Below are 50,945 nucleotides of genomic sequence, written 5' to 3' on the forward strand. Positions count from 1 at the left end.
AGGGATTTTTACATGAAGGGTGAAGGCATTTTCGAAAATGCCTTCACCCTTCATGTAAAAATCCCTTCCAAGCAAATCCCCTCCAAGCAAATCCCCCGATATAAAAAAATATTAAAAAGGAGCCCCCGCCAATGACCTGGAACGATAAACCCTACCACTCCCTGGACTATCATTTAAAACAGACCTTCGGTGAAAAGATATATAAACTGGCCCTGGACGGCGGCATGACCTGCCCAAACCGCGACGGGACCATCGGCACCGGCGGCTGTATTTTCTGCAGTGAAGGCGGCTCGGGAGAATTTGCGGAAAAATCCCCTTCCCAAGACCTCCACTGCCCAGATATCACACAACAAATTGATGCCGCTAAAAACCGGGTAAAAAACAAAATAAAAAACGGGCGTTATATCGCCTATTTCCAATCCTACACCAATACCTACGCCCCGGCCTCATATCTGGAACGGATCTTCACAGAGGCCATCCTTCATCCGGACATCGCCGCCCTGTCCGTGGCCACAAGGCCGGACTGCCTTCCTCCCGAAACCATCCGGCTGCTGGCGCGTTTAAACAGGATAAAACCGGTGTGGGTAGAACTGGGCCTGCAGACCATTCATGAAGAAACCGCCTGTTTTATCCGCCGCGGCTATCCGTTAAGCTGCTTTGAAGACGCTTTAAAGGACTTAAAGTCCGCAGGTCTGGCAGTGATCGTTCACGTAATTCTGGGCCTTCCCGGCGAAACCCGGGAAATGATGCTGGACACCGTCCGCTATCTGGGGCATTCCGGAATCGACGGTATCAAACTGCAGCTTCTGCACATCCTGAAAGGGACAAAACTGGAGGAACTCTATGAACAGACGCCTTTTCCCATATTTTCCATGGAAGAATACATCGACTTGGTCATAGACTGCGTCTCCCTTCTCCCCGAACAGGTTGTCATACACAGGCTTACCGGCGATGGTCCAAAATCCCTGTTAACGGCTCCTCTCTGGAGCGCAAATAAGCGCCTGGTCCTCAATACCATGACCAGACGCTTCAAAGAGCGGGGCGTTCATCAGGGCTGTATGCTGTGAACCACTCCTTCATCATCAATTGTTATATCAAATGATATGCTTTCCAGATAATTATAAAACTCCCGTTTCTTAGCCCCATCCTCCAGCGCCCGGGTATATCCGGCGCCGGATGTGCCGGGAATCAGGGATAAGGAAACTCCTTCATCGGAAATATCCGCCTGCAAAAGCATGGTTTTGGGGATGCTGCTGCCAAATACGAAATTGCCCATGCTGTAGACAATGGGTTTTCCGTTATAATACTCAATTCCCTGGAGCACATGGGGATGGCTTCCGATTACCAGATCAGCTCCGGCGTCAATGTACTGCCTGCCCATGTTTTTCTGATACGTTTCCGGTTTCTCGTTCCGTTCAATTCCCCAATGCACATAGACCACCAGGAAATCACACTCTTCTCTGGCGTTCTCTATCTCCTTTAAAAGCTGGGCCGGATCATAGGTCAAAAATAACCCGCTTCTGCTTTCCGTGGCGCCCCAGTCCCCATAGGGAATCACCCGGGACGCGCCTAAAAATCCGATCTTTTTTCCCTGGACTTCCATCACTTCCAACTGCTTCGCACGGTTTAAATCAGTTCCCGCGCCTACATAGCGGATTCCGGCCTGATCCAGGGTGAGACAAGTATCCTCCAGCGCTTCCCTACCAAAATCCAGGGTGTGGTTGTTTGCCAAAGTCACGATATCGATCCCCATTTCATGAAACATGGAAATCTTTTCCGGAGGCAGACGGAAGGTATAAGTCTTATCCGCTGCCGTTCCTCTGGAACTGAATGGAAATTCTTCATTTACCATAAAAAGGTCGGCTGCTGCGATATAATCCAGGTAATTCTGATCCAGGACGCCGTGAATCCCCCCTGCCTTTTGATAGGCATTCAGCACATGATCCGAAAGGTAGACATCCCCTGCGAACAGAAGCTTAATCTCTGCCGGAGGCTCAGGTTCCGGTTCCGTAGTCTCCGGCTCCGCTGTCTCCGTCTCCTTAATCACCGGTTCCGCCGCATCAGATTCCACTGTATTGGCTTCTGTGCCCCCATCCCCTCCATCCTCTGCGGCCTGCGGCTCTCTATCGTCATCCGGCTTACCGCCTTTGTTCCCCTCCCCGCCGGCATCAGCCGTTTCAATCTTTTGATAGTTGGGAGTGGCCCTCATAACCAAACCGGCGGCTGCCCGGATCACTCCGACAGCCGCCAATATAAGGATAAACCCTATTATAATTGTTTTAATTCTGCTATTCTCTCTCATATCTCCTATTCTACAGCCAGGACAATGCCGCCGTCTCCGGCATAAACAGTTGCAACTCCGGCGGTTTCCGTAATGACAATCTCCCTGAACGAAGCCCTGCTGCTCAGTTCCTCTTTCACAAGCTGCGCCCGCTGGCTGTTATTACAGTGAGCGATCACCGCACGTTTCTCCGTCGTATCACCGGCCTCTTTCACTGCAATCTCGCACATCCGGGACAACGCCTTGTTAATGCCCCTGGCCTGGTCAAGTTTGATGATCGTGCCCTTATCGGCTCCCATCACAGGTTTGATGTTTAACGCTGTGGCAAAAAATGCCTGAAGCCCTGTCAAACGCCCATTCTTCCTGAGAAATTCCAGAGTTTCCAGAACGAAATAGGTGCCCATCCGGTCTCTGATCCTGCTGACTTCGTCCACCACGTCCTCAAAACTCTTGCCAGCCTCGCATAACTCCTGGATCTTCAAAGCCAGCAGCAATTCACCGGAAGAAGCAGACAAAGAATCAATTACCGCGATGTTCTTATGTCCATGTTCTTCTGTATACAAATCCTTCGCCAGAACAGCGCTGTTATAGCTTCCGCTCAAATGATTGGACAAGGTGAGCACAAATACCCACTCTTCTTCACATTCATAGGCTTCTTTAAAACTCTCCGGAGAAGGACAGGCCGTCTTTGGACAATTGGGGCTTTCCTTTACCAGCTTTAAAAATGCCTTCTGGTCAAATGTCTCATCATCGGTTACCTGAATTTCATCTACCTGTAAAGTTAATGGAATCATCTGGAAACGGGAGTCTTTCTTCAACTCCGCGGTCAGATCCAGACAACTGTCCCCAATAATTTTATATGCCATGTTTACCTCTCAATCTGCCGCCGGCAGCGGCGTCTTAATGATTTATTCGAGGAGAGTTTAGGCGGCATCACCGGCATTGTGCCTGAACTATACAGCGCTTCCTCTGCTCTTCCCCTTATATTAAACTACGGTTGTATGTAGTTTTGATTACTATATATCATTATAAGGAGAATGCATTAGAAAGTCAAGCCATATTCATCATCATGATCTCGTTGCTTCTGGAGATGAATTTGGTCATACGTTCCGGTGATAAACTGCCATGGCTCAAAAGCGCCAGGTCATAAAGCTGTTCACAGATCTTGGAGGTATTTTCCCCTTCTTCGTGTGATAATACATACTGAACCAGCTTGTTATTGGCATTTAAAATCAGGGTTTCACCGGCGCCGCCGAACATGGACGGATCCATGCCGTACATATTATACATCTTCATCATGTCCTGCATACGTCTGCTCTCTTCCGATACGGTGATCATGGAAGACATCTCTTCATTTTTCAATTTTTCCACTTTAATTTCCAGCTTGTCATTGTTCAGAGCTTTTTTGAAAATCTCAGACAATTTTTCAGCATTGGACTTAAATTCCTCGTCGTCTTCCTTCACTTCTTCCTTAAAGTTATCATTAAGGTCCGCGTCAATGCGCAGGAATTTAAGGCCTTCATTCTTCTGCTCCAAATGGCCGATAAATGGGCTGTCAATATTGTGTTTCATGATGACAGCGTCTAAGCCTTCCTCTTTAAACATGTTGATATACTGGCTCTGCTCTTTTTCGTCGGTCACATAGAAGATGGTGTTTTCGTGCTTTTCTTTATTCTCTTCCAGGCAGTCCTTTAATGTCAGATATTTACCGTCCAGGTTCTTGAACAAAATATAGTCATTGATCTTCTCTGCAAATTTCTCATCCTTTAAGCAGCCGAATTTAATGAACGGGCTGATATCATCCCAGTATTTTTCGTATGCTTCCCGGTCTGTTTTGCACATTCCCGACAGTTTATCGGCAACCTTTTTGGTGATGTAATCAGAAATCTTTTTCACAAAACCGTCATTCTGAAGGGCGCTTCTGGATACGTTAAGAGGCAGGTCAGGACAGTCGATCACGCCCTTTAACAGCATCAGGAATTCAGGAATCACCTCTTTGATATTATCGGCGATGAATACCTGGTTATTATAGAGCTTAATGGTTCCTTCAATGGAATCATACTCGGTGTTGATCTTAGGGAAGTACAGGATTCCCTTCAGGTTAAACGGATAGTCCATGTTCAGGTGAATCCAAAACAGCGGTTCCTTATAATCCATGAACACTTTGCGGTAAAACGCTTTATACTCTTCTTCCGTGCATTCATTGGGATGTTTATTCCAAAGAGGATTTACATCATTGATTGCCACCGGACGTTTTAAAATCTTATATTTGTCCTTGGCAGGAGAAACTTCCACAACTTCCTTTTCGCCGTTTTCGTTCTCCTTTTCCTCTGTTTTGGCCTCTTCATGAATGGTTTCCACGATGGTGTCTTTGTCTGTCAGCTCATCGGTCTCAATGGTTTCATACTCCGGCTCAGCCGAAGAATTGGTGAGGAAAATCGGCACCGGCATGAAGGAACAGTACTTCTGGATCACTTCCCTTGCCCGGTACTCATTGGCAAACTCATAGCTTTCTTCATTCAGATACAGGGTAATGGTGGTTCCGCAGGCCTCCTTATCCCCTTCACCCATGGTGAACTCGGTTCCGCCCTCTGATTCCCAGTGAACAGGCGCTGCGCCCTCCTGATAGGACAGGGTATCGATGGTAACCCGGTCCGCCACCATGAATGCAGAATAGAATCCCAGGCCGAAATGACCGATGATCTGCTCTTCATTGGCTTTGTCCTTATATTTCTCCAGAAAATCCTTAGCGCCTGAAAATGCGATCTGGTTAATGTATTCTTCCACCTCGTCCGCAGTCATACCCATACCGTTATCCGTTACGGTGATGGTCTTTTCATTGGCATCCACCGCAATCTGAATCTTGAACTCCAGATCTTCCGGCTTTGTATATTCCCCCATGAGTTCCAGCTTTTTCAGCTTTGTAATGGCGTCACAGCCATTGGAGATCAATTCCCTGTAAAAGATATCATGGTCTGAATACAGCCATTTTTTAATAATAGGGAATATATTTTCACTGTTAATTGATAAACTTCCTGACTTTGTGCTCATATCATTCACTCCTTTTCAAATTTTATCACTAATCCATATTTTAATACCGGGCGTAATAAAAGTCAACAAAAAATTAGCACTCATTCAAAATGAGTGCTAGCAAAGTTGAATTCAGCCGGAAATAACCCAGATTTTAGCAACCGTTTATGATTCCTCGTAAACAATCTGATGTTTTTTCAAAAACCTCTTAACCGATTCATCCCATTCCTGTTCCAGGCTCTTATCCAATGTAAAAAAATTCAGCGAGGTTCCTGTCACACAGTAAAGTTCCCCATTTTCATAACGGATATTCACATACAGTCCGTTCACCTGATCCGGGTTCAAAGACAGCCCGGAAGTGCCGATGAACTTTTCCACGCCGTTTGGCGGCATCTGAAGGGTGATCGCAAAGCTCCCCGGAAGTTTTTTTCCTTTAATCAGAAGGAAACAGATAGGCCTTATAACGCTCCAGGATGAAAAATCCTCTATCTTCTTTTCTTCCAGTTCCTCATCTGAATAATATCCCATCCTGATATGCCCATCTATATGAAACGCATTATAAGTGACCACTTCCGCCTCCCTCAGCAGAAAGCGGTCAAAGGTTTCCCCAACAAACAAATGCCTGGTAAATGCCCCGATTTCATCAATCTTTAACGCTACCATACCCTAATTCCTCCATGCCGGAGCAGTTTATGCGCAAATATTGCTAATGCAAATTTTGCTGACGCAAATATTGCTGACGCAAATTTTGCTGACGCAAATTTTGCGTTGCGTAGGCGCGCGCTGAGAATTTCAGCTTCTCAGCTGCAATTCAAATTTGTGGCTCCGGCACAAATTTGGGTGTGAAAAATAAGCCGTCAGTATTATTTTTCACACTAGCCTCTTTCTATTTCTTATGTCTTTCACTATTTCCTCCCATGTGCTATAGTATATAGAAAAAAGGAGGTCCTACCTGTGAACGAAACCGATACAATCCGGGAACTGCACCAGATGATTCTGGCATCCACTTCCCCCTATCACTGCATAAAAGAAAGCTCCCGAAAACTTATGGAAGCCGGATTTGAACCTTTAACCCTGAGCGCTCCCTGGAACGTGATCCCGGGGCACTCTTACTTTGTAAATGTATATGACTCCACCCTGGCCGCATTCTCCATCAGCGAACCCCTGGACGAGACGCCGTTTTTACGGATCGCCGCTTCCCATACCGACTGGCCCTGCCTGAAGGTCAAACCTTCTCCGGAAATCACATCGGGACGCTATGGAAAGCTGAACGTGGAAGTCTACGGCGGGCCGATTCTCAGCACCTGGCTGGACCGCCCCCTCTCCATGGCCGGTAAAATATGCCTGAAAGGAGATCACCCCTTCCAGCCGGAAGTCCGCTTTATCGACTTTAAGCGGCCGGTGCTGACCATACCCAATTTAGCCATTCACATGAACCGGGAGGTCAATAACGGGGTAGCCTTAAAAGTCCAGTCCGACATGCTGCCGCTCCTGACCATTATAAACGATACCCTGGATAAAGACCACTACTTCCTGAATCTTCTGGCAAAAGAAGCGGAAGTTTCCCCGGACCGCATCCTGGATTTTGAAATCTGCATCTATAATACGGATGAGGGGACCAGATTAGGCCTTGATAATGAATTTTACTCCGCCCCGCGGCTTGACAACATCACTTCCGTCCAGGCCTGTTTAAATGGCATCATCCACAGCCGTCCCGCTAAAGGCATCAATGTGATCGCCTTATATGACAATGAAGAGATCGGAAGCAGAACCAAACAAGGGGCGTCCTCCTCCCTGATGGAGCATCTGTTAGAGAAACTGTACCTTTCCTTAGGGCTTACAAAAGAAGCGCTGCTTAACAGCTTATGGAGCGGTTATCTCCTTTCCCTGGACGTTGCCCATGGAGTTCATCCGAACCACAGTGAAAAATGCGACATCAAAAACCAGGTACATTTAAACGACGGATTCTGCCTGAAACTGGCCTCCAGCCAGGCTTATGCCACGGATTCCGCCGCGGTGGGCGTCATTGAATCCATCTGCGCCGACCATCAGATCTCCTATAGAAAATTTTCCAACCACTCCGACATCCGGGGCGGCTCCACTTTAGGAAGCATCTCTTCCGCAGGTTTAGGAATCCGCACCATCGACGCCGGCGTGCCGATCCTTGCCATGCATTCCGCCCGGGAAGTGATGGGAGTTAAGGACCAGGAGGCGTTAGAAGCCGCTGCCCGCTGCTTTTTTAACGCATAAACCTAATTTGGAAAATACTCCTGGTACAGTTCAAAGAAATTCGTAGTCTCAGTACCGTCATTTTTTGTAAACGCCGGCTGATCCCATACTTCGGAATCCAGATTTATGGGATTGTCCGGCGTAAACTGGTCATAGACCTGACGGAACGCCTGGTTCTTCCTCTCCTTAAACAATTCCTTTTTCCTCTCCTGAGTGGCCTCCGGGTCATAATCATTCACACATTGAAAGATATAATAGTTTCCCCCTGAAACCAGCATGGGGCTGGTCTCTCCCGCCGCCAATCCAAAGGCCGCATCTTCCAGTTCTTTGGGCAGATCCCCTCTTCCGATCTTTAAGGTTATCTCCTCCTCATCCGAATAGGTTTTGGCTGTCTCAGCGAATTTGCTTCCCTCTTCCTGCAGTTTTTGAAATGCCTCTTCCGCCTTCTGCCTGTCCGAAGTCACGATCCGGCTCACCTCGATCACCTTGGCCTCGTTGTCGCTCACTTCCAGGTTCAAATCCTTAGTCAGTTCATTTACCACCTTGTTTGCCAGATGATATTCCTCATAGAGTTTTTCCACATCTTCCTGAGTCACGTTCATATACTCGATCTCTTTTTCCGTAAGGCCGGAAAAATACTCCTCGGAAAGCTGCCTGACCGCTTCCTTTTCCGCGTTATCCAGTTCAATTTCCTGCTTTTGGGCCAGCAGGTTCATGGTTTTCATATTCGCCATGAAGTTCTTCACTTCGTTTAAAAGATAGGTTTGAAATGTGGTTCCTGATTCGTCCACCTTCACTCCCCATATCTGATCCGTATACACATTCTGGTACCGTTTTTTTTCTGTGGTAATAATTATCATGGTCTGAGCATCCGAATATCCCTTGGACTCCTTTGGCTCAGACATGCTCGGCAGATTGGCGCCGCACCCTGCCAGCATCAGGCTGGCCAGGATAGCCGCAGCCGCCTGCCTAAGTTTTTTGGCATATCTCATCCTAATTCCTCCATGCCGGAGCAGTTTATGCGCAAATATTGCTGACGCAAATTTTGCTGACGCAAATATTGCGTTGCGTAGGCGCGCGCTGAGAATTTCAGATTCTCAGTTTCGATTCAAATTTGTGGCTCCGGCACAAATTTGGGTGTGAAAAGTAAGCCATCAGGATTATTTTTCACGCTAACCTCATTTCTTCCGCCAACGGCGGCATTTTCCCAGACCGGACCGTCAGCCCGGCCTGGTTGCATCTTTACCGCTCACACTGTTGCCGCTCACATTTCCACTGCAATCCAGCTTCCCTGGTTGTGTTTTTCCACAATGATCTGGTGTTCAATCCGTTCTTTCAGCTCCTCCACATGGGAAATGATTCCGATCATCCTTCCCCCGCCTCCAAGAGCGGTCAGAATCTGAATTGCCTGGCTCAAAGATTCCTCATCCAAAGCTCCGAATCCCTCATCCACAAACAGGGTTTCCACCTGGATACCGCCTGCAAACTGCTGAACCACATCCGATGTGCCCAGAGCCAATGCCAGCGCGGCCTTGAACGTCTCCCCTCCGGAAAGGCTTTTCACCGACCTTTTTTTGCCCGTATACTGGTCAAATACTTCCAGCTCCATCCCTTCCCTGCTCCTGCGGTCCCGGGTGATGGGAAGACGGTGCAGTTCATAACGCCCCTCTGTCATGGCCGTCAGCCTCTGATTGGAGGCCCGCAGAATATCATCCAGATACACCGAAAGCACATACTGTTCAAATACCAGATTCCTGTTATTATAGCCGTTTGCCGCCCGTTCCACCTCACGCAGAGAGCCGTAAACCTGTTCCAGCTGCTCCTTTTCCTCCAAATGTTTTTTCAGCACCGATACAGCCTTTTTATTATTTTCATACCGGGCGCCCGCCATCTCTTTTTCCCGGTTGATCCGTTTTCGTTCCTGCTCCAGTTCCGCCAGGACACGGCTTAAACTGCCCACATCCTTTTTCTCCTTCTCGCGGGGCGCCTTTAAAGAAGACCTCAATTGGGCGCAGGAAGATTTCAGCCCTTCCAGCCTCAGCTTCCCGTTCTGGTAGCCGTTTTCACATTCCTTTATTTCTTTTTCTTCCACTGAAATGGCCTCTTCCAGTCCTGCGGTCCGCTCATTCAGACGGTCTTTTGCTTCCTGCCCCCCATCGCTTAGATCCCATTCCTTCAGCCCCTCTTCCAGAGATTTCAGGGCGCCCACCATGGAGGCCGCCTCAGTCTGGGCGTCTACGGCCTTTTTCCACGCGTCTTCATAGATGAGTTTCAGCTCTTTTACCCGGTTTTCCGACGGCACATCCGCTTCCATACCGGCAGGCGCCGGATGATGCGTGGAACCGCAGACCGGACAGGGCATCCCTTCTTTTAAGTCCATAGCCAAAATGCCTGCGGACGCTTTTTTATACCTGTCATCCAGATACTCATATTCCTGTTTCTTTTCCTTTGCCGCCCCATCCAGCCTCAGATACTCATCCTGCTTCTTTTTCAGAAGCTTTTGCTGCTTCTGCCACAGGGCCAGTTGTTTCTGCTGACCTGTCAGCAGGCGCAGAAGTTCTCTGGACTGTTCCAGCTTTTTCTTTCTGGCAGGCAGTTTTTTAAACTCTTTCTCCAACTGCTTTACATTTTCATTTAAAATGTCCCGCTCCCCCCGAAGGGCTTTCAGCCGCTCGCATCCCTCTTCATACTGCTGGATCAAAAAATTCCTGTGTTTCCACTGTTCCGCCTGCTGTACCGCCTTTTTATAAGCGGTCTCCCGCTCCTGCCAAAGCCGGTCCAAATCCTCCCGGATCATTACCAGCCGTTCCTGCTCTTCTTCAGCGGCCTTCACAATCTTTCCATAATTTCTGTTCTTTTTCCCCAGAAGTTCCGCAAACGCCTCCCCCTCCACCCGGATGGAGGATGCCGTCTCATCGGCCCTGTGCTTCTTTTCTTCTATCTGCACATAAATCCGCTTCACTTCAGAGGTCAGGGCCGCCGCTATGCAGTCATAAAGCCTGGTCTGGAAAATGTCACGGAATATCTGCGTCCGTTCTTTGGAACTGGCGGTTAAAAGCTGCTGGAACTCCCCCTGGGCGATCATGGAGATCTGCTTAAACTGGCGGTAATCCAATCCCAGCAGTTCCTCCACCTTTTCCGTCACCGAGCTGCTGCCCGAGGCCAGAAGTTCACCGCCTCCGAATATCTGGGCCGCTTCATTTTCCGTGGTAAACCCTTCCCCCCGCAGTTTGGGCCTGTCGTATCTGGGATTGCGGGTCACTTTATATTCCACGCCTTTGTGAAGAAAGGTGAGTTCCACATAGGTGGGCGTTTCCGGCACGGCAAAATCACTTCTCAGGCTGTCCTTTTCCCGGATGCTTCCGCTCACTTCCCCATATAAGGCAAATGTAATTCCGTCAAATATGGTGGTTTTTCCCGCACCCGTCGGGCCTGTTATCAAAAAAAGCCCTTCCCGGCAGACCTTTTCAAAATCCACCCTCTGTTTCTCTTTATAAGGCCCCCAGCCGCAAAGGGTCAATGACAATGGTTTCAATTCACCGCCTCCTTTGCCTGTTCTATGGCCCTCACCGCCATCCTGGCCTGTTCCTCACTCATCTCTTTTCCCATCACATCCTGGAAAAAATCAGTGAACAGCTCAAATGCCGATTTCTGCTTCACTTCCACCGCATGATAGATCTCCGTTTCCCGCTCCTGGCTCCGCTTCTCTATCTGAAGCTGCATCACATTGGGATACACGCTTCTGATGGTTCCGATGGGATCGATCAGCTCCTCTTCATTGGTAAGAACCGCCAGAATGTAATCCAGACAGTCCTCCTGTTTTGCAACCTCCGGTGAAATGAGGGCAGACAGCTTTCCCTTAATCTTTCTCATATCATGGATTGGGGTCAGACCTTCCGCTTTTAGGGAAACCAGCCCTTTTGAGTTCATTTCCCCCACCAGCACATGTTTCTCGTGATTCGCTTCTGAAAATGAATATTTTACCGGAGAACCTGAATAATAAACCGGTTTTCCGCCTATTTTCTGACCGCCGTGGATATGTCCCAGCGCCACATAATCAAACGCATCAAATAGGGAAACTTCCACCTGGTCCGTTCCACCTACAGATACCCGTGATTCCGAATCAGATAAATCCGGTTCTTTTCCCTGGTTCACAACAAATTGATGGGCCAGCAGGATATTGGCCCCCTGCTCTTCGTAGTCCACGTGTTTTAAAATCTCTTTCATGGCGTCTTCGTGGTTTTCAACCTCTGCCCCGTATAAAGCCTTCACCTGGACCGGCTTTGCATAAGGCGCCATGTGCACCCGGACATTTCCCGCCCCGTCTTTAAAATCCACATACCGGATCCGTTTTCCAAGGCCGCCTTCCATATAAAGCCCTTTATGTTCCAAAATGCGGCTGGCAAAGCCGATCCGTTCCGCACAGTCATGATTTCCTGCTATGGAAAGGACTTTTATGCCTGAATCCACAAGTTTTGTAAGGAACTCATCCAGAACCGATACGGCAAATGCGGGCGGTATGGACCGGTCATACAAATCACCGCACAGGAAAACAGCGTCCGCCTTCTCCCGGCAGGCAATCTCCGTGATCTGTTCCAGGACGTGAACCTGCTCCTGAAGCATGGAAAACCCATTGACCACTTTTCCGATATGGAGATCCGATGTATGGACAAATTTCATAAATACCTCCATTTGGAATTTCTATTTTTCTGTAACTAACAGTTTTAAAATCTTCAGCACACCATCGTTCACATTGGTATCCGCCTGGAAACGGGCCGCTTTTTTCACTTCCGGCCTGGCATTTCCAATGGCAAAGCTGTAATATGCCCGTTTTAACATCTCGATGTCATTGAGCTGGTCTCCAAAAGCCATCGTCTCCTCCGGAAGAATCTCCAGGCTTTCCTGAAGCAGCTTCACCGCTTCCCCCTTATTGATGCCATTGGCCATACAGTCCATCCACATATCACCGGAAATGGTCATCTTCAGCTTGTCCTTATACTTTTCCCTCAAATCCGCGGTGGCGGCTTCCACTGCTTCCTTCTTGTAAACAGCCACTTTGATGAACTGATCCTCCACCTTTGTGAGATCCTCCACGGTCTTTACCCGGAATTTATAACCATTTACCATCCAGTCCACAAAATCCCGATCCTTCGTCTCCATATAAACCACATCAGGTCCGCTGACCATGACCTCCAGATCTTCCCTTTCCCTGATATCACGAACCATATCCAGGACAATCTGTCGGTCCAGGGTATTTAAAAACAGATTTCTCCCATGGCACCCAATGTAGGCCCCGTTATCCGATAAGTAAAAGATTTTTTCTTTGACCGGGTAGAAAACCTGCTCAATGCTGGCCCACTGCCTGCCGCTGGCCGCCGCAAACTGGATGCCCTGGCCCCTCAGTTTGAGAATGGTATCGAATACCTCCGGATTGATTACATTTCCCCCGTCTTCCAGCAAAGTCCCGTCTATATCAGAAACAATTAATTTAATCATGTTTTCCTCCAAATCCGCCGCCTCGAACGGCACCTTATTCATTATAAACAATAACATAAAAGGGCATCAGCCGCAATGGCTGACCCCCTCTTTTTTAGTTAGGAAGTAATTTCCTGTAACAGTTCAGACGGCGGAAAAATTGGTTAAAAAGCGGCGTCAAGCCCGCTTGTAAGCAGCTTTTTTAACCAATTTTCACATCGGATGGACATCCGATGCTTCTTGACCGGCATTTCCGGTCAAGAAGAAGAGCCGTCTGAACTGTTACAATTTCCTGGCAACAGTGGTTTTCTCTAATAAATTTTCAGTCTTCCAACCACTGGAGTATCGTCATCTTCATCGTCAGAAGATTTCAACTGTAGTCTCATGGTATAGGTAAAGTCTGCAAGATAGAACAAGAGCAGGAAAAGCGCTACCTGCTTCTCATAGCTGTAAGGAATATTGCCCACCAGGTTATGTACAAACCCGTTGAGGAAGCGGAAAAACAGAATTCCCAAAACTCCCCAGGCCAGACTGCTCTGCAGGCAGATGATCCCTTTGTAGTTAAATGATTTCTTACTGTAATCCCACCAGAAAGAGCCAAACAGGTGAATCATCATTCCCGCTGTGATCAGCTCCATCACAGTAGCCATGATCATGCTGGCGAAATACAGCTTCACCGGCTGGTCTGCAAACGGCTGGAGAAGCAGGCAGGCGCCCATCGCTCCAAAACCATATATAATGCAAAAAGGACCATGCCCAAATCCCCTGTTCAATACGGGCGTTTTATTCTCATAGCTTAAAACCACACATTCCAGCAGATATCCAATAAGACTAAAAGCAAAAAACCAATTGATCATATGATATATGGTCACGGATGTCCCTCTTTTCCTTAACGTATTCTTAACGGGTTCAGTATAATATAGAAAAACTTGGATTGCAAGGAAATTTTTCTTACAATTCGCAAAAAAGTTTGGGGTAGGTTTACAAATTGCGGACCGGCACACACAACGCACCTGGCCGCAATTTGTAAACCTGGCAGCCGCTGGGGTATTGATAAAAACCAAGAGCGGCTTTGTATAATCTATTTGTTTGATTAACAGATAGTTCAATTACACAACAAGACCTTTGTTATTAAAATATGGCGGCTGAGGCACTTTCCTATAACAAAGGTCTTTTATCGTTTGGAGGATTGATTCTTTATATTAATTCCTTGAATCGGCTGCTCCAATAAATTGTATTAAACTGTTGCAGCAGTTCAGACGGCTAAACTTCTTGACCGAAAAGGCCGTCCAAACTATTACAAATATTATTTTCAAAAATAGTTCAAATAAGACGATATTGTCTTTAATAAACCGAATTCATAAACAGCGCAATCAATATGCCCAATACCGCTCCTGCGAAGACCTGGAGGGGGGTGTGGCCTACGAATTCTTTTAGTTTCTGCTGGAACTCTAAATTACTGAGCTGCAGAAAATCCTGCTGCATGAGGATGTTCAGAAGTCTGGCCTGTTTACCTGTTTCCTGTCTGACGCCAATGGCGTCGTACATGACCACTGCAGACAGTACAAAACAGACTGCAAATTCAAAAGAACCCACTCCATACTGGTAGGCTGTGGACGTTGTCAAAGCGCAGACTGTGGCCGAATGGGAGCTGGGCATTCCGCCGGAGCCGACCATTCTCTCTGCTGAAAACGATTTATTCAGTGCAAAATCTATGATAGTTTTCAATACCTGCGCTACCGTCCATCCGGTTAACGCGCTGATTAAAACCTTGTTGCTCAGTATCTCTTCCCAAAAAGTCATGGTTTTCTCCTATATCCAAAAGCGGTCAATATTATGCAGGGCGTCCCGGATTGAGTAAATGAGCCATCCACCGCCTTGTATGGGACGCAACTTCCGCCATGCCGCAGAATTTGTCCGCATAGACGATGGACATCCCTTCCCGGCTGCGGGGCGGAACTGGTGTCAGCGGCCACATATGGCGGAGAATCATATTTTTCTCCATATCCGTCAGTTCAAAATACTTAGACGCATTCTCCATAGCCACCCTGGGGTGGGTTAAGCCGTGGAAACGGTTCCCGGTTTCCTTCGCATGAGTGTGCCAGTCATATAAAAACAGATCATGAAGCAAGGCAGCCCTTGCGGTCTGCCTGTAATCCCAGTTAAATTTCCGGCAGATACGGTAACTCATATAGGACACCTGAATGCAATGGGCCTTACAAGTAGTATTACCATGCTGGATAAACTGATCCATCAAATGAAATACCGGATTTTCCAGGATATCCTGCACACATGCCAGATATTCCGGATCCTCCTCATATTTTTTTTGCTTCACCCAGGAATCATCGGACGCCCATTCACGGGCCCTGTTCCGCTCTTCCTGTAAACGATTATATCCTCTCATACTTTAATATCCAATCAGCCAGTCATATAACTCCTGGTATTTAAGGGCCGATGCATTCCATGAATAATCCTTTGCCATGCCGCGGTCAATCAACTTGTTCCATTCACGCTTTTTATCGTAATAAACATGTTTCGCATAATTCACGCTTGCAAGCATCTCATGTGCATTATAATTAGCGAATGAGAAACCGGTTCCGGTGCTCTCAAATTCGTTATATGGCTCAACCGTATCCTTCAGTCCGCCTGTCTCCCTGACAACCGGCACCGTACCGTATCTGAGGGCCATCAACTGGCTTAAACCGCAGGGTTCAAACAGAGACGGCATTAAAAATGCGTCACACGCCGCATAAATCTTATGGGACATCGGTTCCGAATAATAGATATTGGCAGAAACGCGGCCGCTGTACTTCCACGCATAATGACGGAACATGTTCTCATATTTATCATCACCGGTTCCCAACACTACCAACTGGATGTCTTCCGTGCACATCTCATCCATCACACACTGAATCAGGTCAAGGCCCTTCTGATCCGTAAGCCTGGATACGATTCCTATCATGAACTTCTTTCCATCCACCTCAAGTCCGAGTTCTTCCTGTAAAGCCAGTTTGTTCTTGATCTTCTCTTTCCGGAATGTTTTCGCATTATAGTTGCGGACGATAAAGGTATCTGTTTCAGGATTAAACTCTTCATAATCAATTCCATTTACAATGCCGCGCAGGCTGTTGGAACGGGCTCTCATAAGGCCATCCAGCCCCTCGCCGTAAAACGGCATCTTAATCTCTTCCGCATATGTGCTGCTGACGGTTGTAATCGCATCCGCAAAAACAATGCCGCCTTTTAACATATTACCATCTTTATATGCTTCCAGCTTATCCGGTGTGAAATAATAGTCCGGCAGCCCTGAAAATCTCTGAATGGTTTTCACATCCCATACGCCCTGGAATTTTAAATTGTGTATGGTAAGCACTGACTTAATGTTCCGGAAAAATTCTCCTCCGCGGAAACGGTCTTTTAAATAAACCGGAATCAGGCCGGTCTGCCAGTCATGGCAGTGAACGATATCCGGCTGAAAGCCGATTACCGGAAGAGCGGACAACGCCGCGTTGCAGTAAAATGAAAACTTTTCAAGATCATAGAGCCAGTCTCCATATGGTTTCGCACCGTTAAAATATCCCTCATTGTCGATAAAATAAAAGGTTATTCCCTCATGTACGTATTCCAGAATCCCTACGTATCTGCTCTGTCCCATATAGTCCATATAAAAATGGCTGACATAATTCATCTTGCTGCGCCATTCTTCTTTTATACACAAGTATTTAGGGATCATGACCCTAACATCGAAATATTCTTTATCAAAACACTTAGGTAAGGAACCGACTACATCGGCCAGCCCTCCGGTCTTAATAAATGGAACTGCTTCTGAAGCTATGAACAATATATTCTTCATGCGAAAACCTCCCTCGCCAACGGTCTGCCGCTGATACGCAGACTCTCATTAGGGATAGTATACAATATTTTTGAGAATTTAGGAAGTGGAAACTGAGAATTTATCTTTACAATCTCTTATAATCAAGGCGGATCTTATCAGAAATCAACGCTATAAATTCAGAATTTGTCGGCTTGCCTTTTCCATTGCTGACCGTATAGCCGAAAATCGCATTGATGGTATCCATCTTTCCTCTGCTCCAAGCTACCTCAATCGCATGTCTGATCGCCCGTTCCACGCGGCTCGGTGTGGTCTGGTGCTGTTTTGCTATATTGGGATACAAAACTTTTGTCACCGACGTGAGCATTTCCTGATCCGCAACTGAAATGGCTATCGCATCTCTCAAATACTGATATCCCTTAATATGCGCGGGAATGCCGATTTCATGAAGCATTTTAGTGACATCATTTTCCAGGTTCTGCTCCATATAGTCATATTTATCCGTATATGGCTTAATTCTCTTGTTTTCCAGACAGCTGATTCTGTCTTTTCTTCCCTTTTCCGCTACCTGACGCACTTTGGTGACAATCATCTTCCTGGAAAATGGTTTCATTATGTAATAATATGCGCCCATGCGGAAGGCTTCTTCCGTCATATTCTCGCTTCCGGCCGCGGTTACCATGATAAACGACGGCGACTTTTTCAGTGTTTCGTTGTTTTTCACCTTTTCCATCACCGATATTCCGTCCAGTCTCGGCATAATAATATCCATAAGAACAATATCCGGCTTCGTTTTGACAATCATGTTATAGGCATCTTCTCCATTATCCGCCTGTCCAACTACCTTAAAATCCTCTTCTCCTTCAAGTATATCACACAGCACCTCCAGTGTCTGTGGGTTATCATCTGCAATTGCAATACTTAATTCTGCCATACTCCTATTCCTCCTGTTTGTTACTTTTTGTACACTGATTATAGTATCGGAAAATGGTAATCCGCAATGTGATTCCATCGCAATATTCGACATTTCAACGGGGTTTCGGCCCATATCGGATTTCGTCATCTGCCGTCTGATTTTCCCGAAAAGCAGTTTTCAAGGGAGCTGATGACGGATTGTTAAAAATTCTATTCAGCCAATTATCATAGCACTTTTTGACGAAAATAAATAACGAAGGGCTGTAAAAAATATGTCGCATTTTAGCCCATACCCCATAGAACGGAAAGTTTGGGGGATTATAACAGATAATATGGATTTTTAGCGAAAATTTAACACAACGGTGAAATAAAGCGTGAGGCCATTTTCGAAAATCCCTTAGGGCTTTAAAGCAAAGCGTGAGGCCATTTCTGAAAATGCCTTCACGTTTTAAAGCAAAGCGTGAAGCCATTTTTGAAAATGCCTTCACGCTTTACTGTCACACGCTTTACTGTCACGCTTCACTTTAAAATCCCAACTCCCGGTCTCCTCAGTCCAAAAGCCCGGTCAAATATCTATTTAGTTCCTCCCTGCTCTGTTTTTTCATCCTCCACTTCATAAGAAATCGTAGGTTTCGCTTTCCCCGTCTTCAGCCGCCAGTTAGCGAATAAAAATGCAACCGTAATGGTAACAGCATTCAGTATTATGATTTTAAATGTGGTAGCTCTCATTTTTGAATAGAACTGAACTACCGTCACTCCAAGCGAAAGGAGCAGCAGCGCGCTGAACGCCATCATCGGCATATGGAAATTAGATTTTTTCCATGCTTCCGGGAACATTCTGGGCAGCTTAAAGCACATCACCGTATTGAGTGCGGTGATACAGTAGCCGATGATCAGTACAATTGTGGTGATCTGGTTAATCTTAAATCCTGTGACAATCGGTATGATGGTAACCACATAGAACAGAAGCTGGAGCTTCCATGGAGTGCGGTATTTCGGATGCAGGTCTGCCAGTGATTTGGGGAACCATCCGTCCTCACACATCTGCATCAGCGGTTTTGTAACAGAACCCAGTTTGGAGTTCAGAGTGGTTGATATTGCAAACAACGCCCCTCCAACGATAAAGAATAAATATAAAGGTCTTGGGAAAATTTCCGCAGCCACTACAGTCAGGGATTTGCCAGCCACCTGGTCAACCGGCAGCACACCGGATGCAACCGTTGCAATCAGTCCGTATAATACGGCCACAGAAAGAGTGGATGCAATCAAAACAAAAGGGATATCCTTTTTCGGATTTTTGCATTCCGCAGACAGGCTGAAGATCATATTAGCTCCGCCTGTGGCAAATCCCAGCGTTGCTGCCGCGGATAAAATTCCCGGAACACCGTCCGTCATAAAATTGCCGTCCGCATTTGAAAAATAAGTTGTAAAATCCACATGGGGCATGCCGAATAAAACAAAGAGCAGCAATGCAAACAGCAGAACGCCTACCATCAGGTTCTGAACCTTAGCCATGATATTGACGCCAAAGAAATTCAGAATAAAGAAAATGGTCGCCACGCCAATGGCCACCGCCATATGGGGCAGTCCCGGAAACAGGGACAGGAAATAATCTGCAAATGACAGCGCAAACATGGCAATAGTAATGTTTTTGAAAATATATACAATGGTATAAGCGCCGGCAAATTTATCACCCGCGAAAAGCCCCATCTGGGTATAATCTCCTCCGCGGAACCGGAGACAGCTTGATACAAAGATCATGGGGATCAGGTTGCAAATCGTAAAAAAGGTGGATACCAGAAATGCGATGTTGGCAGACCTTCCCGTCAGCGCAATACCGGTTCCCATCTGAACCATAATTCCAGAACCGATGATGCTGCCAATGGCGATGCCCATCAGTTCCTTTTTACCCAAAACCCGTTTTAAATCTTTTGTTGACGATAATTTCTCACTCATATGTAATTCCCTCCAAATTTTTTAACAGCCCTAATCATCATAAGACGGCACCATGTCCGCCGGAATCGGAGTGTAACTCCTTCCTCCCTTATCCTCTTCCAGTTCCCTTTTGGCTGCCTCTATTACATCCTTCCTGTCCGTAAGCAGATCATAAGCCGAAGACGCCATCACCTGCCCGGCCCTGGTCATGCCTTTAGCCGCCGCCGTACTTCCGTAAGCCGCGCACGCCTGCCAGCTGTGTCCATTTACCATAACCGGACAGCAGGTCACAGTCAGATTCACGGTGGGGGTGATCCAGGAAACGTCTCCCACATCGGTAGAACCGCCTACGGTTATGGACTTACTGCCCCGCCACAGAGGCTTAAACAGCATGGAATTGCGGATTTCTTCCATAGAAACTCCATGGAACTCACAAACTTGTTTTAAGGTACCTTCCGGATACGTTTCTGCCAGGCTGTTGAATAGTTCCAGCTCTTCCTGGGTGTACTCCGGCCACGGACATTCCTTCAGGTTATCGTAAACCAAACCGCTGAGCGCATAATTGGGCAGCCGGTTGTGGTAAATGCTCTTTACCTGGTGTACAACCTCCGTGCCTGTCATGAGGGCCGCCCCTTTTGATATGTCCACCAGACGGCTCACAATTTCCTGAAGCTGTTCAATTTGCGGCGCTCTGACCGCATATCGGACAGCCGCTTTTCCCGGAACAATATTGACCGCCTGTCCGCCGTCCGTAATGATGTACTGAATGCGGGCGGCGCTAATCACATGTTCCCGCAGATAATTCGCCCCTACATTCATCAGCTCCACCGCATCCAACGCACTGCGTCCCAGATGGGGATTTGCCCCTGCATGGGCCTCCGTTCCCGTAAAATAAAATTCCAGAAGCTCAAAGGCGCTGGACTGGGTCAATGCCACCGCATCGTCGCCGGACGGGTGCCAGTTCATACAGCAGTCCAAATCATCAAACAGCCCTTCCCGGGCCATAAATGTCTTTCCTCCAAAGCTCTCTTCCGCAGGACAGCCGTAATACCGTATCGTGCCCCGCAGATGTTCTTCCCTCATAACTTCCATCAGAGCGGCAAATCCTGCCAGCGAACCGCAGCAAAGCAGGTTGTGGCCGCAGGCGTGTCCATAGGCCCCCTCTTCCACCGGCTCTTTTACTGCTATAACCTTTTGGCTGAATCCCGGCAGAGCATCCAGCTCTCCTAAAAACCCGATCACCGGTTTTCCCACCCCATACTCCGCCACAAAAGCGGTGGGCGCGCAGGATACGGGAAATGAAACCGCCGCCCCCAGTTTTTTCAGATAATCCGCCTGCAATGCGCTGGTCCTCACTTCTTTAAAGCCGCCTTCCGGGTGGCGCCAGATATCCAGGGCCATGGCTTCCAGTTCCTGCCTGTGCATTTCTATATAGTGTTTGATCCGTTCTTTTCCCATATCAATCCTTTCATGCCGGAGCATTTTTCCCTGCCTCATTTCCAATTCTTGTTAATCGAAATACGGTTCCATATTTAATCGAAATACGGTTCCATATCATCCGGGATCGGCACATAACTCTGCCCGTTCTTATCATGCTCCCATTCGTCTCTTGCCTGTTTCAGCACGTCCCCCCGCTCTGTCAGGAGATCATAGGCAGTGGCCGCCAAGACTTCCCCGGCCCGGATCATGCCCTTTGCGGCAAAACTGGTGCCGTAGCAGGAGGTCCCCTGCCAGGTATGGCCGTTTACCATCACCGGACAGCAGACAGCCGTCATATTCAATGTGGGCGTGATCCAGGATACATCCCCAACGTCAGTTGAGCCTCCCCCGATCTTTTCTTTGCTTCCCATTTTTACAGGACGCGGCAGAAGGTTGTGTTTCACCTCGCTCATATCCACCCCATAGCTTTTGACCACACGTTCCACGGTTCCCTCCGGATAAGCCGCCGCCATGGAATCTGCAAACTCCAGTTCCTCCGGTGTGTATCTGCAGGGAGAAGCGGTAAGAAAATTCTCATATGCCAGATCAGCCAGGGCCGCATTGGGCAGCCGGTTATGATAAATGCTGGTGATCCTCCGTTTTACCTCAGTCCCGGTCATCAGGGCCGCCCCCTTGGAAATATCATTGATCCGTTCCGCAATATCCAGCATCTGATCCACCTTGGGCGCGCGTACCGCGTAACGGACCGCCGCTTTACCCGGCACGATGTTGACCGCTTTTCCTCCATCCGTGATGATGTAATGAACCCTGGCCGAAGGGATGATATGTTCTCTCAGATAGTTGCAGCCCACATTCATCAGCTCCACCGCATCCAGCGCACTTCTGCCCAAATGAGGATTTGCCCCCGCATGGGCTTCAATTCCGGTAAAATAGAAATCCATGGTTTCTAAAGCAGTGTTATTGGAATACCCTGCCCCATCTTCCCCGGACGGATGCCAGCTGAGACAGCAGTCCAGATCGTCGAACACGCCTGCCTTTGCCATGAAAGATTTCCCTGCCAGGTTTTCCTCCGCCGGACATCCATAATAACGGATCGTCCCCGCCAGCCCTTCCTGCTTCATGGTTTCCATCAGCGAGATAAATGCCGCAATGCTGCCCACGCCCAAAAGGTTGTGTCCGCAGCCATGCCCTCTCTCCCCTTCGGCCACAGGCTCTTTGTAATTGAGCCCTGCCTTCTGGCTTAAATCGGGAAGGGAATCAAACTCCCCTAAAAATCCAATGACCGGATGTCCTTCTCCGTATTCCGCCACAAACGCAGTTTCCAGCTTTCCCACAGGAGTTTTGATGTTCGCTCCCTTTGCCGCCAGATAATCCATCTGCAGCCCGCTGGCAAAATGTTCCCGAAACCCGGCTTCCGGCCGTTCCCAAATTTCACGGGCCATCCGCTCCAGAACATCCCTCTCCTCCTCCAAATACTTTCTAATCGTCTCTTTTCCCAAATGAACCCCTCTCCTTTTCTCTTTAATACCCACATTTTACAAAAACCGCCCCTCCTCTCACAGATTAAGAACCGGATATTTTGTATAAAAAACGGATAGATCCGGGACCATATGGCCGGATCTATCCGTTTTTTATATATAATATCTGTTTTTCACCATGTTTTTCATCTGTTAATTTACGTACAATGATTCCATCCAATTATAAAATAAATAATTTAAGGAGGTAACGCCATGCAGGGAAGCATAGCATTTCAAACCATTCAAACCATTCGTCCCGCTTTAAATGAGCTTTCTCACAACATATGGAGCAATCCCGAAGGCCCCTACGAAGAATACCAGGCCAGCAAATGGACCGCAGACATTCTCAGACAAGCGGGTTTTCATGTGGATACAGGGATCTGTTCTCTTCCTACAGCCATCATGGCCAAATGGGGCAGCGGCCGCCCGGTAATCGGATTTATGGGAGAATACGACGCCCTTCCCGGTCTGAGCCAGGAAGCCGTCCCGGAGAAAAGGCCGGTAAGCCATCAGAGTTATGGCCATGGATGCGGCCATAACCTGCTGTGTGCCGCACATGTTGGCGCTGTCATCGGGCTGAAAGAGGAAATGGAGCGCACCGGCTGCCCCGGAACCATCGTCTTTTACGGCTGTCCAGGGGAAGAAGTTCTGACCGGAAAGCCATTTATGGCAAGAGAACACGCATTTGATGATCTGGATCTGGCCATATCGTTCCATCCTGCCACTGTCAATTTCGTATTTCAGGGGATTAACGCCGGAATTCATTCCGTGGAATTTCATTACAAGGGAAAAAGCGCCCATGCCGGAGCAGATCCGCAAAATGGCCGAAGCGCCCTGGACGCGCTGGAACTGACCAATGTCGGCGCCCAATATTTGAGGGAACATGTGACAGAAGACGTGAGAATCCACTACATTATAAAAGAAGGAGGCACTGCCCCCAACATCGTGCCCGACAAAGCATCTTCCTGGTATATGGTCCGGGCCCTCCATATGGACAACTTAAACAGCGTTTACAACCGGCTTGTAAAAACCGCCCAAGGCGCTGCTTCCATGACAGAAACAGACGTGGACGTCTGCTATTTAGGCGGCTGTTACCCTACCATGCAGAATCAGGTTTTAGCCGGGCTGGTCTATGACTGCATGAAACAGATTCCATGGGAGCGGTTCGATGACAAGGATAAGGAATTTGCCCGCGCTTTGACTGCGGACATATCAGAAGGCTGTAAAAATGCTTCCGCCCTGTTTCAAATAGAAAAAGGCGGACTCCTCTATGAAGGAATCCGCCCCATGAAAGCCTCCAACAGTTCCGGTTCTTTCGACATGGGAGACGTTTGCCATATTGTCCCGGCCATCATGTTTTCCACCGCCTGCCGCCCCGTAGGCGTTCCCAACCACCACTGGCGCACAACGGCCAGTTCCGGTTCAGGGATCGGTGAAAGGGGCATGATCAACGCCGCCAAAATCATGGCATTATTCGGTATCCGTGCTATGACCGATCCTGCCATATTAGAAAATGCCAGAAAGGAATTTCTCCGTTCCATGAACGGCCAAGCCTATCACTGCCCCATCCCGCCCGGCGCATCTCCCACAAAGCCGTCAATCTGAATGTCAGGAACCGCCTTGTGCAGCAGTTCCAAAAAAGCCCTGTAACTCTGCTCCGGCGTCGCGCCGCCGTCATGTGAAATCGCCTTCACAGCCGTGTGATAGGCCACATCGACAGCAGAATCATAAGGGGATAAATCCCTGGTATACATACCGGGGAGCAGGGATTCAAAATAGTACTCACCCACATTGAATTCTCCGAACCCTTCTAAATAAAGACTTTGGTAGGCTTCATCAGAGGTATCTTTCTTCCAGCATAAAAACTGGCTGCAGGATGCCTCTTTGCCGGCCTTGGCCCCCTCTTCTGAAAGGGCCATGAATTTGATAAATTCCCAGGCAGTCTCCTTATGGGCGCTTGTGGAAGGGATCGCGCAGACACAGCCTCCCCATTTATAGCTGCCTTCTGGCGGCGCCATCAGCTTCCAGTCATTTTTATCATTTTTAGAAAATGTCTTATTTTGTGTCAGCCACATGCTCCACGGTGAAAACAAAAAGCGGCCCTTCTCAAACTCATCGTACCACTCTTTGGAGCACTGTGACATATTGTCCACCAGCTTTTCATCGTAAAGGGAATGGAGAATCCGGTAATAGCCCAGAAACCGTTCCGGTTCCACCAGCCGCCCGTCTTCCACATAGGCCCGTTCCGTCTGGTTGTAGAGCACAGTGGCCACATCTCCAAGGCTGCTGAACAAAAAGAACGGCTCCGGCGACATTTTTTTATACTCCGCCCCCCGTTCGATCAAATCCTCCCAGGAGGAAAAAGCCTGATCCACTTCCTCCGGTTCCGACAAACCGAATACCTGTTCCATCATGCCGGACCGGTAGGCCAGGCCGGAAGCAGCCAGATTATAGGGAGCAGCCACAGTGACGCCGCTCTTTGACGTAATATAAGGAAGGCAGTCCTCAGGGAGCGCCCCTCTGTCCAGTCCGTACTCTTCCGCCTCCAAATCCTCCCACAGATCCAAATCCAGAAAATCCCCGGCAAACTTATCCTGAAGCAGACAAATGTCAGGCAGATCCTCTGAAAACGAAATGGCGCTGCGCAGTTTTTCCGCGTATTCGTAATTCGGCACATTTACATAATTAATGGAAAGGTTTTCCCTGTCCCTGGCAAATTCCTCAAACAGTTCAACCAGCGAATCATCCCAATACCAGACGGTCAGCACCTCTGGCTCCGCCCGGATTCCTGCGTTGATGCCGGCGTCCGTTTTTCTGTTTACCATCCAAAACAGGATGCAGGCATAAACCGCCGCCAGCGCTCCAATTACAACCAGTGTCTTTCTAAGCATAATCATCCCCCTGACTTTCTCTTCCATCCGGCCAATCCCATTCCTTCTTCATAAGAGGAATGCAGATTAACACCATGGTTCCCTTACCCTTTTCACTGTATACTTCAAAGCTGTAGTCTTCCCCGTACAGATATTCCAGCCTGTCCCTGATGCTGCTCATTCCGATGGAATGGACGCCTCCCCTGCTGCTGTCCGGCCCGTTCATCAGTTCTTTTCTCCGTTCTTCCTCCATGCCTACGCCCGTATCCGACACGCAGATTCTCAGTTTCCCCTCCTCCGGTTCCGCAAATATCTCCACCACCCCCGGTTCCTCGCTGGGCGCAATTCCGTGATAGATGGCATTTTCCACCAGCGGCTGGAGAATATTTTTGGGCACAAGGGCCTCTTTCACTTCCGGGCTGACATTGTAAATGATCTCGAACTTATCTTTATAGCGATAGGACTGGATCGCCCCGTAAGCGTCCACAATCCCCAGTTCCAAAGACAGAGGGGCCGTAATCTTTCCATCGTAGGCCGCCATGCTGTCCTGAAGGATCAAGATCAGGGACTTGACCATGGTTTCAATATCCTTGTCCCCATTTCTCCTGGCCAGATAGATCACGGAACTGAGCGTATTGTAGAGAAAATGAGGATGGATTTTAGACATCAGCATGTCAAATTTAATCTTTTTCTTAATCCTCTCATCCTGGACCTTCTGCCTGACATGTTCTTCAATGCTGGCTACCATATGGTTAAAATGACAGCTCAAAAGCTCCAGTTCATCCCCGGTCCGTATGGACAGTTCCGGCTTTCTCCCCGCCGCAAATTCCTGCATGGCTTTCGATATCTCCGCCACCGGGGCAATGATCTGTCGGATGTAGAGAAATACAGCCATGCCCACCGCCAGCACTGTGAGGGGTGTATATAGGAAGAAAAACCGGCGGATCGGCCCTGCATCCTTTATGATCTCATCTTTTGAGGTATAGGCCGCCACAATCCATCCCGAAGGTTCCAGCCTTTGATAGGTCACATAGCCGTCCTGAAAATCCGTCTGAAAGCAGCCCTCTGCATATCTGCCGCCCCCATCCAGCACATTTCCTATGTCTTCCGGCCAGAAATCCCCTCCCGCCACAGGAATCCCCTTCATCCCGTCATAGATCAGGTATTTCCTTTCCTCTCCAAAATAGCTCTTCATAACCGTGTCGAACTGCCCCGCATCCAGATTCAGCAGCAATTCCCCTGTCCTCATCACAGGATTATTGCTGTCCGATATGTAACATCTGTAGGTGATAAAATCCTTCTCTTTTGCAATCTTAATGGGGTGAATGCGGCTGTAGCACCGGTTCTCCCCTCCCATTTCCTGATACCACTCCTCTTTAAGAAGCCCTTTAAAATAATCCTCATAGGGGCTGTAGCTCCAATACACCTGATCCCGGCAGATCAGCACCGCGCTTCTGATGTACAGCCTCAGCTTAATCATGTTTTTCAGTTCCTGGCTCATGGCCTCAATCTGATAATAGTCCGGGTCCGGTATTTTAAGAAACTCCTGGATCAGCGGGCTGACCGATATATTCTGCGCCAGGAACCGGCTGTCCTGAAGGACCGTCTGCACGCCCATGGCACACTGGCTGGTGATTCCGGCATCCTGCTGCCTGCGGTGGGCCACCAGCAGCTTATAACAATACTGGTATACAAAGGAATTGCCAATCAGCGTCAGGATCAAAATGAGGACGGCGATCCCGGCGCTGGTCTTTTTTTGAATTGTCATTCTGATTTTTCCGTTCATTTCGTACCGTCTCCCTGCCGTCCGAATGCCGATGGAGGAACCCCCATGATCTGGCGGAATGTCATGCTGAAATACTGGCTGCTCTTGTATCCAACCATTTCCGCCACTTCCCCCACCCGGTAGTCCCCGCTTTCCAGCAGATTTTTCGCCTGTTCCATCCGGTAAGCCGTCAAATATCTGGAAAATCCCTGTCCGACCTCCCGTTTAAACAATTTATTCAGGTATTCCGCATTGAATCCCAACTGATCCGCCGCGTCCTGAACTGAGATGTCATTTCCATAATTCTCATGAATGAACTGAACCGCTTTCCTCACCCGGGAACTGTATACATGACAGCCGAACTCCACAATATGCTGGGAAAATTCCGTAAATGTCTCCCAAACCGCTTCCGCGCTCAGGCATTCCGCCACATCCTGGCGGAACTGCTGAATCTGTTTCGGGGAACAGAAGTTATTTTTACGATACTGCAGGACGGCTGCGTCCATAAGGGAACCCAGCTGGGCAAATCCTGCCAGGCTGTAACTGTGGCGGCAGAAACGCTCCATCAGGGTTTCCAGCTTTTCCACGATACCATGTACCGTCATTCCAGCCATTCCCTGGCGGACCGCTTCCATTTCATCCAGTTTCAGTTCTGTTTCACTGATCCTGGATTTAACCGTTTCGTACTCCGCGATTCTGCCGTATCCCTGAAAAATGGTATAGGGAACCAGGCCGTCCAAACATTCATAAGCCTGGAAAAGCCGGTCCGGCAGGCTGACTCCATAGGGCATATAAAGGATGGTGGGGCTCCCTTCCCCGCCGTTTCCAAGGCATTCCTCAAAACGGCAGGCAAGCCCATACATGGTTCTGCGGTATCTGCTCTCAATGCGGTGCCCTTCATCCAGCATAGCCAGCACCACAATCTGCCTGCCCTTATGCAGTATGGCCAGATATCCCGGCTCTTCCTTTTGGCCTCCCCGGCCGTTAAACGGCAGCTCACTGAGACAATCCCTGATCCTGTAACATTCCCGGTTAATCCGGGACAGGGCTCCGGTTGATCCGGGAACAGCCAGCCCGGTCTGAGGCACGATGATCATCAGCCCCCAGACAGAGGCGCCATAACTTTCCAGCATATGTACCAGTTGGTCTTTTACCGCCTCATCCTGGGGCGAAGCTAAAAACTGCTCCAGCTTCTGGCGGCTGCTCATGACGGAAATACTCCTGCTGCTGAAAAAACGCCCCCGGACTTTGATGAGTTCCGCCGTCAGAGACGCTTCATTGAGATCATATTTTAATATGTAGTCGGAAACGCCCAGCCGGATCGCCTCTTTCGCATAATCAAAGTCGGAATACGCGGTTAGAAGCAGCATCTGGACTTGAGGCATACACTCCTTCACCTTGGCCGCAAAAGCCAGACCGTCCATGCAGGGCATCCGGATATCCGTAATGATAAAATCGGGACGGCAGGAAGACAAATGATCCAACGCCGCCTGCCCGTTTCCAAATACCCCGGCAATCTCAAACCCAAGACTTCCCCAGTCCACCAATGTCCGTATATCTTCTAAAAGGAGCTGGTCATCATCCACCAGCATCACCTTAATGAAAGGCATAGATTTTTTATCTTCACTCATACCATTCCTCCATGCGGGAAAACCACCAGGATTATTTTTCACCCACTCCTTTGTTTCATATATATTAACACAGCATTCTGATTCTGAAATGCCTAAAACGAAAATTCTTTATACAAATAAAGTTTTATATAAATAAAGTAAAACAGGAAAATGGCGGCCCCGGACTGCACCGCAGCCGACGTCACCATCCCTGTTAAATTCCATATTTACGCATTCAAAGAACAGCCGCCCAGCGAGCACCCGGTCGCCGTGGCAGCACAGCCGCCTAAAGCCGTTTCTCTCAGTTCATAGGGAAGCCCTCTTCCCACCCCCAGCATGGTATCCAGCATCTCGTCAAGAGGGATCAACTGGCCGATCCCGCTGAGGGCTATTTCCGCACAGGTCAGGGCATTGGCCGTGCCAGCCGCATTCCTGCTCTGACATGGGCATTCCACCAAACCTCCAATGGGATCACAGACCAGTCCAAGCAGGTTCATAATCGCCGTGGAAGCCGCATTTAAACACTGTTTGGGAGTGCCGCCCATGATTTCCACCGCTGCCGCTGCGGCCATGGCGGAAGCCACGCCCACCTCGGCCTGGCATCCTCCCACTGCTCCTGCCACCGTGGCGTTGCGCATGGCCAGATACCCCACCGCCGAAGCCGTAAACAGGCCGCGGATCACCTCTTCATCCGTCAGCCCGTACTCTTCCTGAAGGGCCAGAAGAAGCCCGGGCACAATTCCCGAAGAACCTGCCGTGGGAGCCGCAACGATCAATCCCATGGAAGTATTCACTTCTAAAACGGCCATGGCGTAAGTAATCGCCTTAGCCAGCACATTTCCGCATATGGAAGCCCCGGACAGACGGCGCTTTTCCAGCTTTTCCGCCTCCCCGCCGATCAGGCCCCCAATGGATCTCACCGGTTCTTTCAAAGGTTTATGGGAGGATTCCCGCATGATATCCAGCGCTTTCCCCATGCGCGCGCAGACTGCCTCCCTGCCCACTTCCGTCAAATCCGTTTCCCTTTGCATCATGGCTTCCGATATGGATATCCTGTGTTCCCTGCATAGTTCCAAAAGTTCTCTACCTGATTTAAAATCCATCGTTTCTGCCTCCTATATCTGTACCAGCATGGTATCATGGACATTGGGATTTTCCCTGATATGGGCGATCACTTCTAAAGGAAGGCGCTCATCAGATTCCACAATGCTGTAAGCGGTTGCCCCTTTGTCCTCACGGAACAGCTTCATAAAAGCAATGTTCACATTGCAGTCGCTTAAACATTTGGTGATATGGGCTACCACGCCAGGTTTATCCTGATGGATCACGATGACGGCGCTGTATTCTCCCGTGAAGTCCACCTCCACCTGGTTGATTCTGGTAATCCGGACCTTCCCTCCTCCCAGGGATTCTCCCCGGACGGTCAGCACATCGCCTTTTTCATTTTCCAGACGGATGTCCACGGTATTGGGGTGTACTTCTTTCTCCCGTTCATTGGTGGTAAATGTATAGCCAAGCCCTATCTCATCCGCAATCGCAAAAGAATTCCTGATCCGGATATCATCGGTTTCAAAGCCCATAATCCCTCCCAGCAGCGCCCGGTCGGTTCCGTGGCCCTTATAGGTTTTTGCAAATGAACCGTACAGTATGAAATCAGCTTTCTTCACCGGGCCGTTTATCATCTTCTGGGCCAGCAGGGAAATAGCCACCGCTCCTGCGGTATGGGAACTGGACGGACCTATCATATTGGGCCCCAGCACATCAAATGCACTTATAAATGCCATATCGTCATGCCTCATTTCTGTTTTATTCTTTCATCGTGTTCACGGCGGTGCAGTTTATGAACGCGGCAGTTTCTGCTTAATTATAAAAATGTATTTGAGAAATTCATTTTCCCCACCTGCCTCCGTTCCCAGCAGGCCGAAAGATAAAAAATCGGAATTCCTCACACCTTTTCTTATTCTGCGCTAAAACTCACCTCCTGATACGGCAGATTTCCGGTTACTGTTCACTCCGTGCTCAGTAACCTGCAAAAATTCATTCCAAATCGCCTTCGGTGATGAGATAATTCTTTGTACCGTATCCACAGTTGACGTTAATGTAATTTTAATATACCATGGGATTATACATTAATCAAATTCATGATTTTCATTAATATGTTTAATTTTTTTAATAGTCTGACTACTTTGAGCAGTAAATACTTACATTCAATAATTACCCGGATTTTCATATGGGATGGACATCCGATGCTTTTTTTGAATAGGGAGATTCGCCGTCAGAACCGTTACAATACGAAAGATTAGGGGGAATTGGAAATGGAGACACGTCAACTCTATACGTTCATTAAAGTCGCCCAGCTTCAAAGCTTTTCCAGGGCCGCAGAAGAACTGGGTTATTCCCAGTCAGCCGTCACCGTCCAGATCAGACTGCTGGAAAATGAGCTGGAAACCCGCTTGTTTGACCGCGTGGGAAAAAAAATCACCCTGACACATCAGGGTGACCTGTTTTATACTTATTCCAATAGTATTTTAAAAGAGATGGCCCAGGCGAAAAAGGCCATACGCGGCCAGGGGCCTTTAAACGGAGTGCTGAGAATCGGGACCATTGAATCCCTGTGCTTTTCCAAGTTCCCTCCCATCCTTCACTATTTTTACCAGCACCATCCCAACGTGGCCATACAGATTCTGACCGGACCGCCGGAAGAGCTGATCGACATGATGGAACACAATAAGGTGGATATCATCTACCTTCTGGACCGCCCACTCTACCACATCAACTGGATCAAGGCCCTGGAAAAAGAAGATGAGGTGGTTTTTGCCGCCTCTCCCCGCTCAGTCTTTGCCGGGAGAAAGGGACTGGCCCTGGATGACATTCTGGGCGAAAAATTCGTGCTGACAGAAAAAGATGCCAACTACAGAAAAGAGCTGGACATCCTTTTGGCTTCCAAAGGCTGTTCCATCAAACCCTTTCTGGAAATCAGCAACACGGAATTCATTATTAATCTTGTAAAAAATAATATGGGCCTGTCGTTCCTCCCTCATTTCTCCATTCAGGAAAGCGTGGAGCAGGGGCTTTTGACCGTTCTGGATATCACGGATTTGAGAATCTCCATGTGGCGCCAGATTATATACCACAAGGACAAATGGGTGACAGGAGAAATGACCGAATTCATACGGCTTGCTCAGTCTGACTTTCTGTAGCCCTGTATTTATTAACCATCTGCACGATCTGGGCCTTTGTATACGGTTTTATGATAAATCCAAAGGCCTGGATCTGCCACGCCTCCAGGGAAAATCCGGGTATGCCGGACAAAAGCACCACTTCCGGCGGATCCGGAAGCTGGTAAATGGACTTGGCAAGGCTGATTCCGCTGATATCAGGCATCACCACATCGGAAAAGACCATATCCACTTCATGTTCTTTCACATACTGCATGGCGGCAATTGCTTCGTCAAAACTGCCGCACACCTCCACCCCATCCAGTTCATTTAAAATTTTAGTCAGTTTTTCTTTCAGTTCGATGGAGTTGTCCACCACAACCGCTCTTATGTTCATATGTCCCCCCTGATTCAAGTGTTCTCTAGAGTGTGCCTGAAAATTGCTTTCCGCCAGACGTGCGTCACACTTTGTAGGATATTTGGCGCAAATGAACGCGGCGCAGCGGGCTGCGTTAAGTGAATTTGAGCCAAATATACCGCGAAGTGAGGCGTGCAGATGACGGGAATGAATTTTAAGACCCACTCTGGTATGTTATGTCATAACATTTATTATGGTTCCGGTTTTAGGGTTTTGTCAAGGGCTATTCCTAAATTAGTGGGAATACTGCGCAGGAAAGCGGCGGCGGCGGATTTTTTTGTATTTTCATTATTTAGGAGAAAGACGGTCATATTGCAATTCTATTTGTCCTGTAATCAGATTGCGTTTCTCTTTTTTCAAGAGCACATACTGCATCTGTCCTCTTGTATAATCAATTCTATCCATGGGGAAAAAGCTTCGGCAAAAAAAGACCTCCTGATCTGACTTATCGAGAAAAAGAAATGAAATATCCAGAATTGTTCCATCCCCCATTTTAAGTAGAAATTCACTTTCAATAGCGGAAAACTCTGCTTTACAGCAGAGCTTCTGTGATCATTTTCTTTCGACTTTACAGTCTGCGCCGGTTTGAGGTCTCACTGCACACCCCCTCTCGCAAGCTCCATAAGCCAATGCTGCCGGCACACTCTCTTATTTCAGCGCTTTAACAGACATACGCCGTTGCCTGTCTTATATAATTATAATAAGCAAAACCAGAAAGTATGTTAATACATCACTCTTTTTTAGAAAGTATAAAGTATGCCTAAATCCAACCGCAATTTCTATCTAAAATACTTTTTAAAATTGATCTGCTGTTTCCCACCATCATATCCCAGCCTGCGGTAAAATTCATGAGCGCCGGTTCTTGTGGCTCCTGATACCAGGCGGATTCCTTCTGCTCCGTTTTCCCTGGCCCAAGTTTCTGCCGCCTCCATCAGCATCCGTCCTGCGCCCATTTTCCTGCAGGCGGAGGAAACAGCGATGCCCATAATGTTTTTCATGTGAGGGGCGTACAAAAGGTCATAGTCGTTGACGTGAATGTAGCCGATGACTTCGCCCTGATATACGGCTGCGAAAACTTTGTCCTGACTGCTGGTTAATATACGCGCCAGTTTGGATTGAGTTTTATCAAGCGGATAGTCGTAGCCCATTTCGCGGCAGTTTAATTCATGGATTGCGGCTGCATCTTCTATGCGGCATTCTCTGATTTCAATATTCATGGGAATCCTCCTTGACGGAGCGTTTTTTGCGCAAATTATACATTACGCATAAAATACGTTACGCATAAAATGCATTACGCATAGTTTGCGTTACGCAGACACGAACTGAGAATTTCAACTTCTCAGATGCGCTTCAAATTCGTGGCTCCGGCACAAATTCGTGTGTAAACACCATTGCTTACAACATATTATACTGTATTTGAGGACATGGGGCCACATAATTTTGAGACAAAAACAAAGACGGAAAATAAGGGGCCGGGCCGCCAAAACAGAGGAATAGAACGCTCCATTTTGACAGACCGGCCGCCCGCTCTCAGCTTCATCTACTATATCTACATATCTTTTGTCACAACCCAGCAGCTTTTCGTGCCGCATATGTTTTCAGCCACCACATCCCCGATCTTAACGGGTGATTCCAGCCGGATATCTTTTAACAGCTCCATGGCCTTTTCTATCTCTTTTTTAGGGATCGCGCTGTCGGTTTTTACCGGGCAGCAAGGGTGTATGGCTCCCTCGATCCTGACAATGCTGGTTAATACCCTGGTTGGATTTTGAAGTTCCTTTTTGCCGTACTCTTCGCCCCTCTGGCAGCCGTAGCCGCTCACCTGATATCCGTTTTCTTCATCCACGGTTAAATGACAGCCTTTTGGGCAGACAATGCATATTAATTCAGTCATAATTTCCTCCATTCCACCAAATTACTGCTGAGTGACGGATATAGTCAGCCTGATTCCGGTCATTTTCTTCAAAAATGCCGTCGGAACGGCGATCTTTTCCATTTCCCCCGGCGCAAGATGTTCCCGCTTAAAAGAGCAGATTACATGTTCACCGTCTGTCACTTCAATCAAACTGTTTTGGTAAATGTTATCGACACGGAAGAATAACTCCGCCGCTTTTTCCGTCTGATCCGGCCGGACTTTCTGGGGAACCGTATAGTTGACATGGCTGCCCGGGACCACCTGAATCACAGCGCTGTCCCCTTCCGTCTGTCCGGCTGCGTACCTGGCCGCGGCTTTTCCTGCCTTTTGGCCTTCTATGGTGACGAAATCCACCAGGTCATGGACATGAACCACGTTGCCGCAGCCGAAAATTCCGGACGTTTCCGTTTCCATGTTCTCATAGACAAACGCCCCGTTGGTATGGGGATCCAAAGGAATGCCCGCCGCTTTGGTCAGCTCATTTTCCGGTATCAGGCCCACGCTCAGCAAAACCGTATCGCAGTCGAATTCGACTTCCGTTCCCGGCACCGGCTTTTTATCCTCTCCCACTTCAGAGATGACCACCTTTTCCACCCGGTGTTTCCCTACGATGTTGGTGATGGTGTGGGAGAGATAGAGCGGAATTTTGTAATCGTCCAGACATTGGACAATATTCCGGTTCAGGCCGTTGGAATAAGGGCAGAGTTCCACACAGGCCAGGACTTCCGCCCCTTCCAGGGTCAGGCGGCGGGCCATAATCAGGCCGATGTCACCGCTTCCCAATATGATGACCCGTTTTCCGATCATCCAGCCTTCCACATTGATGTACCGCTGGGCAGTGCCCGCTGTCAGCACGCCGGCAGGCCGGTCACCGGGAATCGCAATGGCTCCCCTGGTACGCTCCCTGCATCCCATGGCTAATACCACAGCCCCGGCTTTCACCTCCATCAGGCCGTCGGCGGTGTTGACCGCATAGACCGTCTTATCCGGATTCACCGCCAGCACCATGGTGTCCAGCTTCACATCGATTCCAAGGGCTTTAGCCTGCTTTATAAACCGGGACGCATATTCCGGCCCTGTCAGTTCCTCTTTAAAATAATGGAGCCCAAAACCATTATGGATACACTGGTTTAAAATTCCTCCCATCTCTTTATCACGTTCCAGAATCAAAACCTTTTCGGCTCCCGCTTCTTTGGCGCTGCAGGCCGCCGCCAGCCCGGCAGGGCCGCCGCCAATCACGGCAATATCATATTCCAGCCTCATTTTACGCCTCCTTAACCGGTGAGGTGATAATATAAGTCCCTTCCTCATCCATCAGAATTTCCGCAGGAGAAACGCCCAGTTCCCGGGCCAGGATCTCATGCACCCTGGGGCCGCAGAAACCGCCCTGGCACCTGCCCATTCCCGCGTTGCACCTTCTCTTTATGGCATCGATGGTGCGGGGCACAATGGGCCTGTGAATGGCTTCCACGATTTCCCCTTCCGTAACCGTCTCACAGCGGCAGATCACTCTTCCATATAATGGGTTCTCCCGGATGATCTCAGCTCTCTGTTCATCGGTCAGTTCCCGGAATTTCACCCGTTTTCTCGTATCTATGTACTCTTCCTTTTTCACCATATCAAGGCCGCAGTGTTCCAGAATCCGCCTTCCCTCCCCGGCAATGGCCGGAGCGCTGGACAGTCCGGGACTTTTTATTCCCGCCAGATTGATGAAATGGGGACATATTTCCGATTCCCCGATCACGAAATCCGGTATCTGGGTATTGGGCCGGACGCCTGCGTATTCATGGATGGCCTCTCTGAAATTGATGGATGGAATGGAACGGTGTCCATGGTTTTTTAATTCCTCCAGCATAGGGGATACTGTGGCAACGCAGTCTCCGTCTTCCACCACATAGGAATCCGGGCCCACGATCAGGTTTCCGTGCACCGTCGGCGCCACCAGAACCCCTTTAAAGCCGTATTCGTCAGGGCAGGGGAAGACTACGGAATTCATAATACCGCCCTGGCTTTTATCCAGCACATAATATTGTCCGCAGAAATTGGTCTGTTTTAAATCATGTCCTCCCACCAGTTCATACACCTGGGCCGAGAATCCGCCGCCCGCATTCATCACATATTTGGCTTCGTATGTGCCGGAAGCAGTTGTCACCCGGAAAATGCCGCCGGCTTTCTCAATTGCGGTCACTTCGCTGCAGAGCTTTACCTCCACGCCGTTTCGCACCGCGGTTTCCGCCATGGCGATGGCGTATTCCCAGGGATTGATGATGGCCGATCCCGGAGCATACAGGGCCGCTTTGATATCGGGATTCAGCGCCGGTTCAATGGAAAGCGCCTCTTCCCGGCTGATGATCCGCACGCCGGGCACCTCATTTGCCACTCCCCTTTCATAAAGGATTTCCAACTCCTTCATTTCCCGTTCATCAAAGGCGATGACAAAGGACGGCACATCCCGTCTCTCCACATCCAGCTTTTCGCAGATTTCCTTTGCCAGTTCAATCCCTTCCACGTTCAGCCTGGCCTCTAAACTTCCCACCGGGCAGTCAAAACCCGCGTGGAGAATGGCGCTGTTGGCCTTAGTCACCGCGTTGGCCACATCGTTGGAACGCTCGCAGACACAGACCGACAACTGGTATTTCGATAATTCATAGGCCATGGCCGCTCCTATGACGCCACAGCCGATAATCAGTACATCATACATGGACTCTTCCCTCCTACCACCATTTAATCTGGCTTGTCACATACTCACGTATTTTTATAAACTCGGGGCTGGTCACATCTCTTGGTCTGGGAAGATCTACCTTTAAATCCTCTTTGATCGTAGTGGGTTTGTTGCTGAGTATGAGAATCCGCTCGGCAAGGTAAACAGCCTCTTCTATATTATGGGTGATGAATAAAACCGTGCTTCCCAGCTCTTTCCACAGGCGCACCACCTCATCTTCCAGATAAAACCTCAATTTAATATCCATCTGCCCATAGGGTTCATCCATCAGGAGCAGATCCGGATTCATGGCAAACGCCCTGCCGATAATAATTCTCTGCTCCGTGCTGACGGAGAGCTGATGAGGATAGGAATCCCTGAACTCCTGTAATCCCATCAGTTTTACAATATTTTCCACCCTGGTATTGATCTCTTCTTTTGGAAGTTTTTTCAGCTCTAAGCCGAATCTCAAATTCTGTTCCACCGTCTTCCACGGAATTGCCGACGGTTCCTGAAACACAAATGCGAGATTGTGTTTTTTCGGGTCGGCGGATTCCCCGTCAATCAAAAGATCCCCTTTGGACGGCATATAGATTCTGGTTAACAGGTTTAAAAATGTGGTTTTCCCACAGCCGGTAGGCCCTACAATACAAACAAATTCCCCTTTTTTGACCTTAAAGCTGATATCATTCAGCACATGCAGGTCTCCGAAATATTTGGTGAGATTATTTACTTCTACTTTATATTCGCTCATTCTATTCCTCCATGCCGGAGCGGCTTTTTGCGCAAATATTGCTAACGCAAATTTTGCGCTGCGTAGGCACGCGCTGAGAATTTCAGATTCTCAGCTGCGATTCAAATTTGTGGTTCCGGCACAAATTCGGGTATGAAAAATAAGCCTTCAGGATTATTTTTCACGCTGCCTCTCCCTGCCCTCTCATTTTTTTCTGGCCGAAGCCATTTCCCGGTATCAAACCTTCCGTATTCCTTCTTTATAACGCCAGATCGGTATTGTCGCTGATGACTTTTCTCAAATGAAGGAATTGGGGATCGGTCGTATTGCGGGGGCGGGGCAGATCAATATCATAAATCTCTTTCACGTGTGCCGGGCAGTTGCTCAGTAAAACAATCCGGTCCGCCAGATACAAAGCTTCTTCTATATTATTGGTGACAAAGATAACCGTTCTTTTTTCCGCCTCCCAGACCCTCAGGATTTCATCCTGCATGGCGTATCTGGTCTGGGCGTCCAACTGGCCGAAGGGTTCGTCCATCAACAGAATTTCCGGGTTATTGGTATAGGCCCGGGCAATCCCCACCCTCTGTTTCATGCCGCCGGACAACTGGCTGGGATAACTTTTTTCAAATCCCTGAAGCCCCACCAGGTCAATATATTTCTGTGCTGCCTGACGCCTCTCTTTTTTAGGCACCTTTTTTACCTTTAAGCCGAATTCCACATTTTCCATAACCGTTTTCCACGGCATCAGGGCCAGTTTCTGGAACACCATGCCGATCCGCTCATCACTGCCCTTTATGACTTCGCCGTCCAGGGAAATCCTGCCGTCCACCGGACGTTCCAGCCCGGCTATCATATTCAGGATTACGGATTTCCCACACCGCCCGGGGCCTAACACCACCAGAAATTCCTGGTCGTAAACTTCCAGCGACACATCCGTCACCGCGTCAAACACCTGATCCTTAACGATATATCCCTGAGAAATGTGTTCCAGTTTTAATTTGATTTTCTTACTGTCCATGGACATACCATCCTTTCCAAGAATTGTGTGACGATGGCCAAAAGCGCCCCTACCAGCCCTATGCAGACCATGGAAAGGAGGCATAAAGCGTAGTCACCGGAATCCATGCCCCTGGTGATGAGGAAGCCGATCCCCGATTTTCCACCCAGCATTTCAGCGGCCAGAACCACCATCCAGCCTGCGGACGTGGATGTCCTGACGCCTGCAAATATGGCGTCCAGGGCCGATGGAATCCCGATTTCAAACAGCATCTGCCATTTGTCCGCATTAAAAATAGTCCCCACATCCAAATACATTTTATGTACGTTGGCAATTCCTGCCTGGGTATTTACCACAACGGGCATCAACGCCCCTATAAAAACGATCAGCACCTTGGGAAATTCCCCGGTTCCAAACCACATGGTAACTAAAGGAACCCAGGCCAACGGCGGCACCGAACGGAAGGCGGTAAAAATCGGCCCCAGAAGGGCGCATGCCTTTTTATTCCACCCGATCAGCACTCCAAAAGATATGCCCAATGACCATGCGAAAAACAACGCGATGAATACCCGTTTTAAACTGGCCCAAATGTGCTGATAAAGATTTAATTTTTTAATCGGTTTTTCCATCAAAAGCAGGTATCTGTCCCAAATTGCCCCCGGTGACGGGAAATTGCTGTTTTGGGCCGAAGACGCCGCAAACCAGAAAAGCACCAGCAGCACAACAGATATGACAGGAAGTACCAGATAAATCCGCTTACGGATCTGTTCTTTTTTCTCCGCTTCACTTTGTACGATATTCGTTTGCTTTTTTATTTTTTCCATCCCAACACCCTCTTTTCCACAGCGCCTAAAACAGAAGTGAACAGCACGCCGATCATTCCGATGACCACAATTCCCAGGATGATGATGTCCGCTCTTGCGAACTGGCGGCCCTGCAGGATCATATAGCCCAGACCGGCGCTGGCCGCCAGCATCTCGGCCGCCACCAGAGTCGCCCAGGCATTGCCCAGGGCCACGCGGACGCCTGCAAATGTCATGGTCATGGAAGACGGAATCCCGATCTTATAGAAAATCGTAAAATTGGAAGCCCCGCAGGTCTTCGCCACGTTGATTAATACCTGGCTGGTCTGTTTTATCCCCGTATAGGAATTGATCACACAGGGCACAAATGCGGAGAAAAACACGATAAATGCTTTAGCCTTCAAGCCGATTCCCATCCAGATAATCGTGAGAGGAATCCAGGATACCGGCGGAATGGGGCGCAGGATTTCAAAAACCGGACGCATGAACTGGTCAAATGCCCGAAACCATCCCATGAACAGCCCCAGGGGGATTCCGATGATGAGAGCCAGGAAAAATCCGGTCAGCGCCACCTGAAGGCTGGCTAAAATATGAATGCCCAGCACCGCTCCGTCAGGGTTTGGGTCTGTCATTTTTACGGCAAACAGTTTGACAACCTCCGTCGGCATGGGCACATACCGGCTGGGCAGCCATCCGGCCAAAACCGCGCACTGCCAAAGGATCAGGAAACCCAGAATACCTATGACCGACAGCATGGTCAGTTGGTATTCGCTTTTTTTCTTCTGGCTTTTGACCAGATTCACCCTCTCTTCATTCGACAGTTTTTTAAAAGCTTCTTTGCTGTCTTTCATGATATACCTCCTCTAAGTTGGAGAGGGTGCTTCAATTATCTTTCAGCACCCTCTGGTCATTATCATTTATTTTATATATCCGAGGGATTTTAAGGTCTCCCCGCATGCCTTTGCGACGGATGGATCAACTAAATTTTCGCTTAATATCTTTACCCGGTCCTCGTCCGTATAGCTGCCCATTGTAATGAAGAAATCCAGTGTTTCAAACAGGTCATTTTCCGCCATCAGGAGTTTGCGGTCCGCTTTGCCTTCCACATCGTCTTCTTCCGTAACCATTACCTTAACCGCATCTTCTACAGACGGGCAGGCATAAATATCCATGGATCTCTTGCATATGCTCTCGTCTGCTTCCACGCCTTCCTCCTCGCAGGATTCCACGTAGAGTTCAACGGCTTTCTTCATATTTTCATCGCTTTCCTGACACCACTGCCAGGTGAGATAATACATCATCCAGGCTGCCTGAATGGCTTCCGGTTTGCTTTCCAATGATTCCGGCGTGGCGCAGAGGCCGCATGCGGAATTGATTCCGATCTGCTTTCCGTCCGTAATTCTCACAAACCCTGAGTCCTCGGCGTTATATGCCACAGCATTCCATACGCAGAGCGCATCGCCTTCTCCTGCTTTAAATGCCGTCAGACCTGACGTCACGTCCATGTTGGTGATGGTCACATCGTCTGCCGATGCGCCGATGCTGTCTAAAAATCTCAGGAACATCAAATGAAGGTTGGTTCCGGTAGGAAGGATGATGTGTTTTCCCTTCCAGGTTTCCGGATTCTTGGGATCGCTGACAATATCTGTATCCGGTCTGGCAAACACGGCCAGATTATACTCATAATCACACACGCCGATCATGCGGATGTCGTAGTTTTTCATGCCGTTGAGCACGCCCGGACCTCCTACATCGCAGATATCCCATCCCGAACTGGCTTCCATCATGGCAGGCCCGTTAATAAAGGATTCGTATTCAATGTCGATGTTCAGCTCATCAAAGAATCCCATCTGATCCGCAATATAGAACGGCATGGAATGGCAGGAGCCGGAGAAAAATCCGATTGTCACCGTAGTTCTCTCATCCAGCGGCTTTAATCCAAAGGTGGTTCCATTTCCGCTTGCCGCCGTGCTTTCCGCTGCGCTTTCGCCTGCGGGTTCCTTCGCGGCTTCCGATGCGGGGGCAGCCGCAGTGGTCTTCTCCTCCGGTGCGCTCGACGTTTTCGTTCCTGAACCGGAACAGCCTGCCAGCATTCCTCCTGTCAGTGTAAGGGCTAAAATCCAAGCTAATGTTTTTTTCATAATGCATATTCCCCTTCCTTAAATAGATTCTGACAAATACAGAAACTCTTTAATTGTTTTTGCGTTGTTTTCCATTATTTTTGCGTTACTTTTTGCGTCCATTCTGGATAGGTTTTATTGATTTTCTAAAAGCGCGCAAAATTATAGGCAGTTTATCCAATTAAATGTTTCTTTTACGCTCGTATTTGTGCATTTTGTCACCTGCATGTTTAGAATATCATCGTTTTTTTATTTTTTCAAGAACCCTCTTTCTGATTTATGCACTTTTTTTAAGAAAACGTTTGATCCTGTTTCATTTCCACAGTTTTCTTCATTTTTTTGTGCATTTTAACGGTTATTCTGGAATTTAATAGTTATTTTTTTGACAATTGCGCTGTATTTCACATTATTTCCGTCTATTTTTGCCGTTTTTTTCTTGTTATAAAGAAAATTTGCGTTATAATAGGATTAAATAGGAGGAATGTAAATGACTGTTCGATTAAAGGATATCGCAAATGAAGCCGGTGTTTCCATCTCCACTGTCTCCCGGGTCTTAAACGATCCCAGCACCACAGCAGCCCGTCAGGATCTTCAGGAAAAGATATGGGAAATCGTCAGAAGAACCGGCTATTCTCCCAACCGCCAGGCTCAGTCGCTAAAAAACGGCACCAGGGAGCAGGAACTCACAGTGAAAAAACCGGTTTACTGCCTGATCGCATGTTCAGCGGAAGAAGTGAAAGACGATACGTTCTATACCCAGATTCTGTCCGCCATTGAACGGGAGGCATATAATAACAACTATGCCCTGGCTTATACTTTTTTTGCCCGGGACTTGGAAAATCCGGCCACCGTCCGGCAGTTTCAGGAAAACCCGAAAGACAATCTGATCGTGATCGGACGTTTCAAGCCAGCAATCATGAAAATTCTGAGCAAGGGATTTAAAAGAATTGTCTATACCGGCCTCAATGAATTGGAAATCAATTGTGATCAGGTTCTCTGCGACGGGTACAAAGGCATTATGGAAGCGGTTCAATACTTTTATGATCTGGGTCACAGGCGGATCGGACTGATCGGCAATCAGGCCAACCGGGAAGCCCGGTGCCGGGGATATTTCAGCCGGATGAAGGAATTGGGACTGACGGTGGAGCCCTGCAACCTGGCCCCTGATACCACCCTTTCCCTGGAAGGCGGCCAGCAGGGCATGATGCAGCTGATCCGGCAGAATTTTAATGCCACTGCCATCATCTGCGCCAATGATATGGTTGCCATGGGCGTTCTCCATACCTGTAAAAAGCAGGGAATCCGCGTACCGGAAGACTTGTCTGTAATGGGCATGAACGACATGGAAACCGTCCAGTATATCAGCCCCATGCTTACCACCGTCCACGTTCCCATGGATGAGATGGGCAGGGTGGCCATGCGTGTGCTGATCGACCGGGCGGAAGGAGGACATACCCTGCCCCAGAGGGTCTTTCTGCCGTTTTATATTGCGAAAAGGGAGAGCACGGCCGGAATAGCTGGGAAAGGCCGGGCGGCGGATCACGAGTAACCGGTTGGTTTTCGGCTGCATATCGATTGAATCCTGGCTGCATTTACCTCATTTTCCACAGTACCCACCATGGTTCGGTTCAACGCTGTAAGAAAGTTGAGGTTTTAAAATCCGGATATTTCTGATAGAATAGCGTCAGTTAGAATCTTATTTTGCCGAGGGATGTGATTGATATGAAATTAGAAAAGATGGACGCATTTTTTGACAGCCGCCTGGATATTTACGAAGACCATCAGCTTAACTGCATTGAATCCGCCAAAGAATTTTACCCCTATACGGCCTCGCTGCTGCCGGTAACGCCGGGATGCCGGGTGCTGGATTTAGGCTGCGGGACCGGGCTGGAACTGGACGAATACTTTAAGCGCAATCCGGGCGCCCGGGTGACCGGGATCGATCTGGCCTGCGGAATGCTGAAAACCCTGAGGGCTAAATTTCCGGATAAGAACCTGAATCTCATTCAAGGTTCCTATTTTGATGTGCCTTTTGGAGAGCAGGTATTCGATGCCGCCGTGTCGGCAGAATCCCTTCACCATTTTACAGCAGAACAGAAAATACCGCTCTATACCAAATTATGCCGTTCTTTAAAAGACAGCGGGTACTTTATTCTGACGGATTATCTGGTGGAAAGGGAGGAGGAAGAAGCGCTGTATTTCAGGGAATTGGCCCGTTTAAAAAAAGATAACGGGATATGTGACAGCGGTTTCTATCATTATGATACGCCATTGACAAGAAAACATGAAATTGAGGCGCTGCTGGCCGGTGGATTTTCAAAAGTTGAGGTGATCGGGAAGTGGCAGAACACTTATGTGTTGAAAGCTGACAAATAGGACCGTCTCTCATAATACTTTCTATTATTTAATTCACTAAGCAGGCTTCGCTAAGCTGCTGCATTTCACTGCCCTACTTCCTGCATATTTTAATTAAACGACAAAAGCAAATCCTGTACTGCTAGTGCCTTCCGCAATAAAAAAGCATTGACCGGACTATTAAGCGCACTTCTAGATATGCCCGCTGAAGATATAAAAGAATTGGAATTTCCGGATACATTTTTACATGGTGAATATGAGGGAGATCGAGAAGGAATTCTGGATGTCCGCATCCATCTGAATAATGAACGTAAGATAAATATTGAAATCCAGATACTGGAATATCCATTTTGGGAAGAACGTTCCCTATACTATCTCAGCAAAATGTTTATAGACGGATTTGCAAAAGGGGAAAGTTATTCCGTATTGGAAGAATGTATACATATTAGCATATTAGGGTTTGATCTGTTTCATGCTGATCACTATTTTTCCAAGATCAGGTTAATGGACGAAAAAACACATACCATATATAGTGACAAGCTGAGCTTGCGCATATTATACTTAAATCAGTTGGAGCAGGTTTCCGTAGAAGAATCCAAGGAAGAAGTTTATAAATGGGCGAAGCTGATATCAGCTAAAGATTGGAAGGTGTTAAAAGACGGCATGGGACAGAACGAGATTGACCGTCTGGAAAGAGACGAAACATTTAAAAATGAGATGATAAGAACCTATATCAGCAACCGATAACAAACCGCCTCTTTGCCGGTATTTTACCCAAAGAGGCGGCTCTTTTATTATTTAAACTAATGGAAATACCGTCATAATCCAGCCCACCGATACGACGCAGCAGATTATAGAAAGGATCCAGGACTGTTTAAACATAGACCTTTGGTCATAGCCTCCGCATTCCATCATATACGGAATGGCTGCGGTAGCCATAGGCGTCATGAACGCGGACAGGCAGGCCGCCTGGATTAAGATCATCAATCCAACCGGATTGGCACCGATAGCCGCGCAGGTTGCAATGGCAATGGGGTGAAAGATCAGCATCGTACCACGGTTCTGCATTACCTGGGTGAGTGCAAATGGAATGATGAAGAAAATGAAACCGACAATATAGGAATTCCCCCCTACAGCCGACACCATGCCCGCAATATGGCCTCCGATCAGTTCGCCTGCGCCGGTTCCGCTTAAAGCTCCCGACATGGCCAGGGCACCCACAATTAAAAACAACATGCTGAACGGAATGGATGCGGTAGCTTCCCTGGGTTTTAATACGCCGAACAGCACCATAGCTAAAGCACCGAGAACGGTGATCTCCCAGTTTTGCATGCCGATCTGCTGTGCAAACATGAGCGCCAATGCATCCGCAAAGAAAATGATAATTCCCGCGTATTCCTGAAATGCCTTCAGAGGTTCTTTCGCCGCAGTTTTTACAGCAGCGGTTGAAGGCGGAAGAATGGGCTCATCCGGAGCTAATTTTGTAGCAAAAAATGAACAGTAAATCACACAGATAATTAACAGCGGCAGACGTCCCAGCATGGGATCCAGAATTCCAACCGTGAAGTCCAGATAACCGTAGCTCTCCAGGTAACCGTTCAATTCCGCCGCAACTGTGGCCCCCGCTCCCACCGGGAACGTGCAGCAGGTCACAACCGTAACAACGCCAAGAGGGAACATTACCTTGCTGGATTTAATTCCCATGCTCTCTGCAGAAGCTAAAAGCATTGGCGCCACAATCCCCATCGCCACAATCGGGCTTTGGATGAACTGGCTCAACAGCATGCCGATCAGCACATATCCAAACATCAGTTTATTTAAATTCCCTTTTGCCACCTTTGAAATCTGATTCGCTACATTGGTGCAGAACTGGGTTCTGTTAAAACCGGCAGCCACCACGCACATACCGCCGATCATCACCACATTATTGTTGGAAAAATAGGCGAGCCCCTCTTTTGCATCCAGGCATCCGGTTACCACCAGCGCCATCATGGATACAAGGGATACAGTAGCAAGACTGTATTTTCCGCTGCAAAATCCGATTACCATAACCGCAAATATAATAAGACATATTGTCAACTGACTCATTTGTACCTCCTCATACATCTAAATTTATAGTCATTTCCCCTCATTTATAATCTGCTTTGCTTATTGGTCGCAGATGGAACCATCCACATTCAGCCGGGTGAGAATCTGGTGAGGGCGGAATGGGAATTTCTCTTCCAAATCAGGAATCACATCGATTCCAAGCCCCTCTTCCTCAGGCACCGGAAGGTATCCGTGATCCATAACCGGAATGTGATCCACCATATCGCACTGGCGCAGTTTCACGCCGCTGCCAGTCAAATGATCTGCCGTGGAGGCAGCATAAGGATTGGGATACTCACATATGGCTATATTATCCGTGGCCGCGCAAAAATGGAGCAGGGCGTTGGTCATAACCGGGCTCAACGGATTATGGGGTACCAGGCTGACGTGACGGGCTTCAGCCACCGCCGCTATTTTTTTCGCCCCGGTGAAGCCGCCGCATACGCCCAGGGACGCACGGATATAACTGCACGCCTCCCGTTCCAGAAGCATTTCAAATTCATGTACCGTATTGATCCGTTCGCCTGTGGCAATGGGAATGCGGCACTTTTTCGCCAAAAGACCCATGGAATCAAAATTATCCGGCCTGATGGGATCTTCCAAAAACATGGGGTTATAAGGTTCCAGCCGCGCACTGAGCTGAACTGCCAGCCCTGGTTCCAGCCGCCGGTGCAGTTCCAGACACAAATCAACCTCTTCCCCCACCGCTTCCCTGATCTTTGCAATCCGGCGTTCCGCTTTGTAGAGCATGGCCGAGTTCCCGTCTCCATAGGGCTTTGTCCGCGGTTCATCCAGATAGGGGTTCAAATGCCCCAATGCCGTATATCCCTGTTCCACGCCTTTCACAGCATTTTCTATCAATTCTTCTTCCGTCCGCCCTGCGGTATGATTGTACACCCGCACTTTATCTCTGCATTTTCCGCCTAACAGCCGGTAAACAGGCACATGGTAGAATTTGCCGGAAATGTCCCAGAGCGCAATGTCAATGGCCGACATAGCCCCCATAACAGCCGCGCCGCGAAAATGGGAAAACCGGTACAAATACTGCCAATGATGTTCAATATCCAGCGGGTTCTGGCCAATCAAATATTCTTTCATAACCAAAATCGCGCCGGCTGACGCCTCTAAAAATCCCCAGGCGCCGCTTTCCCCCAATCCGGTTATCCCTTCATCCGTATAGATTTTACAAAATACACTGCGGTTTGCGCGCAGCACCTTTACATCTGTTATTTTCATAATCCCCTCCTGCTATTTGATCCTGTAAGGCGCCAGCAGTTCCCGGTTGATGTCCAGACCTGCCCCCGGCGCCTGGCTTGGGCTGACTGTGCCGTCCGCATTGAAAATGACCGGATGCTGAAATGCTTCATAAACCTTTTCATCATACTGGGGCGGATAAAATTCGGCTATCACTGCATTTGGCACCGCACAGTCCAAATGAATGTGAAGCTGCTGCTGTCCATGGGGGCTCATCACGATTCCATTGGCATCCGCATAACCTGCCACCTTCATGAATTCCGTTACGCCGCCCAGACAGGCCGCATCCGGGTTCAGAATGCTGACGGCCTGGGTGTTGATTAAATCCCGGAAACCGAAACGGGTTATTTCATTTTCCCCGGCCGCAATGGGAATATTGCTTTTGGCAGCAACTTTCCTGTATCCGTCGTAGTCATCCGCATCCACAGGCTCTTCGAACCAATAGGGCCGGTACTCTTCCACCATTTTTGAAAACTCAATGGCTTCAAAAAAACGGTAGGCGCAGTTGGCGTCCAGCATCAGCTTCGTATCTTCTCCAACCGCCTGGCGCACTGCTTTTACCCTTTCAGCATCCTCTCTCATGGACAGAGCGCCCACTTTCATTTTCACCGCATCGATGCCCCAGCTTTTGTATTCCATCATTTCTTCCTGAAGCTCTTTGATCCCTTTGTCCTTTGCATAATAACCTCCGGCTATGTAACAGGGTATCCGCTCCTGGTATCCGCCCAGCAGTTTGTATAACGGCATTCCCGCCGCCTTTGCCTTAATATCCCACAGAGCGATATCGATCGCGGAAACGGTCTTGCAGCTAGTGCCTTTCCTGCCTATGAATTTCGGTACATAGGTCTTCTGCCAGAGCCTTTCATTGTTCAGCGGATCCTGGCCGATGACCGCCTTCCCCATGGTTTCAGCAAATTCAATGGCCCAACTGCACCCGTATCCCGTAATCCCCTCATCCGTGTCAATGATTAACAGGTTCAGTTCATTGTGGGTGTAAAGATGCTTTCCATTGGCAATGGGCTTTTCTTTCGGCCAGCGGTACTGTTCTGTACGAACATCTGTAATCTTCATTCTGCCCTCTCCTTTTTGTTTTTCAGGTTTTACCTGAGATTTTAGATGGTGGTTTTAGTTGATGCTTTTAGTTGATGGTTTTAATTGATGCTTTTAGTTGATGGTTTAGATGGTGGTTTTAATTGATGCTTTTAGTTGATGGTTTAGATGGTGGTTTAGTTGATGGTTTAGTTGATATTTTTATGCTAACATGGGGTGGGTTCAAAGTCCAATACCGTTAAATCATCGGGTTATCAGATGTTTTTATGCTATAAATAAACTCTATTCCTTGATAGAATTTATTAATTGGCAGAGGAGGGGATTGATGATAGATTGTCTGATGGGGACGAGGGGCTGCCGTTGGGGATGGGGGCCGCCTGGATTGGGATGAGGGACTGCCTGACGAGGATGAGGGACTACCTGAATTGGGATGAGGGACTACCGATTCGGGATAAGGGACTACCGATTCGGGATGAGGGACTACCGATTCGGGATGAGGGACTGCCGATTCGGGATGAGGGGCTACCGATTCGGGATGAGGGGCTGCCGATTCGGGATGAGGGGCTACCTGGCAGGAATGAGGGGCTGCCTGTTGGGGATAGGAGTGCCTGACGGGATGAGGGGCTGCCTGTTGGGGGTGGGGACTCCCTATTGGGGATGAGGAGCCGCATATAGCCGGGATGGCTAAAAGGAATCGTTGGCGGCAGTTAATGACAGATTCCTGCCAGTGGCCCCGGCAATACGCTGTGCCAGCGGGAATATGGCAACAACTGATTGCAGCCGTTTAATCCCATTCCATCTCTTCCTCGCTTTACATTTACCAAAAATCCCCCTATAATCAAAACAAGGATGTACTGCAAAAAAACAGATCACGGAGGGAATTTCATGCTATACGAAAAACTGAACTATGTTCTCACTATCGCAGAAGAACAGAACCTGACCCGGGCGGCAAAACGGCTGTTCATTTCACAGCCAACCTTGACTTTATATTTAAACCGTCTTGAGGCAGAACTTGGCGTCAGGCTGTTTGACCGGAGCAAGACGCCCATAACTCTGACGGAAGCAGGATCCTATTACATCGAAGAAATGAAAAAGATTTCAGCATCAGAACAGCTGCTCAGAAATGACATCAAGTTTATTGCCAATCCGTCTCAGACTTTGATTGTAGGAATCGGACAGGTCCGTGGCCATCATTGGCTTCCCATGATGCTGCCTACATTTTGCTCCATTTACCCCCATGTCAACGTCCAGGTTGTTCAGTCCACAGAACAGTATCTCAACGAAGCGCTCCATACCCGGCGCATGGATGTGGCTTTCGGTGTCCTCCCTTCGTCTGTCTCGGATTTAAAGGTCGTTGATCTGATGTATGAAAAAATGTTTTTGGTCTCCCACAGAAAATTTGGACTTGTTCCCTATTCCGAACGCAGCCAGTATTCTGCCGTCCACCCTTACGTCATCCCATACAGCAAATTGAACGGCCTTCCATTCATCATTCCCCAGGTCAATAACGGCCTGTATGACAGTTATGAAAAGATCGTGCTGGAAAATCAGATCCATCCTTCCCGCACCATTTCAGTCAATAATCTAAAAACAGGGCTGGAACTGGCTTTAAAAGGGCTGGGCGTCCAGCTTTTATCCGGGTCAATTTTGCAGTGTGAGCCGAATCAGGCAGATGTGGGGGAATATTTGGATTTTTGTGTGCTTGAGGATATGCCGCAGACCAGGAAATGTGTGGCGGCCTATGACGGGAATAGTATTAAACTGAATTTGATTGAGGATTTGATACGGATTGTGCAGAATGAGGTGCTGCCGGATTGTAAGCATATTAGTTTGATTGAGTGAGGATGAGGGATTGGTGGAATAAGTAAAAAGATATAGGGCGTATTTGAATTATGATGTTTTTAGATTGGCATTATTGGAAAGATCGATGAGAATTAATAGGGCGGATAGAATTGCTTTTAAATAGATTTGGAACTTTTAATAATAAGGCTCCCTTTCTGGATAGACATGGTTTTTATTACATTAGTCTTCCTGGAAGGGGGTTTTTTTGATTTCTCACTGATTTTTGAAGCTTTATTTGTTTAGGGATTTTAAATTATAATAATATGGGACTTCGCGAAGGCTGGCAGTTATGTACAAAACGACAAAGGGCTGATTATCGCTTTCAATTCACAGCCTCACACGAAGACCAACCAGAGACACTGATTGAGACAGGATTTGATGATAGGATTTCACCCCACAGCCCTCACGCGAAGGCCAACCAGAACGCTATAAAATTAGTGATACAACGTGCTGACATTTCAACCCACAACCCTCACGCGAAGGCCGACATTATTTGGATAATCAAACTACCTACATGCTTGTATTTCAACCCACAGCCCTCACGCGAAGGCCGACGGGTGTAAGCCCCGGAAATAAAAAACAAAAGTAAAATTTCAACCCACAGCCCTC

General features: G+C 48.3%; 41 protein-coding genes and 3 pseudogenes. 8 read left to right on the forward strand and 36 right to left on the reverse strand.

What is annotated here, in order from left to right; genetic code table 11:
• Nucleotides 1–131 precede the first annotated feature (131 nt).
• A complete protein-coding gene (locus GPL15_RS12130) occupies nucleotides 132–1,067 on the forward strand; it encodes a TIGR01212 family radical SAM protein (protein ID WP_215698936.1) in 936 nt (311 codons plus the stop codon).
• On the opposite strand, the gene GPL15_RS12135 is transcribed toward GPL15_RS12130, so the two are convergent.
• The 4 genes from GPL15_RS12135 to GPL15_RS12150 form a co-directional block, all read right to left on the reverse strand.
• Nucleotides 1,049–2,302 (reverse strand): CapA family protein, encoded by a 1,254-nt coding sequence (locus tag GPL15_RS12135; RefSeq protein WP_252198351.1) that lies wholly within the window; start codon nucleotides 2,300–2,302, stop codon nucleotides 1,049–1,051. The genes GPL15_RS12130 and GPL15_RS12135 overlap by 19 nt on opposite strands.
• A gap of 5 nt (nucleotides 2,303–2,307) precedes the next feature.
• Nucleotides 2,308–3,147 (reverse strand): DegV family protein, encoded by an 840-nt coding sequence (locus GPL15_RS12140; RefSeq protein WP_215698937.1) that lies wholly within the window; start codon nucleotides 3,145–3,147, stop codon nucleotides 2,308–2,310.
• Nucleotides 3,148–3,331: 184 nt separating this feature from the next.
• The gene (gene htpG / locus GPL15_RS12145) at nucleotides 3,332–5,332 is read right to left on the reverse strand and encodes a molecular chaperone HtpG (RefSeq protein ID WP_215698938.1); all 2,001 of its coding nucleotides are present in this window, start codon (nucleotides 5,330–5,332) and stop codon (nucleotides 3,332–3,334) included.
• Between the two features lie 144 nt (nucleotides 5,333–5,476).
• Nucleotides 5,477–5,974 carry a DUF5721 family protein gene (locus GPL15_RS12150; RefSeq protein ID WP_215698939.1) on the reverse strand — a complete coding sequence of 166 codons (498 nt, stop codon included), beginning with the start codon at nucleotides 5,972–5,974 and terminating at the stop codon, nucleotides 5,477–5,479.
• A 291-nt stretch (nucleotides 5,975–6,265) separates the two neighbouring features.
• Here GPL15_RS12150 and GPL15_RS12155 point away from each other — a divergent pair, with 291 nt between their 5' ends.
• Nucleotides 6,266–7,561 carry a M18 family aminopeptidase gene (locus tag GPL15_RS12155; RefSeq protein WP_346344957.1) on the forward strand — a complete coding sequence of 432 codons (1,296 nt, stop codon included), beginning with the start codon at nucleotides 6,266–6,268 and terminating at the stop codon, nucleotides 7,559–7,561.
• Nucleotides 7,562–7,563: 2 nt separating this feature from the next.
• Here the strand turns inward: GPL15_RS12155 and GPL15_RS12160 are convergent, their stop codons facing one another.
• The 12 genes from GPL15_RS12160 to GPL15_RS12215 form a co-directional block, all read right to left on the reverse strand.
• The gene (locus GPL15_RS12160; RefSeq protein ID WP_215698940.1) at nucleotides 7,564–8,532 is read right to left on the reverse strand and encodes a peptidylprolyl isomerase; all 969 of its coding nucleotides are present in this window, start codon (nucleotides 8,530–8,532) and stop codon (nucleotides 7,564–7,566) included.
• Between the two features lie 272 nt (nucleotides 8,533–8,804).
• Complete coding sequence (locus GPL15_RS12165) at nucleotides 8,805–11,075, reverse strand: SMC family ATPase (RefSeq protein ID WP_215698941.1); 2,271 nt, start codon at nucleotides 11,073–11,075, stop codon at nucleotides 8,805–8,807.
• Nucleotides 11,072–12,220, reverse strand: coding sequence for an exonuclease SbcCD subunit D (locus GPL15_RS12170; protein WP_215698942.1), 1,149 nt, complete (start codon nucleotides 12,218–12,220; stop codon nucleotides 11,072–11,074). Before GPL15_RS12170 ends, GPL15_RS12165 begins: the two co-directional genes overlap by 4 nt.
• A 21-nt stretch (nucleotides 12,221–12,241) precedes the next feature.
• Nucleotides 12,242–13,036: an HAD family hydrolase gene (locus tag GPL15_RS12175; protein WP_215698943.1), complete on the reverse strand. Its 795-nt coding sequence runs from the start codon at nucleotides 13,034–13,036 to the stop codon at nucleotides 12,242–12,244.
• 290 nt (nucleotides 13,037–13,326) lie between these two features.
• Nucleotides 13,327–13,887, reverse strand: a complete 561-nt coding sequence (locus GPL15_RS12180) for a putative ABC transporter permease (protein WP_215698944.1) — start codon at nucleotides 13,885–13,887, stop codon at nucleotides 13,327–13,329.
• Nucleotides 13,888–14,359: 472 nt separating this feature from the next.
• Nucleotides 14,360–14,818: a divergent PAP2 family protein gene (locus GPL15_RS12185; RefSeq protein WP_215698945.1), complete on the reverse strand. Its 459-nt coding sequence runs from the start codon at nucleotides 14,816–14,818 to the stop codon at nucleotides 14,360–14,362.
• 31 nt (nucleotides 14,819–14,849) lie between these two features.
• Nucleotides 14,850–15,419, reverse strand: coding sequence for an HD domain-containing protein (locus tag GPL15_RS12190; protein WP_215698946.1), 570 nt, complete (start codon nucleotides 15,417–15,419; stop codon nucleotides 14,850–14,852).
• A gap of 3 nt (nucleotides 15,420–15,422) precedes the next feature.
• Entirely contained in the window at nucleotides 15,423–16,868 is a 1,446-nt protein-coding gene (gene glgA, locus GPL15_RS12195; RefSeq protein WP_215698947.1) for a glycogen synthase GlgA, read from the reverse strand.
• 106 nt (nucleotides 16,869–16,974) lie between these two features.
• A complete protein-coding gene (gene spo0A, locus GPL15_RS12200) occupies nucleotides 16,975–17,781 on the reverse strand; it encodes a sporulation transcription factor Spo0A (RefSeq protein ID WP_215698948.1) in 807 nt (268 codons plus the stop codon).
• A gap of 554 nt (nucleotides 17,782–18,335) precedes the next feature.
• Nucleotides 18,336–19,718: an APC family permease gene (locus GPL15_RS12205; protein WP_215698949.1), complete on the reverse strand. Its 1,383-nt coding sequence runs from the start codon at nucleotides 19,716–19,718 to the stop codon at nucleotides 18,336–18,338.
• Nucleotides 19,719–19,748: 30 nt separating this feature from the next.
• The gene (locus GPL15_RS12210; protein ID WP_215698950.1) at nucleotides 19,749–21,179 is read right to left on the reverse strand and encodes an amidohydrolase; all 1,431 of its coding nucleotides are present in this window, start codon (nucleotides 21,177–21,179) and stop codon (nucleotides 19,749–19,751) included.
• Between the two features lie 50 nt (nucleotides 21,180–21,229).
• On the reverse strand, nucleotides 21,230–22,636 hold the full coding sequence (locus tag GPL15_RS12215) for an amidohydrolase (RefSeq protein WP_215698951.1): 1,407 nt from the start codon (nucleotides 22,634–22,636) through the stop codon (nucleotides 21,230–21,232).
• Nucleotides 22,637–22,867: 231 nt separating this feature from the next.
• On the opposite strand from GPL15_RS12215, the gene GPL15_RS12220 reads away from it, so the two are divergent.
• Nucleotides 22,868–24,259, forward strand: a complete 1,392-nt coding sequence (locus tag GPL15_RS12220; RefSeq protein WP_215698952.1) for an amidohydrolase — start codon at nucleotides 22,868–22,870, stop codon at nucleotides 24,257–24,259.
• On the opposite strand, the gene GPL15_RS12225 is transcribed toward GPL15_RS12220, so the two are convergent.
• The 5 genes from GPL15_RS12225 to sdaAB all read right to left on the reverse strand — a co-directional run bounded on the left by GPL15_RS12225 (nucleotide 24,211) and on the right by sdaAB (nucleotide 30,683).
• Nucleotides 24,211–25,545, reverse strand: coding sequence for an ABC transporter substrate-binding protein (locus tag GPL15_RS12225; protein ID WP_215698953.1), 1,335 nt, complete (start codon nucleotides 25,543–25,545; stop codon nucleotides 24,211–24,213). The genes GPL15_RS12220 and GPL15_RS12225 overlap by 49 nt on opposite strands.
• Nucleotides 25,538–27,310: a sensor histidine kinase gene (locus GPL15_RS12230; protein ID WP_215698954.1), complete on the reverse strand. Its 1,773-nt coding sequence runs from the start codon at nucleotides 27,308–27,310 to the stop codon at nucleotides 25,538–25,540. The genes GPL15_RS12225 and GPL15_RS12230 overlap by 8 nt, the downstream gene beginning before the upstream one ends.
• Complete coding sequence (locus tag GPL15_RS12235; RefSeq protein ID WP_215698955.1) at nucleotides 27,307–28,920, reverse strand: response regulator; 1,614 nt, start codon at nucleotides 28,918–28,920, stop codon at nucleotides 27,307–27,309. Before GPL15_RS12235 ends, GPL15_RS12230 begins: the two co-directional genes overlap by 4 nt.
• Before the next feature lie 206 nt (nucleotides 28,921–29,126).
• On the reverse strand, nucleotides 29,127–30,002 hold the full coding sequence (gene sdaAA / locus GPL15_RS12240) for an L-serine ammonia-lyase, iron-sulfur-dependent, subunit alpha (RefSeq protein ID WP_215698956.1): 876 nt from the start codon (nucleotides 30,000–30,002) through the stop codon (nucleotides 29,127–29,129).
• A gap of 12 nt (nucleotides 30,003–30,014) precedes the next feature.
• Nucleotides 30,015–30,683 (reverse strand): L-serine ammonia-lyase, iron-sulfur-dependent subunit beta, encoded by a 669-nt coding sequence (gene sdaAB / locus GPL15_RS12245; protein WP_215698957.1) that lies wholly within the window; start codon nucleotides 30,681–30,683, stop codon nucleotides 30,015–30,017.
• A gap of 531 nt (nucleotides 30,684–31,214) precedes the next feature.
• Here sdaAB and GPL15_RS12250 point away from each other — a divergent pair.
• On the forward strand, nucleotides 31,215–32,099 hold the full coding sequence (locus GPL15_RS12250; protein ID WP_215698958.1) for a LysR family transcriptional regulator: 885 nt from the start codon (nucleotides 31,215–31,217) through the stop codon (nucleotides 32,097–32,099).
• On the opposite strand, the gene GPL15_RS12255 is transcribed toward GPL15_RS12250, so the two are convergent.
• The 12 genes and pseudogenes from GPL15_RS12255 to GPL15_RS12300 all read right to left on the reverse strand — a co-directional run bounded on the left by GPL15_RS12255 (nucleotide 32,068) and on the right by GPL15_RS12300 (nucleotide 41,768).
• Nucleotides 32,068–32,454, reverse strand: a complete 387-nt coding sequence (locus GPL15_RS12255; RefSeq protein ID WP_215698959.1) for a response regulator — start codon at nucleotides 32,452–32,454, stop codon at nucleotides 32,068–32,070. The genes GPL15_RS12250 and GPL15_RS12255 overlap by 32 nt on opposite strands.
• A gap of 72 nt (nucleotides 32,455–32,526) precedes the next feature.
• Nucleotides 32,527–32,640: pseudogene (locus GPL15_RS28000) on the reverse strand (DUF6783 domain-containing protein); the annotation flags it as partial.
• A gap of 123 nt (nucleotides 32,641–32,763) precedes the next feature.
• Nucleotides 32,764–32,994: pseudogene (locus GPL15_RS28005) on the reverse strand (PBECR4 domain-containing protein); the annotation flags it as partial.
• A gap of 260 nt (nucleotides 32,995–33,254) precedes the next feature.
• Nucleotides 33,255–33,692, reverse strand: a complete 438-nt coding sequence (locus tag GPL15_RS12260) for a GNAT family N-acetyltransferase (protein ID WP_215698960.1) — start codon at nucleotides 33,690–33,692, stop codon at nucleotides 33,255–33,257.
• A 332-nt stretch (nucleotides 33,693–34,024) separates the two neighbouring features.
• Entirely contained in the window at nucleotides 34,025–34,369 is a 345-nt protein-coding gene (locus GPL15_RS12265) for a DUF1667 domain-containing protein (RefSeq protein ID WP_215698961.1), read from the reverse strand.
• Nucleotides 34,370–34,390: 21 nt separating this feature from the next.
• Nucleotides 34,391–35,647 carry an FAD-dependent oxidoreductase gene (locus tag GPL15_RS12270; protein WP_215698976.1) on the reverse strand — a complete coding sequence of 419 codons (1,257 nt, stop codon included), beginning with the start codon at nucleotides 35,645–35,647 and terminating at the stop codon, nucleotides 34,391–34,393.
• A gap of 7 nt (nucleotides 35,648–35,654) precedes the next feature.
• Nucleotides 35,655–37,091, reverse strand: a complete 1,437-nt coding sequence (locus tag GPL15_RS12275; RefSeq protein ID WP_215698962.1) for an NAD(P)/FAD-dependent oxidoreductase — start codon at nucleotides 37,089–37,091, stop codon at nucleotides 35,655–35,657.
• Nucleotides 37,092–37,104: 13 nt separating this feature from the next.
• Nucleotides 37,105–37,845, reverse strand: a complete 741-nt coding sequence (locus tag GPL15_RS12280) for an ABC transporter ATP-binding protein (protein ID WP_215698963.1) — start codon at nucleotides 37,843–37,845, stop codon at nucleotides 37,105–37,107.
• A gap of 238 nt (nucleotides 37,846–38,083) precedes the next feature.
• Nucleotides 38,084–38,845, reverse strand: coding sequence for an ABC transporter ATP-binding protein (locus GPL15_RS12285; RefSeq protein WP_215698964.1), 762 nt, complete (start codon nucleotides 38,843–38,845; stop codon nucleotides 38,084–38,086).
• Entirely contained in the window at nucleotides 38,821–39,648 is an 828-nt protein-coding gene (locus tag GPL15_RS12290) for an ABC transporter permease (protein ID WP_215698965.1), read from the reverse strand. Before GPL15_RS12290 ends, GPL15_RS12285 begins: the two co-directional genes overlap by 25 nt.
• Complete coding sequence (locus GPL15_RS12295; protein WP_215698966.1) at nucleotides 39,636–40,478, reverse strand: ABC transporter permease; 843 nt, start codon at nucleotides 40,476–40,478, stop codon at nucleotides 39,636–39,638. The genes GPL15_RS12290 and GPL15_RS12295 overlap by 13 nt, the downstream gene beginning before the upstream one ends.
• 66 nt (nucleotides 40,479–40,544) lie before the next feature.
• Nucleotides 40,545–41,768, reverse strand: coding sequence for an ABC transporter substrate-binding protein (locus GPL15_RS12300; RefSeq protein ID WP_252198353.1), 1,224 nt, complete (start codon nucleotides 41,766–41,768; stop codon nucleotides 40,545–40,547).
• 466 nt (nucleotides 41,769–42,234) lie between these two features.
• On the opposite strand from GPL15_RS12300, the gene GPL15_RS12305 reads away from it, so the two are divergent.
• The 3 genes and pseudogenes from GPL15_RS12305 to GPL15_RS12315 all read left to right on the forward strand — a co-directional run.
• On the forward strand, nucleotides 42,235–43,296 hold the full coding sequence (locus GPL15_RS12305) for a LacI family DNA-binding transcriptional regulator (RefSeq protein WP_215698967.1): 1,062 nt from the start codon (nucleotides 42,235–42,237) through the stop codon (nucleotides 43,294–43,296).
• 173 nt (nucleotides 43,297–43,469) lie between these two features.
• Nucleotides 43,470–44,123 carry a class I SAM-dependent methyltransferase gene (locus tag GPL15_RS12310; protein ID WP_215698968.1) on the forward strand — a complete coding sequence of 218 codons (654 nt, stop codon included), beginning with the start codon at nucleotides 43,470–43,472 and terminating at the stop codon, nucleotides 44,121–44,123.
• Between the two features lie 144 nt (nucleotides 44,124–44,267).
• Nucleotides 44,268–44,849: pseudogene (locus GPL15_RS12315) on the forward strand (Rpn family recombination-promoting nuclease/putative transposase); the annotation flags it as partial.
• Nucleotides 44,850–44,900: 51 nt separating this feature from the next.
• Here the strand turns inward: GPL15_RS12315 and GPL15_RS12320 are convergent.
• The 3 genes from GPL15_RS12320 to GPL15_RS12330 are packed head-to-tail and all read right to left on the reverse strand — an operon-like array spanning nucleotide 44,901 to nucleotide 48,515.
• Entirely contained in the window at nucleotides 44,901–46,190 is a 1,290-nt protein-coding gene (locus GPL15_RS12320) for an SLC13 family permease (RefSeq protein WP_215698970.1), read from the reverse strand.
• A gap of 60 nt (nucleotides 46,191–46,250) precedes the next feature.
• Nucleotides 46,251–47,426 carry a mandelate racemase/muconate lactonizing enzyme family protein gene (locus GPL15_RS12325; RefSeq protein ID WP_215698971.1) on the reverse strand — a complete coding sequence of 392 codons (1,176 nt, stop codon included), beginning with the start codon at nucleotides 47,424–47,426 and terminating at the stop codon, nucleotides 46,251–46,253.
• Between the two features lie 12 nt (nucleotides 47,427–47,438).
• Nucleotides 47,439–48,515, reverse strand: a complete 1,077-nt coding sequence (locus GPL15_RS12330) for a mandelate racemase/muconate lactonizing enzyme family protein (RefSeq protein ID WP_215698972.1) — start codon at nucleotides 48,513–48,515, stop codon at nucleotides 47,439–47,441.
• Between the two features lie 864 nt (nucleotides 48,516–49,379).
• Between GPL15_RS12330 and GPL15_RS12335 the strand changes: the two genes are divergently transcribed.
• Nucleotides 49,380–50,336: a LysR family transcriptional regulator gene (locus tag GPL15_RS12335; protein WP_215698973.1), complete on the forward strand. Its 957-nt coding sequence runs from the start codon at nucleotides 49,380–49,382 to the stop codon at nucleotides 50,334–50,336.
• The last annotated feature ends 609 nt before the right edge of the window (nucleotides 50,337–50,945 follow it).

This window comes from Clostridium sp. MCC353, from assembly GCF_018785315.1.
Lineage (GTDB): Bacteria > Bacillota > Clostridia > Lachnospirales > Lachnospiraceae > CHH4-2.

Bases quoted from the DNA above. Each gene is read 5' to 3' on its own strand.
- GPL15_RS12130 (WP_215698936.1), top strand. From the start codon at position 132: ATGACCTGGAACGATAAACCCTACCACTCCCTGGACTATCATTTAAAA.
- GPL15_RS12135 (WP_252198351.1), bottom strand. From the start codon at position 2,302: ATGAGAGAGAATAGCAGAATTAAAACAATTATAATAGGGTTTATCCTT.
- GPL15_RS12140 (WP_215698937.1), bottom strand. From the start codon at position 3,147: ATGGCATATAAAATTATTGGGGACAGTTGTCTGGATCTGACCGCGGAG.
- htpG (WP_215698938.1), bottom strand. From the start codon at position 5,332: ATGAGCACAAAGTCAGGAAGTTTATCAATTAACAGTGAAAATATATTC.
- GPL15_RS12150 (WP_215698939.1), bottom strand. From the start codon at position 5,974: ATGGTAGCGTTAAAGATTGATGAAATCGGGGCATTTACCAGGCATTTG.
- GPL15_RS12160 (WP_215698940.1), bottom strand. From the start codon at position 8,532: ATGAGATATGCCAAAAAACTTAGGCAGGCGGCTGCGGCTATCCTGGCC.
- GPL15_RS12170 (WP_215698942.1), bottom strand. From the start codon at position 12,220: ATGAAATTTGTCCATACATCGGATCTCCATATCGGAAAAGTGGTCAAT.
- GPL15_RS12175 (WP_215698943.1), bottom strand. From the start codon at position 13,036: ATGATTAAATTAATTGTTTCTGATATAGACGGGACTTTGCTGGAAGAC.
- GPL15_RS12185 (WP_215698945.1), bottom strand. From the start codon at position 14,818: ATGACTTTTTGGGAAGAGATACTGAGCAACAAGGTTTTAATCAGCGCG.
- GPL15_RS12190 (WP_215698946.1), bottom strand. From the start codon at position 15,419: ATGAGAGGATATAATCGTTTACAGGAAGAGCGGAACAGGGCCCGTGAA.
- glgA (WP_215698947.1), bottom strand. From the start codon at position 16,868: ATGAAGAATATATTGTTCATAGCTTCAGAAGCAGTTCCATTTATTAAG.
- spo0A (WP_215698948.1), bottom strand. From the start codon at position 17,781: ATGGCAGAATTAAGTATTGCAATTGCAGATGATAACCCACAGACACTG.
- GPL15_RS12205 (WP_215698949.1), bottom strand. From the start codon at position 19,718: ATGAGTGAGAAATTATCGTCAACAAAAGATTTAAAACGGGTTTTGGGT.
- GPL15_RS12210 (WP_215698950.1), bottom strand. From the start codon at position 21,179: ATGCTCCGGCATGAAAGGATTGATATGGGAAAAGAACGGATCAAACAC.
- GPL15_RS12220 (WP_215698952.1), top strand. From the start codon at position 22,868: ATGCAGGGAAGCATAGCATTTCAAACCATTCAAACCATTCGTCCCGCT.
- GPL15_RS12225 (WP_215698953.1), bottom strand. From the start codon at position 25,545: ATGCTTAGAAAGACACTGGTTGTAATTGGAGCGCTGGCGGCGGTTTAT.
- GPL15_RS12230 (WP_215698954.1), bottom strand. From the start codon at position 27,310: ATGAACGGAAAAATCAGAATGACAATTCAAAAAAAGACCAGCGCCGGG.
- GPL15_RS12235 (WP_215698955.1), bottom strand. From the start codon at position 28,920: ATGAGTGAAGATAAAAAATCTATGCCTTTCATTAAGGTGATGCTGGTG.
- sdaAA (WP_215698956.1), bottom strand. From the start codon at position 30,002: ATGGATTTTAAATCAGGTAGAGAACTTTTGGAACTATGCAGGGAACAC.
- sdaAB (WP_215698957.1), bottom strand. From the start codon at position 30,683: ATGGCATTTATAAGTGCATTTGATGTGCTGGGGCCCAATATGATAGGT.
- GPL15_RS12250 (WP_215698958.1), top strand. From the start codon at position 31,215: ATGGAGACACGTCAACTCTATACGTTCATTAAAGTCGCCCAGCTTCAA.
- GPL15_RS12255 (WP_215698959.1), bottom strand. From the start codon at position 32,454: ATGAACATAAGAGCGGTTGTGGTGGACAACTCCATCGAACTGAAAGAA.
- GPL15_RS12260 (WP_215698960.1), bottom strand. From the start codon at position 33,692: ATGAATATTGAAATCAGAGAATGCCGCATAGAAGATGCAGCCGCAATC.
- GPL15_RS12265 (WP_215698961.1), bottom strand. From the start codon at position 34,369: ATGACTGAATTAATATGCATTGTCTGCCCAAAAGGCTGTCATTTAACC.
- GPL15_RS12275 (WP_215698962.1), bottom strand. From the start codon at position 37,091: ATGTATGATGTACTGATTATCGGCTGTGGCGTCATAGGAGCGGCCATG.
- GPL15_RS12280 (WP_215698963.1), bottom strand. From the start codon at position 37,845: ATGAGCGAATATAAAGTAGAAGTAAATAATCTCACCAAATATTTCGGA.
- GPL15_RS12285 (WP_215698964.1), bottom strand. From the start codon at position 38,845: ATGGACAGTAAGAAAATCAAATTAAAACTGGAACACATTTCTCAGGGA.
- GPL15_RS12290 (WP_215698965.1), bottom strand. From the start codon at position 39,648: ATGGAAAAAATAAAAAAGCAAACGAATATCGTACAAAGTGAAGCGGAG.
- GPL15_RS12295 (WP_215698966.1), bottom strand. From the start codon at position 40,478: ATGAAAGACAGCAAAGAAGCTTTTAAAAAACTGTCGAATGAAGAGAGG.
- GPL15_RS12300 (WP_252198353.1), bottom strand. From the start codon at position 41,768: ATGAAAAAAACATTAGCTTGGATTTTAGCCCTTACACTGACAGGAGGA.
- GPL15_RS12305 (WP_215698967.1), top strand. From the start codon at position 42,235: ATGACTGTTCGATTAAAGGATATCGCAAATGAAGCCGGTGTTTCCATC.
- GPL15_RS12310 (WP_215698968.1), top strand. From the start codon at position 43,470: ATGAAATTAGAAAAGATGGACGCATTTTTTGACAGCCGCCTGGATATT.
- GPL15_RS12320 (WP_215698970.1), bottom strand. From the start codon at position 46,190: ATGAGTCAGTTGACAATATGTCTTATTATATTTGCGGTTATGGTAATC.
- GPL15_RS12325 (WP_215698971.1), bottom strand. From the start codon at position 47,426: ATGAAAATAACAGATGTAAAGGTGCTGCGCGCAAACCGCAGTGTATTT.
- GPL15_RS12330 (WP_215698972.1), bottom strand. From the start codon at position 48,515: ATGAAGATTACAGATGTTCGTACAGAACAGTACCGCTGGCCGAAAGAA.
- GPL15_RS12335 (WP_215698973.1), top strand. From the start codon at position 49,380: ATGCTATACGAAAAACTGAACTATGTTCTCACTATCGCAGAAGAACAG.